The sequence below is a fragment of the Streptococcus merionis DSM 19192 genome (assembly GCF_000380085.1).
GTDB classification, from domain to species: Bacteria; Bacillota; Bacilli; order Lactobacillales; family Streptococcaceae; genus Streptococcus; species Streptococcus merionis.
Genome location: NZ_KB904557.1, coordinates 57,672 through 115,342 on the forward strand (window position 1 = coordinate 57,672; position 57,671 = coordinate 115,342).

Here is a 57,671-nt window from a genome sequence, read left to right on the forward strand (position 1 = left end):
TAAATCAAGCCCTGTCACCTCAAAGCCAGCTTGGGCAAAGCGAACCGATTGGATACCTGTCCCACAGGCCAATTCTAGCAGTTTTTTCTTATCTTTTGGGAAATGGCGGAGCGAAAAGTCCGTCCACAAATCGTAAAGCGAGTCGTCCATGATACTGTCATAGACAGTCGCAAAAGTTTCATAAGTTGTCATGATATCTGTATCCTCTTTTATAATATCTCGTATTAAAAAAGTGAGGAGAGCCATGATGATCTTGCCCTCACCCACAAAGCATATAACCTATAAGATTACGCATACAAATTCTGAATAGATTTGTTCGGAAAGTCACCCTCTTCTAATAAATCGTCCTTCTAAGTTTTCAAATTGCGGTTGCAATCAGCTCTCTTAGATGAAGCAGTCTGACTTCTGAAACACTTTTGGTTTTCGAACGAAGCTAATACTAGAAATTCTGTGCTTAAAATCGTGTCTGGACACAAGCAATCCCAATCTCCTGTATTTTTAGATTTACTGTTAAGACGCAGTGGTTGGGAGTAAGACATGTTCCCCTGCCTATTGATTTTCAGCCAAAAATCCAGCAGTTTCAAGACTTTCAGCTTGGTGCCAAAGTTTTTCAAAGTTGTAGTGAGCACGCATTTCTTCAGAGAAGACGTGAACAACCACACTGCCCAAGTCCAGAAGAACCCAGCCACTGTTGGCATCACCTTCGATACGGCTGGCATCACCGCCGGCCAGTTTGACTTGCTCACGAATATTGTCTGCAATGGCTTCTAGCTGGCGACTGTTCATGGCGCTAACCACAACAAAATAGTCAGTCAAGCTAGTCATTTCTGCGACGGAGAGGACAACAATATCCTCAGCACGCTTATCATCTGCTGCCTTAACAACCAATTCTACTAATTCAAGTTCTTTCATTCATTTCCTCTTAACATGGGTTTTCAAATCATCAACTTGGGCAAAATAATCGTCCCAAATTGTCTCATAGTAATCCAGCAGGGTCAAAGCTGGAATGTCGTCGTCAGGAAAAAGATTCCTGCTCCACCACGGCTGCCTGATCGCCCAACTTGAAGGCTACTTTCACCACTACATTGATAGTCACCCCAATGATATTCAAGTGCTCAATCCCCGTGCCATCCAGATAGTTTTGCAACTTTGTAGCCTTAAAGGCACTGTTGTAGCGCTTATCAATAATAACATCACTCACTTCTAGAGCGATCGATTCATGGATTTCCTAGCCAAGCGTCGCTGTAGCGAACATAGATAACTTCGATAGTATCCCCAGATGTTAAACATCTGTTACTAATAGGGCTATTTCTTCTTCAAATGGCTGATATAGGCATTGTAGGTTTCAAGGGTTTGAGGGTAAATCGGAATCCCTTTTTGAGCAAGGTGAGCTATGGTTCTAGCTGTTGCGTAGGCAACTGCCTGATCCAGATCACGTCTTGCTAGCTCACGCGCCTCTTCCACACCTGGAAAATCGCGCCCTGGCTCGATATAGTCTGCCACATAGACGATTTTATCAAGCAGGGTCATATCACGACTGCCAACTGTGTGTCTGGCAATCGCCTGCAAAATCTCAGAATTCGTAATCCCCAAGTCTTTCTCAATCTGGTAAACCCCGATCACGCCGTGCCAGATATTATTGCCCCAGAGCTTAAGGCTTGGGTCCAGATGCTTTTGATCAATCAGATCGAGAAAGACCTGATCTGGCAGTTCTTTGGCGTAATCGTGCAGGAGAGCAGCCAAGCCCGCCATGTCTGGGTCGCAGCCGTATAGCTGAGCTAACGTGATCGCTGTAGCCTCCACACCGAGGACATGCTGGAAACGGTGATCACTCATCTGCTGGCTGACATGTAGCAGCAAGTCTGCTCTGCTATGTCCCACAAGGGTCTCATAAGCATCACTCATCGGTAAAGCTCCTCTTTTTGAATATAATCTAAGACAGCTGTCGGAAGGAGAAAGTTGGGCGTCCGCCCCTGCTTAATGAAATCGCGAACCATGCTGGAAGAGATATCCATGAGGGGCACATCAACCCAGATAACAGGATAAGAGGTGCCAGCCTTGTAGCGTGGGCGCTGAACGCCGACAAACTGAATCATCTGTACCAACTCGTCAATGCGGTACCACTTTGGTAGGTACTCGACCATGTCAGCTCCGATGATAAAGTAATAATCCGTATCAGGATTCTTCTCTTTGAGCAATTTCATGGTGTCATAGGTGTAGCTAATCCCTTTTCGCTCCAACTCAATGGTCTCAATGCCAAGTCCTGCGATATCGCCAAGGGCTAACTCCAGCATCTTGAGGCGATGCTTCTCATCAATCGTTTCTTTTGTATCGATATGAGGTGGGGTAAACTCAGGCATCAAGAGAACCTGATCTAAATTTAGCTGCTGGCGAACCTGATCTGCTACCAGCAAATGCGCATTATGGACAGGGTTAAAATTTCCACCCAGAATACCAACTTGCTTACGGTTTGTCGGTTGATTTTCTGTTTCTAATTCGACCTTAGTAAAGGGGGTCAATAGTTCAATTGCCATACGGCCTGACTCCTTAATCTATGCGGACCCATTGGCCCTAAGTCTTTCTATTATAGCACAAAATGGGGGAAATAAAAAGTTAACAAATTAACCTTGCACGCCCGCCAAGCGCAGGAAGAAATCAAGCATTGAAACGAGCCTGAGCCAAAATGATATACTCCCCTTATAGTTTCTAGTGAAATTTTTGGTTTTTCACTGTCCACTATAACGGGAGTATATCATCTAAGTATATTACTACCTTGATTTTGTACAAAGTTCTCGATTTCTTCACTAGTAAATTGGTTAATATCACCAAACACTGTGTGTTTCAATACTGAAGCACCAATCGCAAAATTAATAAGTGAGTCCGCTTCTCGTTGTTTTAAAATACCATCAAGTACTGCTGCTGTAAATGCATCACCTGTTCCTATACGATCATTGGCATGTTGAATGCGGTAGGTACGTGAGTGAGTGAGTTTATCTTCTTCTGGTTGATAAATATACCCAACTATATCATACTGATTCGGAGTAATCGATTGGCGATTCATTCCGTAAATTATGGAAAGATTGGGATATTTTAACGAAATTTGTTCTAAATAAGATCCTAATGCACTTTGTGCATCAATATCAATGTCCATAAAATATTTTGCATCTAAAGAACCAGCAGATAAAATATCAACATAAGGTAGCACAGCGGTGAATGCATCTTTTGCCTCTTCATAGTTCCATATTTTTTGGCGGTAGTTCATATCAAAACTGATGACAATCCCCTTACTTTTAGCATATTCAATCAATTTTAATAAATAGGTATGCCAAAAAGAACTTAATCCTAATGTAATACCAGTTGTATGAAAATGGGTAATCCCCTCAAATAATTTCTCTAAATCCCACAAGTCATCGTCTAGTAGTGCTATGCTTGAGATTTCTCGATCATACACTACGTTACTAGCTCGTAAATCAGAACCAGTTTCAACAAAATAAGAGCCGAGACGTCCTTTATCTGTCTTCAAAATATGTGTTGGATTAACTCCAAAGGCTCGCATTTGAACCGGTATATTATCCGCTATCTCATTATCAGGTAAACATGTTGCATAATAAACTGTATTTTCTAGTTGCGATAAATTAATCGCTACATTGGCTTCAGCACCACCAAATGTAACATCCAATTGGTTTAAATAGCGCAAACGTTGATTATTTGGCGTGGACAATCGTAATAAACTTTCACCTAACGTTAAAATCGTTGACATATTATTTCCCTCTAATTTCATGCAACCGATTCGTATATTGTTGGGCTAATTGGGTTAGTGAGGCAAAATCATCCCCTTCAACAGTACTTAATGCCCCACCAATACCGACCGCTACTGCGCCGGCAGCAAACCACTGATCTATATTTCCAAAGTTCACTCCACCAGTTGGCATTATATTAACTTGTGGTAATGGTGCTTTGACTGCTTTAATGTAATCTGGACCTACTAGACTACCAGGAAATAGTTTAATAATATCTACACCATATCGAAGCGCAGTTGTAATTTCTGTCATGGAAACACACCCAGGTAAATAAGGAATACGATATAAATTACACAATTGTGCAGTTTCAATATCAAATGAAGGGCTGACGATGAAATCAGCTCCTGCAAAAATCGCAATCCGCGCAGAAACAGCATCTAAAACTGTACCAACACCCAATAACAAAGATTCATCTTCTGCTTTTAATTGTCGAACTACTTGATCAACATTTGGCGTAGAAAATGTTAATTCAATAGCTTTCATTCCCCCTTTTACGATTGCATGAACCATTTTTGTTGCCAATATCTCATTTTCCGCACGTAACACTGCGATTATCCCCAGGTCCATTATACGTAAGAGTGTCCTTTCTTTTGTCATAGTAAACACCTTTCTTTTTATACTTATTTCAATCCTCTTTCATTACAAAATAATATGAAAGGAAAAAAGAAGAAACGAAAGCTACAATCCAACAGATAATCGCATAAACAAAATGAGGACCGATATAAGCTGGAATACTGAAAACACTAGATAAAATATATCCATATAACTTTACACCAAATAAACCAATCAATGCTGAACCAATCGTACTACCTAACGTAGCTGCGATAAAACTTTTTTTATGTTTGGTTAAAACACCAAATAAAGCCGGTTCTGTAATGCCTAGGAATCCTGAAACAACTGCAGAAAATGCGATTTGCTTTTCGTTTTCTGTTTGATTTTTTTTGAAATATATAGCTAAAGTTGCACCCGTGATTGACAAGTTGGCAACGAACATCATTGGCATTAACATATCCCAACCTTTTGTAGCAAAGTTTTCTAATGCAATCGGGGTCATCGCATGGTGCATTCCTGTCAAAATAGCTATTGGACGAATGGCTCCAACGATAATACCTGCAAAAATTGGTGAGATATTAAATAGTCCATCAATGATCCAAGCTAAGCCTTTACCAAGATAAACTCCTGCAGGTCCAATAATTGTTAAACTTAAAAATCCAGTAATAAACAACGCTAGGAATGGTGTTACAACTGCACGCATATATTTAGGGATTTTACTATCAACCCATCGATAAATGTAACTCAATGCTAAAACTGATAAGATGATTGGTATAATAGATCCTGAATAGTTGAATACACGAACAGGAATAAAACCAAATGGATAGAAGTTAGTAATCTCTCCTGCTTTTGCAGCATCAACCATTGTAGGAAACATCAACGCAGCAGCTAGAGCAACAGCTAAATATTCATTAGTTTTAAATTTCTTTGCAGCAGATACAGCTGTAAAAAATGGTAAAAATGTAAATACTCCGCTAGCAATCATATCAATTACTAACACAGTGTCAGACTGGCCATTAATCAACTCTAAGGCAACTAAACCTGAAATAATCCCCTTTAGCATACCTGCACCAGCAATCGCTGGGACGATAGGACCAAATACACCAGAAACAACATCCATGAACCATGATATAAAACTTTTTTTCTCCGGAATGTCATCTTCAGGTACTTGGGGTTGCTGAGCAATTCCTAATATATCTGTTAATTCAGTATAGTACTCATCAACATTAGTACCAATGACAATTTGAAATTGATCCTCTTTTCGATTTATACCGATAACTCCATCTAATTGCTCAATATTTTCAGTATTTATCAATGAATAGTTTTTCAAAGAAAACCTTAGTCTCGTCATACAATGCCAAACATTCAAGATATTACCTTTACCACCAACGTTAGCAATAATGGTATTTAAAACATCTTTTTTACTCATAAAAAAGCCACCTTTCTCATTTTTGTATTCGCTTTCTATGGATCCAATATACCATATAAGAAATGATTGCGCAAAGCATCAAAAAAAGCCATCTATACTCATTTAACCCTGTTAAATCAACGTTTTCAAGCACACATCATTTAAAATTGGACTGGTTATAAATTGATATAACACATAATAAAAAGCCATATTGCTTTACACGAAAAAAAGTGTTTAAATTAAATAAAGACTTTAAATAAGGACAAGGAACTATAAATATGAGATTAAGTGTAATCAAAAATGTCGAATGCTACACATTAAAACCTGATAGACATAACTTAGTTATTGTAAAAGTGACTACTGATGATGGTATTGAAGGCTGGGGATGTGCCACCTTCCAGCAACGTCCATTAGTCGTGAAATCAATGGTGGAAGATTATTTAAAACCGATTATCATAGGAAAGGTTGCTGATAATATCGAAGACCTCTGGCATTTGATGATGGTAAATGCATATTGGCGCAATGGTCCTGTTATTAACAACGCTGTTTCAGGAATTGATATAGCACTTTGGGACATCAAAGCTAAAAAAGCACAAATGCCTCTATATCAATTATTCGGCGGGAAATCGCGGGATGCGATCTCTGCTTATGCTCACGCTGTCGGAGAGAACTTAGATGACCTCTTCACTAAAATTGATACGCATCTAGCGACTGGTTATCGCCATATACGGTGTCAAATTGGCTTTTATGGGGGTAATTCAATGGTAGAAAGACCAGACAATAGTACTCCAGGTGAATACTTTGATCCAGATGACTACCTCTTAAGTACCATTGATATGTTTGCTAAAATCAGAGCAAAGCACGGAAATCGTTTTCATATATTACATGATGTTCATGAGCGTCTATCACCAAATCAAGCACTCAGATTTTTAAAAGCAGTAGAACCTTATGCACCATACTTTATTGAAGATGTCTTACCCTTAGAACAAAACGCTTGGATGAAACAACTACGTGCGCAGTCCGCAACCCCTATTGCAACTGGAGAATTGTTTAACAATCCTAAAGAATGGGAATCTCTAATAGCGAACCGTGACATTGATTATATTCGTTGCCATGTTTCTCAAATTGGAGGAATCACTCCAGCATTAAAGTTAGGCCATCTTTGCGAGCAATTCGGCGTGAAAGTTGCTTGGCATACGCCCTCTGATATTAGTCCTATCGGCGTTGCTGTCAATGTACATTTAAATATCCATCTTCATGCAGCTGCTGTTCAAGAAAACATTGACTTTAATACAAATACCTTAAGTGTATTTGAACATGCGCCAATTTGTAAAGAAGGGTATTTCTATCCAATCGAAAGGGTAGGTATAGGGGTGAGTGTGAATATGGATGAATTAATCAAATTTCCAATTGAATATCGACCACATGAATGGACACAAAGCCGTCTACCAGATGGAACATTAACTACACCTTAAACATATGAAAAATACAAAACAACATTTTATTATTCAGGATTTACTCAGTAAAATTTATTCAAAGAAATTCAAAGAGGATAAATTACCTACCCAACGCGCACTCGCAACTCAATATGAAGTATCTCGTTACACGATTCAACAATGCTTGAAACAACTCAAACAAATGGGGATTGTCAACATGATACAAGGAGACGGAATCTATATTAATAAATCAAATCTAAAAAATACTCTGATTTATAACTCTATGACAGAGACTCCCTATAGAGATATTGAATCAAAATGTATTCTTTTACAAAAAATTGATGCAAACCAAGATTTAGCAAATATTTTTAACATTAAATATGGTGATTCACTTTGGGAATTTAAACGTATTCGAATCGTTAATTTCGAGATTAAGCAATTGGAGCACACGTACTTACCTTGCTATTTATTTCCATATTTATCTATAGATGATATTGAAGGATCAATTCAAGATTTTGTAAAATCCTATGATTTATCAATTTCTCATTCAATGAAACAATATCGTCCTATCAATTTAACGCGTGAACAAAGTGAGTTGTTCATGCGAAAAAAAGGATTTGCTGCCATGCAAATTCTTAACCATGGTATTTTACAATCAGGGGAAATATTTGAATACAGTGAAATAATTGCAGTCAATTTTGAGAGCGTATTTTATGTACCATTTGATAAAAAACATCATAATGACCGACTTAACTACTAATCAAATGACTGTTTAATAAATGGAAGCTAAAAATCTTATCAGCCACCTGTGAATCTGGTGGTTTTCTTCTTTTCATCTTCGAGAAAGCCATAACAAAAACAGGCGCCTTCTGACACCTGCTGTTTCCTTATTACAACGCTTTAATCTTGACCGACAGTTTGCGGTTTTCTTTCTTGGCGGATTGTTTATAGAGGATGAGAATGCGACCGATTTTCTGCACCGTGTCTACACCGATTTCGTCTTCTAGGATTTCAGCGACCTCATGAATGTCCTCATCCGTGTTTTGAAGCAGGGTCAGCTTGATCAGCTCACGCGCATCCAGCGCATTGCGGACAGAAGTCTTAATCTCATTGGTCAGACCGTTCTTGCCGACCTGCACAATCGGCTTAAGACTGTGAGCTTGACTGTTTAGAAAAGCTCGTTGTTTAGATGTTAATGTCATATTTATCTTCTTTCTTTTTGGAAAAATAGCAGAGCGGTGATTCATTCTCGTGACCGCAGGCCTTATATCAGTGCCTTACGGATTACGACATCAACGCCTTCAGGTGCCCAGCCAGCAACAACCGCAGGGCCTGTCACACGAATCCAGCCCAGACCTGAAAAGACGATGTCCGTCTTTTCTTTGATAGAAAACTCATGGCAAACAAGCGAGGGCAGAGCTGCCAGTTCTTCTTGACTTGGAGGCGTCAGCAAGCTCCCCGCATGCTTGGCATAGAAGTCTGTCGCTCCCTCAAGTTTTGTCCTGTGGAGCGTCAGCTCATTGTCAAAATAAGCCGTAAAGCCCTGCTTATCACCTGTGATAAAGTCAAAGCGCCCCAGACCGCCTAGAAAGAGGGTCTGTCCAGAATTGAGCTGGTAAGTTTTGGGCTTAATTTCCTTGCGAGGAGAAATGTACTTGAGGTTCTTGGCGCTCAAATAGTGGGCCATCTGGTGGCGATGAATAATCCCTGGCGTATCAAAGATATAGCTTCCATCATCCAATGGAATCTCAATCTTATCCAGAGTCGTTCCAGGGAAGCGCGAGGTAGTGATGACGTCTTTATCCCCAGTAAGTTCCTGAATCATGGCATTGATCAAGGTTGATTTTCCAACATTAGTCACGCCAACCACATAGACATCACGGCCACGTCTGGCATTTTCAATGTGGTGAATGAGCTCCTTGATAGCATGTTTATTTTGGGCACTCGTTAAGACCACATCAACAGGTCGCAAACCAACCTCGTGAGCCCGCTCTGTCAACCATTGGGTGACTTTACTGTCTTTGACAGACTTGGGCAAGATGTCCTTTTTGTTGCCGACGAGAAGCACATCATTACCAGAGACGAAGCGAGCCAAGCCAGGTATGACAGAACCATTAAAGTCAAAAATATCAATGACATTGACAACCAGAGCATCACTGTCTCCAACTTCATGCAGCAAACGAATGAAGTCATCATCAGTCATATTGACATCACTAATGTCATTATAATGACGAAGACGGAAACAACGCTGGCAATAGAGTTGACCTGTCTCCAAGCCTTTTTCCAAAGCTGCCTTAGGTGTAAATCCTGCCTTGTCCTTATCTTTTGTTTGAATTTGCGCACCACAGCCGATGCAATAAATCGTTTCTTCCATGACTTTCCTATAAATTCTTCTTGTAATCAATCGGACCGTACTTAGCCACGATACGCTTCATCATTTCGCGCTCACGCATGCGGTTCAATTTTGTCTTGTTAGAGTCGGTTTGAACTAAAGGGCGCACCAAAATGGAGCGAATCCCGGCTCGATGAGCAGCACGAATATCGGTCATGAGCTGATCCCCAACCATGACCACTTCTTCTGGCAAAATCTTGTGACGCGCCAAAGCCTTGCGAATGCCAAAGTTAAAAGGTTTCATGGACCAGGAAACATAGTCAATATCAAACTTTTCCACCGCTCGACGCACACGATCTGTGGTGTTATTAGACACAACGACAACTTTGATCCCTGCATCTCGCATATCGTGCAACCACTTCTTCATCTCAGGCGTTCCGTCAGGATTGTTCCAGGCGATTAGCGTATTGTCCAAATCAACCAAAACCGCACGAATGCCATGCTTTTCCAAGTCTTCAACTTTTAAATCATAAACCGCATCAATCGCAAACGTTGGAATGTACTTTTCTATTGCCACAGCTTTCTCCAAATTCAGTTCTTATCCCTTATTCTCTGAAAATCAAACACTAGCCTTGTTAACTCTCCTTGCAGATGTTTCTCGCGTCTCCATTTAAAAAACAAGATGTTCTATCCACAACATCTGCGTCCCTTTTTCACACAGTGCTTAGCCCGAATTTAACTAGTTTACTTTTTAATTTTTATTGAGCATTAGTCAAACCTGACATTCTCAGTAGTTTAGAGATACGACCCGACTAAGGCTTGATTTTCTTTGAACTTTATTTTACCACAAATAGCTCTGAAAAGATAGCTACATCACACCCACGGCAAACATATGAAGCAGGTAAGTGCTTTGAATTATTTGTGTACGTGAAAAATCTAGTCTCCTATCAAAAGCTATAAAAGAAACGAGACTGAGTATCTTGTCTCAGCCTCGTTTCTTGAGATGTTTTGGCCTTACTCTTGTTTCAGCTTTGATACCAAAACATTTAAAGACCTTTCATTTCTTGACTTTACCAGACGCTTACTCGGTCTTTTGGCGGCAAATACATGTTATCCCCTTCTTTGATGTCGTATGTTTCGTAGAAGGCATCCATATTTTTCAATTGCACGTTAACGCGCAGCTCATTTGGCGCATGTGTGTCTAAAAGCAAGAGTCGGCTGTATTCCTCAGTAGCCTTGATTCGCCAAACCTTAGCCCAGCTCTCAAAGAATTTGGTCAAATCAGCATCTGACTTAGCCGTTTGAAGAGCCTCCAAGGAGGCTGATAAACCGCCTGCATCAGCGATATTTTCACCGACAGTCAGGGCCCCGTTCACCTTACCACCATAAATCTCAATGCCATCCCACTGGTCAATGACAGCCTGTGTTTTTTCTTCAAAGGCTGCAAAATCTTTCTTGGTCCACCAGTTGTTAAGGTTGCCTTCCTTGTCAAACAGCGCTCCATTATCATCGAAAGCGTGGGTGATTTCATGGCCAATAACCGCACCAATACCTCCCATGTTTTCTTCCATTGTCTGGTCTTTGCTGTACATTGGCGCTTGCAAAATGGCCGCTGGAAAAACAATACTATTGCTCGTCGGATCGTAAAAAGCATTGATGACAAAGGATTCAGCGAACCATTCTGTCTTATCAATCGGCTCTGAGAAGTCCTTAAAGCTCTCTTGTATTGAGCGTTTTGTCAATGCCATAAGGTTTTCAAAAAGTGACTTGGACTCATCAACTGTCATCAAATGTATTTCTTCTGAAACATCTTCGGGATAGCCGACATAGTAAGTCATGGCATTTAGTTTTTCAATAGCTTTCTCAACAGTCTCTTTTGAAAGCCAGTCATTCTTAGAAAGACGTTCACGATAAATCTCAATGATATTTTCAATCATGCTAGTCACATCTTCTTTGGCTTCATTGCCAAAATAATTTTGACCATAGTAAACGCTCATAACGTCTGAGTAAAGGCGCATTGTCATCTGATAAGCCGCTTCTTCCTTAGATGGTGCTTCTTTTATGCCATTTAGGGTGAGGCTGTACTCAGCACTAGCAAGACGCAATTCTTCTGTGAGGTAAGACGCACTGGACAACAATTCATTGACCACAATCCAAGACTTCAAAAGTTCAAAGTTATCCTCATTCACAATCTCATCAAAATGCTCAAAGTATGCTGGCGTTCCAACATTAAAACGGTCTAATTCTTGACCGACAAGACCATTAGCTAGGCTTGCAAAATCAATAGTCTTTGAATAGGCCTTCAAGTCAGCAGCAGTTCGGATATTGTGCTGACTCTCAATATCCGCAAGCTCTTCACTGCTTGGAACGTAGGGAACTAGCAAAGCATCAAAAGCAATAGCTTGGTCAATCATTTTTTCTGCTTCTTTTTCTTTGTAGCCCATCAAGGAGAGAACCTTTAAACTGGTTGACTTGTAAAGTTCCAAAATCTGCTCTTTTGTCTCTTTATCATCGTAATAGCTCACATCTGGCAAGATGGTTGACGGTGAGGAAAGCTCAATGATTCGAGAAGAGGTATCTTCTAAATTTTGACCCACTCCTAAAGCAAAAGGCAAGGTCGTGTTTTGAAGCACCATATCTGGAGCTTTATTCACTAGATCTTCAAGAGATTTGAGATTTTTGAGCTGATCTATGTAGGCTTTTACAGGCTCCAAACCTTCTTTTTCACGGCGATCAAAATCATTGACCAACTGGTAGAATTGAAGCATCTCTGGGACACCCTCAACATCAGAACTTTTCTTTCCACTCGCCAGTTGAGCAAGGTCGGACTTTAAGGCATCGTCAATACTTTCCTGAACTTCGCTAAAAGCATCTGTTGCTGGCATATCACTTGGAATCTCCGCCTTTTCAAGCCATTCTTTGTTAATGGCCTGATAAAAATTTGAAGACACGGTCGCATTTTTATCGACCGACGTTGTCTGGCCAGATTGACAAGCCGTTAGCAGTAGCGCTCCCGATGATACGAGAAGAGCCATCAGTTTAGCAATTTTTCTTGTTTTCATATTGCAAGAACTCCTTCTTTATGTACTAGAATAATAACACAATTATCGATTTTTGACAAGGTATTTTTTTGATAATTCCTTATTTTTTTAAAATTGAAAACCTAACGATAGTCTAGCTTAGAAAACGCTCTCTTCTCTATCGCTATCAAGTGGTCTTCGAAAACTCTAAAAACAGTAAAACTGCATGAAGCCTTCGGTGAATAACCAGTGCTTTCATGCAGTTTTTAATGATTTAACTAATGCTTAGCCAATTCAAAATTTACTTTTCTTGAAGAGTGCTCTTAGGAGTTTCATTGCTGATTTTTGAGATTTAGGCTCAAAAGGACTATGGTGAAACGCCACTTATTTGCTCGCGTTGTTCAGCCATTTTTGAGCACTATATATTTATTTTGACAACAGTTAGAAAATCAGCTATTGGATCTTGAATTGAAATAACAAACCTGCTCAGCCTTGCGACAGCGGAGTAATAACATCGATTGCTTTGAAATGACAACTTTTCCCATTTCTTTGAATCGAAAGTGGATTCTCCTGATTCAATCAGGTATAAATTTCTGTGACACTCGGACTATGTAATAGAGCTGTCCTCAAGCCAAAGCTCCCATAGGATCCCACGGTGCTAGCACGATTGGTTCAGCCTGATAGGCAGATAATTCGTCCTCGGTCAGAAATTCTTTTCGAACGACAATTTGGTAGGTGTATTCGTCCATCCAGGCATCGCTAGCAACAAAATAACCTTTTTCACCGACCTTGTCACCCCAAGAGTTTTCCACTTTCCACTTGAGGGATTGACCGTTCTCATCTAGATCAACACCCGTCAAAACCATGGCATGCGTCATGAGACTTTCGCTGTAATCCAGACGACCTGCCTTGTTCTGGGTCAGCTCAAGATCCATTCCTGATGTGAAATCGTAGAGATCTGTAGCCATAACACCAGACTGACGGTTGCTGGATTGACCGACATCGCAGCCAAACCAAACCGTTTCACCTGCCTGCATTTGAGCCACGGCCAATTCTTTCAATCGAGACATTTCCACGTTGAGATAGCGGACATCACGGCTTCCTGCCACATTTCCCAGTAGTTCAACGGTGTAGGACTTGCCGTAAGGTTTGTCAGCTGTCGGAGCATTGATGATAGATACGTAATCCTCTAGCTTGATACCGACATATTTGTCGTAAAAGCTGTGCGGGGTCATATCCTTGTCCAAGTGGAAATTGTCATCCTTATCACGGTAGCTAAAGTCAAACTGGCGCGGTGGCAAGCCCAAATTCATCGCTAAGAAGTTGAAAATCTCCTGCAAGAAAGCATCTTTCTGCTCCTGAATGGCAGATTCAGCTTGACCAGACTTGACCATATCACGAAGCTTTTGCGCATCCTGACGCAGGAGTTTGTTGAGGTAGCTGTTCAGCTCGCGACTAGCGCTCGATGACACAGACTCAGGGTAAGCTGATTTTGGCACAACACCATATTTTTCAAAAAGAGCAACGACCATATCCCACTGGCCGCCATCCTGCTGAGGTGTATCCAGCAAGAACTTGACCTTGCGACTAGTCAAGTCTTGATCTGCTGTCGCTAGGATTTGCTCCAAGAACCAGTTAGCCTTCTCGTACTTGTCCCAAAAGAAAGTATGGGCTTGAGAGAGCTCAAAATTTTCCATCTTGTGGGTGCCAATCATGCTGTGACGGAAGGTGTTAAGAGCGGCAAACATCCAGCAGCGGCCTGAAGCCTTCTGGTTAGCCACTGGGTCCTTGGTCAGATCAATCGAGAAAACCGGTGTCGTCTCAATAGTCGCCTGACGGCGTTCCAAGGATTTAAGAAGTCCGTTGTGACTGACCGCATTTTCCACAGCCGCAAAGGTTTTGTTGGCTTCATAAGCCTCATAGAGCTTATTTGTAAAATCTATCTGTAAATCACGCATATGTTATCTCCGTTTCTAAGCGACCACTGTCGCTCATGATTATACTGTCCATTATAGCGTTTTTCAGACAAACTGCAACTAATAAGTTAAGGATGGTTAATTTTTTTATAGTTAGTTTTACAGTATTTACACTTTTAATTTCTACAGAAAATTTCGAAAGCGTGTACTGGTAAAGCATCTAACAGAGTGTTTGGTAGACCAGTTTAAATCGGAATGCCTATATTATGTACCTTTAATCCAGGCTCGCTCCGTTAAGTCCGAGACAAATTGTGACCACCCGCATAATCAGGTGGTCACAATTGTCATTTTCACTAAACTATAAACCTCTTAAACGCTGATGCCCCAAAAGTGGATAGAACCACTCCCTAGTCTCAAGCTGCTCTCGCTAGATTTGTCACAGACCTGAGTTTAAGTTCAATCCTGATTGACCTCTTTAGTTATTTTTATACTAAAATGACGGACAATTAGGACGAAGCAACGAGATATAAATAGTACTCAAGCACAGTAAGATTGACTTAACGACATCCTAAAGTTAAACCAAACAGTATTATTTCCAAAAATCATCAAAGACGCTAATCGGTAAGTGGCGCTTGTGCTCGGTTTTGTGCCACCAAGACTCAATCGTTGCTTGAGCTTCTGGCGAGATTGTCTTACCCTCTAGGTAGTCATCAATATCGGTATAGCTGACACCAAGGGCAACTTCGTCAGTCAAACCTAGCCGCTCTTCTTCTAAGTCAGCAATCGGCACCTTCTCATAGAGACTAGCATCAGCTCCCAGCACCTTGAGAAGCTCTCGGCCCTGACGTTTATTGAGACGGTAAAGAGGGATAATATCAGCTGCCCCGTCACCAAACTTGGTAAAAAAGCCTGTGACGTTCTCAGCTGCATGGTCGGTTCCAATGACTGCACCTGCGTGCTGGCCAGCGACTGCATATTGGGCAATCATACGCTGACGCGCCTTGATATTGCCTTTGTTAAAATCCGAAATGCTCTGACCTGCTGCTTCCAAGGCTGACATCATGCCATCTGTGGCAGGCTTGATATTGATTGTCAGGCTGACATCTGGCTGGATAAAGGCCAAAGCTTTCTGGGCATCTTCTTCATCAGCCTGAACACCATAAGGCAAACGAATGGCAATAAACCGGTAAGCATCATCTCCCGTTTCGCTCCGCATTTCCTCAACAGCCATCTGAGCCAGACGCCCTGCCAAGGTCGAGTCCTGCCCTCCTGAAATTCCTAGAACATAGGTTTTCAAAAAAGGATGCTTGTAAAGGTATTCCTTGAGGAAAACAATCGTTCGTCGCACTTCTTCCTCAGGATTGATTTGTGGCTTCACACCCAGCTGCGCGATAATTTTCTCTTGTAAACTCATTGACCAATCTCCTCACTCTGAGCTTGAGCGCGCTTGCGTACTTGATCGATAAAGGCCATCTTGTTGTCCCAGACGTCTTGAGCCAAATCAACAGGATAAATCTGTGGATTGAGCACGCGTTTGTACTCATCCCATAGTTCATTAAAGGCTGAACGCGCATAGTTCTGAATTTCTTGTAAACTTGGCAGATTATAGACTAGCTTCCCTTTTTCAAAAATAGGAATCATCAATGGCACTGCGCCGAAGTTTTTGACCGTTTTATTGATATAGGTATAGGTTGGATGGAACATGAAGATTTCATCCATGGCTGTCACATCTGTATCTGCAAAAGTGACATAGTCCCCTTCAGACTTACCCTTATCAAGGCTGGTAATGCGCCATACCTGCTTCTTACCAGGGGTTGATACTTTCTCTGCATTGTTAGAGAGTTTGATGGAATCAACCATGTTCCCCTCATCATTTTCAACCGACACAATCTTGTAAACTGCACCGAGCGCTGGTTGATCGTATGCTGTAATCAACTTGGTTCCCACACCCCAGATATCAATCTTAGCCTTTTGCATCTTCAAGTTGAGGATAGTATTTTCATCCAAGTCATTTGAGGCATAAATCTTGGCGTCAGGATAACCCGCCTCATCCAGCTGCTCACGAACCTTTTTGGAAATGTAAGCCATGTCCCCTGAATCTATGCGGACACCTTTGAAATGAATCTTGTCTCCCATTTCCTTAGCGACACGAATGGCAGCAGGCATACCGACACGCAAGGTGTCGTAAGTATCAACCAAGAAGACACAATCCTTATGGGTCTCTGCATAAGCCTTAAAGGCCTTGTAGTCATCTCCATAAGCCTGAACTAGGGCGTGCGCATGAGTTCCAGCCACCGGGATGCCAAAGAGCTTGCCTGCCCGAACATTCGATGTTGCTTCTGCGCCACCAATAAAGGCTGCACGCGTCCCCCAAATAGCCGCATCCATCTCCTGAGCACGACGGGTCCCAAATTCAAGCAAGGGCTCATCACCGATAACGGACTTGATCCGCGCCGCCTTAGTAGCAATCAACGTCTGGTAATTGATAATGTTAAGCACCGCCGTCTCAACCAACTGACATTGAGCCAAAGGCCCTTCGATTTGCACGATAGGCTCATTGGCAAAGACCAAGTCCCCTTCACGGGCAGACTTGACCGTGAGCGCCATTTTGAAATCTGCTAGATAGGCTAAAAAGTCCTCAGGATAGCCTTCCTCCCGAAGATAAGCGAGATCGCTCTCTGTAAAGGACAGATTTTCAAGGTAACGAACCAAACGCTCAAGCCCTGCAAAGACAGCATAACCATTGTTAAAAGGCTGCTTGCGGAAATAAACCTCAAAAACTGCATGGCGATTGTGGATCTTCTGCTGAAAATAGACCTGCATCATATTAATCTGATAGAGATCCGTGTGCAATGTTAAAGAATCATCTGGATACATAGGCTCTCCTTTGGGCAATATCATGCCCACATTTTATCACGCGAGACCCACAGCGGACTCGCTCAACTATAGTGTTCATTATACCACAAAGTAAGAGTCGGCATAAGAAAAAGGAACCGGGCACACCAATGCTTCTTACAAAACGAGGCTGGGCTCAAGGCCAACCTCACCTCTCATCGTTTATTTTTCAAATAATAGTGACCGATTTTAGCAAGTTCTTGGTACAAGATGGCCTTTTGACTGGGATCAGTCGTCCACATTTCTGGACTCACTCCCTTTTCATCTTGATATGATTTGATTTGAAAGGTAGTATCTGGCAAAAAATGCTCCTCAAACGTCATAAGCACTCGCCTAGCATGGTAATTTTTGCAGATCAGAATCACCTTTTGAGGCTTTATGCCTTCTCTTTGACAAAGCTGTGCAGAAAGTCGAGCATTTTCAAAGGTATTTGAGGCATGCTCTTCTAAAAGAAGCTGATTTTTGGAAATACCGATAGAACTGGCATAGGCTGCTAGAAAGTTCGCTTCCGTTTGTCCATCTAACTTAGGATTGACACCGCCAGAAATCAAAACACTCGGTACCAATCCTTTATCGAGAAGTTCCTTAGCACAGTCAACAGCCGAGGTTTGCGATGTTCCTAGAATGATAGCAAGATCTGCCATTTCTAGCTCATCATTGAAGAAGAAAAAGGCCGTCATATCCACTTCATGACGGCTGTAGTTGTGATTACCCATGCTCTACGATATAATTGTAGACATTTTGGCCAGCGATAGCACCATCACCGACAGCTGTTGTGATCTGACGAAGGTGTTTTTGACGGAGGTCGCCGATGGCAAATATACCCGGCACCTTAGTCGCCATCTGCTCATCTGTTACGACCCAGCCAGCTTCGTCTGTGATAGCAAGATCTGCCACCATCTCGCTAACAGGATCAAGCCCAACATAGATGAAGACACCACCACAAGCAAGTACAGACAACTCGCCTGTTTGCGTGTCCTTTAGAATAACCATATCAACTTGACGCTCGTTACCCTGAATTTCCTCTACAGTCTTGTTCCATGCAAATCTGATCTTCTCATTGGCAAATGCACGGTCTTGGATAATCTTTTGGGCACGAAGTTGGTCACGACGATGAACAATGGTCACAGACTTAGCAAATTGGGTCAAGTAAATCGCTTCCTCAACAGCAGAGTCGCCACCTCCGACAACCACCAAGTCCTGATCACGGAAGAAAGCCCCATCACAGACAGCACAATAAGACACACCACGACTGTTATAATCAATTTCACCTGGCACCCCCAGCTGGCGATGGTTAGCACCTGTTGCTAGGATAATGGTTTTAGCATCAAATCGTTGGTCTTCTGTGACAACTGTCTTGTAGTCACCATGGTCTTCCACAGCTTGCACAAAACCATAGATGTTTTCAACACCAAATTTTTCCAAAGGTTCATGCATCTTCATAGATAATTCTGGCCCTGAAATCAATTCATAGCCAGGATAATTCTCAATATCAGCAGTATTATTCATCTGCCCACCTGGAACGCCACGCTCAATGAGGCCAACCTTGAGGTTGGCACGAGCAGCGTAGAGAGCTGCAGTCATGCCCGCAGGGCCTGATCCAATAATTAATGTATCGTACATAAGACTCCTTCTAGAGGTCCGAATGAACACTATTCGAACTTCCTCTTTTAAAACTTTACAGGACTGGCTGTTTTATTCCATTCCCAGCTCTTCCAATCTAAACGTTAAAGTTTTAGCGCCTGTTTTACACCCTGATCATTAAAATAATTCCCATAAGTGCAAAAGACAAGATAGGAATGACCATGACAGAAATGAGTAAAACCTCGTAAGTCGAGCTGCGCCTTTCTTTGTCTGTCTTATCCTTTTTACGAAATTTGCGCCAAAAAAGGCAAAAAGAGCCAATTACAAACGTTAAGAAAGTCGTTCCTGCCAAACTTTGCAGATAGAGACTTAAAATTCTAGCTAACATATCATTCCTCAATATTCTGAAAGAAAGTAAACCCTGCACAGCTAATGAAAGGTTTTAACAGTTTCAACAGAGTTTCCCCAGACTGTCACAACTTGCAAAGCAAGTGCCAAGGGAGAGCCTGAAAGTAACAAAGCAAGGGAACTCTTTCTTAGTTGGTCGGACTTGATTCCACTCTCTCAAACCTTGTCAAGCAAGTATCGAACAGGTTGTGCGAGACCTCATCTACTCCAAAACCCACTGCACCATTCTACTACTCATTATATCATGAAAAGTTGCGTTTGTAATTAGCGAAGAATGCCTTGGTGCGTTCTTCCTTCGGATGATTGATTAACTCATCAGGCGTGCCCTGTTCAATGATGTGACCTTTGTCAAGGAAAAGCACACGATCCGCGACTTGCTGGATAAAGGCCATGTCATGGCTGACCAAAATCATAGTTTGGCCAGATTCAGCAGCCACCGCGATGGAGCGCTCCACCTCACCGACCAATTCAGGATCTAAAGCTGAGGTCGGCTCATCCAACAGCAAGACATCAGGTTTCATCGCCAGTGCTCGTGCCAAGCCAACCCGCTGTTTCTGCCCACCTGACAAGTGACGCGGATAGTGATTTTCCCGATCTGACATGCCAACCTTGGCCAATTCCTCTTTGGCAATGGCTGTCGCTTCTGCATCGGACATCTTTTTGACCACCTTGAGCCCTTCCTTGACATTATCAAGCGCCGTTTTACGTCCAAAAAGGTTAAACTGCTGAAAAACCATGGATAATTTGCGACGAAGCGTCAGGATATCATCTTTGGAAATGGTCTGAAAATCCACCGTAAAATCATCAATCGAAAGCGTGCCGCTATCGGCCATCTCCAGATAGTTGAGTGAACGCAAAAGAGTTGATTTTCCTGCTCCTGAGGAACCAACCAAGGCAATCACTTCCCCTTTTTCGACCTCAAAGCTGATGTCATCAAGAACTTTTTGCCCAGAAAAAGATTTCGTTAAATGCGAAATACGAATCATTAACGGTCACCTCCTTGAGCTTGGAATTTTTGATTAAGATCTTGCACCTCAGGCGATTGAATGGCCATTTTTCGTTCAACAAACCGACCAAACTGCTCAATCAAGATATTGACAATCCAGTACACGATGGCAACCGAGATAAAGCGTTCAAAATAACGATAGTCTCGACCACCCATGATTTGAGCTTGCGCATAAATTTCGACAATCCCAGCGCTGAAAGCCAGAGAAGTTCCCTTTGTCAGACCGATTAAATTGTTAATCAAGGTTGGTGTTGCTACAACTGCTGCATTGGGAATAATCACTCGACTGTAAACCTGAGTATTTGTCATACCGAGACTTCTGGCTGCCTCAATCTCTCCAGAATCGACTGATTGAATAGCTGCCCGCAAGGTCTCACTGGCATAAGCCGCCTCATTGAAAGCAAAGGCCACAACCACAAAAAGGTAGGCTGGCAGATCATTGATGTTAAAACTAGTTCCAAAGCGCGCATTGATCGCCTTAAGAGCTAGAGGAATTCCGTAGTAAGTCAGCATCAGCTGCACCAAAATCGGCGTGCCCCTAAGAAATGACACAAAAAGGGCTTGCAAACGGTAAATCACTGGTACCTTATTGATTTTGACAATAGCAAAAAGCAGGCCAAGAAGCAAGCCAAAAGCTGCACCACCAAGGGTCAAGCCAATGGTCACTGGAAGTTTCGTGATAATTTGAGGAAGTCCATCAAAAACAGCTCTCAGGTTAAAAATTTTACCATCTGGAATCAAGGTCATCAAATCCTTGTACCAGTCAGGTGTGGCACTTAATGTCGTAAACATACAATCTCCATTTCAATCTTACAAAGCCATCACAATCAAGAATTCCAGCTTTGTACAATAATGTTCATTCTAACACAAATTGTCACAAAGTCATAAAAATCAGGCTGTTGGAAGCATTAAAAAATCCAATCAACCTGATAACTTTTACTTATAGCTCAACTAGAAACTCTGACGTTTGGCCTGACGTTTCGCACGGCTACGTGCACGACTCTCAGCTCGTCTTTCACGTTTCCGCTTCTCATCAATCTTCCAACCGATCTTTTTCTTGTAACCTGGCTTAATTTTTTTCTTTTTCTTCTTGACCAAACCAATTAACTCGTTGTCCAGCTTTTTAACTGTCTTCTCACGGTTCGCGCGGCGGTCACGGTCATAGGTATCTTGAAATTCCCCATCTTTGATCACTTTTGGTACAAAACTGATGCCTAATTTTTCAAGCTCACGAATATCCGCATCATCACTCGGTTGGTAGAGGGTGATGGCTGTGCCAGACAGCCCATTTCGGCCAGTCCGTCCTACACGGTGGACAAAGAAAGACAAATCCTGCGGAATCGCATCATTAATAATATGACTGACTCCTTCAATGTCGATTCCGCGGGCAGCAAGATCCGTCGCTACAATGTACTCAAACTCAAGATTTTTGACCTGATTCATGATCCGTCTACGTTCACGCGGGGCAATGCCACCATGAATCTTAGCCACGCGCAGGCCATTTGCTACCAAGTAACTATGAAGCTCATCTGCCCGCGTCTTAGTGTTGACAAAAGTCATGGCCAAATAAGGCTGCATGAGCTTGGTCATCTCTAAAATCTGACTATTTTTATCCCGCCCCTTGGTCGAAATCAACCAGTTGTCAATGGTATCTGAGATGACTGTCTTGGTCTTGATCTGTTCGATGACAGGATTGGATAGGTATTTTTTGAGGAAGGGTTGGAGCTTCTGTGGAACAGTCGCTGAAAAAACCAGAAATTGAAGATCTTTAGGAAGGCTGCCAGCAATCTTGTCAACTTCGTTCAAAAAGCCCAGATCCAAAGTCATATCCGCTTCGTCCACAACAAAGATCTTAGCCTTGTGGATAGCCAAATCCCCTGACTTGACCAAGTCATAGATACGTCCCGGTGTCCCGATCACAATGTGGGGTTGCTGGTTTCCCAGCTTATCAATTTGACGCCCCTTATCAGTACCGCCAACATAGTTAGAAACCCTAATTTCTGTCGGTGAAAATTGAGCGATCTGACGCGCTGCTTGATAGATCTGAGTGGCTAGTTCACGACTCGGAGCCGTAATAACAGCCTGCACCTGATCCAATTCCTCATCTAGCTTTTCAAAAATCGGTAGCAAGAACGTATGGGTCTTACCCGAACCCGTCTTGGACTCACCGACTAAATCGCGACCTGATAAGACCACCGGGATCAATTTCTCCTGAACCTCTGTCGCCTGCTCAAAGCGCAATTCTTCTAGAGCTACGTTGATGTAGTTCTTAAACTTAAATTTTGTAAATTCCATAATCTCCTCTTTAATAAAAAGCCTGAAACACAGACTACCAATTTTGACTCATCCTAATATCCTTTTTATTATACCAGATTTTCCAGCATTAATCCCGTACTTTGATGCTAAGACAGAACAAACACCTGAGGATAACTTTTCTGAAATGATCCTTTTCAGTGACTAATTCTGGAATAAGAATGCCTAGAGCTTCTTTTTTACTAGACTAGTTTGGAAACACATTGAAAAGTCATTCTAAGTTTTCAAATGTTATCACAGTTAACTCTCTCACAATAGAGGTGATTTTGAAACATTTTTGAGTTCCCGAAACAGTTTATACTCAAAAACAAAAGACTGGACTTAAGCCCAGCCTTTAAACACGATTGTTATGCTTTGTTGGCACTGCCGAAAACGTCAATACGTTCTTCAACGGATTCTTGGATAGCTTTTACACCATCAGCAAGGAATTTACGTGGGTCGAAGAGTTTTTTCTTATCGTATTCTGCTTCGTTTGCTTCGTAGTTACGAGCAAATGCACGAGTTGCGTTTGCAAATGCGATTTGACACTCAGTGTTTACGTTAACTTTAGCCACACCAAGTTTGATAGCTGCTTGGATTTGGTCATCAGGAATACCTGAACCACCGTGAAGAACGATTGGGAAACCTGGAACAGCTTCTGTTAATTTCTTCAAGTGATCAAGGTCAAGACCTTCCCAGTTTGCTGGGTATGGACCGTGAATGTTACCGATACCTGCTGCCAAGAAGTCAATACCAGTTTCAACCATAGCGATCGCATCTTCAATTGGTGCCAACTCACCTTTACCGATGATACCGTCTTCTTCACCACCGATTGTACCAACTTCAGCTTCTACTGAAATGCCTTTAGAATGAGCAAGTTCAACCACTTCACGAGCTTTCGCAAGGTTTTCTTCAACTGGAAGATGTGATCCGTCAAACATGATAGATGTGTAACCAGCTTCGATACACTCAAGTGAATCTTCATAATGACCATGGTCAAGGTGAATAGCTACTGGTACAGTGATGTTCATTGACTCAACCAAGTTAGCAATCAAGTTACGAGCGACCTTGTAACCACCCATATACTTAGCAGCACCCATAGACGTTTGGATAAGGACAGGCGCTTGCTTGCTTTCTGCGGCACGCAAGATAGCTTGAGTCCACTCAAGGTTGTTTGTGTTAAATCCACCAACAGCATAGCCGTTTTCACGAGCTGCTTTGACAAATTTTTCTGCTGAAACTAATGGCATTTTAATAGCCTCCTCATAATTTTTGTGGTTATCTACCACTACCTGTTCATTTTACCACATTTGCTCTGGAAATGCTAGTGCCGTTAATAACTTCACAAAAAAATAGCGCTTCCTTTCACTTTGATAAGATGGGAGTTAGAACAGTACAGTCAGAAAAAGTAAAAGCAGAAAAAGCTGAAATAGTCATTTTACAAAAGTCAGACTTCCCGACTGGTTTCACTTGCTTCGCAAGCTTTATTTCGTAACCGTCCCGTAATGACTCTTTGCACAGAAAAACACATGAAATCAAGGTTTCAGAAACAAAGATTTCATGCGTTCTTGCTGTTAGGCTGGAGTTAACAGCTTCATCTTTAACTTAATGCTATTGGAATTTTCCACTTTTTTATTTAGCTTAGCCTAAACTCTCAACAGTTGCTACAACGTTTTCCACTGTAAAGCCATAGTTTGCAATAACTTCTGCTGCTGGAGCTGATGCCCCAAAGGTATCAATACCGATAACAGCACCGTCAAGCCCGACATACTTGTACCAATTTTGGCTAGCCCCCATCTCAATTGCTAGACGGCGACGGATACTGTTTGGCAAGATTTCTTCCTTATAGTCTGGATCTTGAGTGTCAAAGAGGTCGGTTGATGGCACGCTGACCACACGAACCTTAGTTCCTTTTTCTGCCAAGGCTTTAGCCGCATTGACTGCCAATTCTACTTCAGAGCCTGTTGCCAAAAGAATCGTATCAAATCCTTCTTCTTCATACACAACGTATGCTCCCTTAGCAACCTTGGCAAAATCTGTCCCTTCTTGAACAGTCAAGTTTTGACGGGTCAAAACGAGAACAGTTGGCGTAGATGGACTAGTCACAGCCAAGTGCCATGCAGCTTGTGTTTCACGCGCATCTGCTGGACGGATGACATTGAGATTTGGCATAGCACGAAGACCGGCCAAGTGCTCAATTGGCTCATGGGTCGGCCCATCTTCCCCTACTGCAATGGAGTCATGTGTGAAGACATAAGTTACTGGAAGACCTTGCAGAGCTGAAAGGCGAATCGCAGCCTTGAGATAGTCTGAGAAGACGAAGAAAGTACCGCCATAAACGCGAAGACCACCATGTGCTGCCATACCATTCAAGATAGTCCCCATAGCAAACTCACGCACACCAAATTGAATGTTGCGGTTAAGCGGATGATTTGCATCTTGCAATCCTTCACCCTTAATCACAGTCATGTTAGAATGCGCCAAGTCAGCAGAACCACCGAGGAAGTTTGGCATTTTAGCAGCGATGACATTAAGGGCGTCTTGGCTAGAGTTACGAGTTGCTTGAGAATAGCCAGCTTCGATCACTGGGAAATCTTCTGGTGTCACCACTACTGGATCCTTGCCCTCAAGAATGGCTGAGAGTTCCTCGGCTACTTCTGGGAAGGCTAGCTTGTAGTCTTCAACCAATTGTGTCCACGTATCGTAAGCGCCTTGGCCACGGTCTGCTACGTTTTCTTTAAAGTCAGTGTAAACTTCTTCTGGAATTTCAAATGGTGCATAGTCCCAGCCAAGGTTTTCACGGGTTGCTGCAGCTTCGTCAGCTCCAAGTGGTGCCCCGTGCGCTGCGTTTGAACCAGCCTTGCCAGGTGAACCATGACCGATAACGGTTTTAATTTCAATCAAGCTCGGTTTGTCAGACGCTTTAGCTTCTTCAATAGCCGCATTGATCTCAGCTAAGTCTGTGCCATCTTCAACTAGGAGAGTCTGCCAGCCGTAAGCCTTATAACGCGCACGCACATCTTCTGTGAAACTTTCAGAAGTAGGACCGTCCAAGTTGATGTCATTTGAATCATAAAGGACGATCAGTTTGTCAAATTTTTGAAGACCAGCGTAAGAAGCCGCTTCAGCAGAAACACCCTCCATCAAGTCACCGTCACCGCAAATGACATAAGTGTAGTGATCAAAAAGATTGTAGTCTTCACGGTTATACTTAGCCGCTAAAAAGCGCTCTGCTTGGGCAAAGCCAACCGCTGAGGCAATCCCTTGACCAAGAGGACCAGTTGTGATATCAACGCCTGCTGTGTGACCATACTCTGGATGGCCTGGTGTTGCTGACCCCCACTGACGGAAGTTTTTAATCTGATCCATTGTCATGTCTTCATAGCCAGACAAGTGCAAGAGAGCATAGAGCAACATAGAACCATGACCAGCAGAAAGTACGAAGCGATCGCGATTAATCCAGTTAGGATCTTTAGGATTCACACGGATATGCTTAGTATACAAGTTATAAGCCATCGGTGCTGCTCCCATGACAATCCCTGGGTGGCCAGACTTTGATTTTTCAATGGCATCGATTCCTAGAAAACGGATCGCGTTGATAGACAAATTGGACATAAGTCCCTCCTTTATGTATTTTCCTTTGAGCTTTCTTATTGACCTTACAAGCGGTCGCAAGGAGTTAATAACGCTTTATTTTGGTAGCGCTATATTTCTCGGATTGTTTCTATTTTACCATAAAATCAGCCGTATAGCGAATTCCAAAGGTAATCTTGGGACCAAATCAAAAATTATTTGAGTTCCTTTCCCGTTTTATCAAAATAATCTTTTATCATCGTTTGCCAAGAAATCGCAATATCTTCATCAAGGCCAAAGAGACCACTACGCCCAATCACATAGATATCCGGACCTGCTTGATCAATGCGCTCAAAGGTTTTACGACCAGACGAGCCGTCCATTTCAATCACATAAGAGTAGTCATATTTATCTCTCAATGCCCTTAATTCAACGATTTTGTCCAACGTGCTTCCTAAGAAGCGTTGTCCAGCAAATCCGGGATCAACTGTCATAATAGTCACCTTATCTATCAAATCAATATAAGGTCCAATAGCACTTACTGGTGTTTCTGGGTTAAGAACAACACCTGCTTTTAATCCGGCATCATGAATCTTATCAATCAAACGAAAGGCTAAGCCATTTAAGACCTCTGCATGCATACAAATCCACTCACACTTAATAGCAATAAGTTGGTCTACCCAGAAGGTTGGGTCTGTGACCATCAAATGAGCGGACATGGGAAGAGAACTAATCTTTCTCACCTCTTCGATAAACCAAGGAGATAAGGTAATGTTAGGTACAAAATGACCATCCATAATATCAATATGATAGGACCCCACATGGTCATTTAAAAAAGTGATTTGCTCTTTAAACTTATCCAAATCCATAGTCATTAAGGACGGTGAAAATTCTACTTTTGACATATACCAACCTTTCTTATGAGAGGATTTCAAAGTCGTCGAGACTAATATCTTCTTCGACATCTTGAACATCCGCAAAATCTTCTGCTGTTTTATGTTTGGCAAGCAGGGCATAAGCAACACCGGTCACTACAACATTGACAATGATAGCTAGCAAACCAGTCCAAGGTCGCGTCATGGTTGGAAGCATGAGGAAACCACCAAATGGAACTGTTGAATCCGCACCTAAGACCATGGCTGTTGCGCCACCGGCAGCACCACCTAGTCCTGCTGCTGTAATGCCTCGCACCAAATCATTCATGACGATCGGAATCACACCCTCAACAATATTGAGCACACCCATGGGAACCGCTGATTTCAACGTTTCTACTTGTTCGACACCGTAGATGTCTTTTTTAAGCATTTTAGCAACAAAGTAGGCAAAACCAAAACCGATTGGGGTTGCAGTGTTAACCAACTGGAGAGCAGTTACTGGTTCTTTAACACCTTCAGCCAATAGCGTCAAAGTGAAAGCATAAACGGTTTTATTAATTGGACCACCAAAATCAATAATACTGAGAAGACCGATAACCAAGCCAAGAACCAACATCGATGATGAACCTAGACCGGTCAAGAAGTCTGTCAAGAGTTTTGTAAAGGCAGCAATAGGAATACCGATGACATAAATCATAAGCATCCCTGAAATGAATGAAGATAAGAGGGGGATGATAACCGTTGGCATGAGACCTTTTGCCCAATCAGGAACTTTAAGATTTTTAAGAATCCAAAGCGCTAGGAAACCAGCTATATAACCACCAACCATACCACCGATAAAACCCGCACTGATAGCGTTAGCTGCAAGACCAACAACGAAACCAGGTGCAATACCAGGTTTACCAGCAATAGAATAAGCAATACCAGTCGCAATAATGACTGGTAATAATCCAAGTGCCTTACCACCCATAGTAGCCAAGGTATCCCAGAAGGTAAATTTCCCTTCAACTAAGGTATCTAGGACGCCTCCCTTCATGGCTAATCCAATAGCTACCAAGAAACCAGCCCCACAGACTATAGGGATTAAATAGGAAATAGCGGTCAAAAGATGACTCTTAAGGTTTATTTTTTTCCATGTATCTTTCATGATTTTCCTTCTTTCTTAAAAATTAGGATTGCTGTCCAGCCACTTCAGTAGCTTTTGCAATCAGTTTATTGGGTGATTTAATGGCCACTTCTGTTGGGACTTTTATAACCTTTTTGCCATCAAAACGCTCCATGCCTGAAATCTTGACATCAATAGCCAAGATGACGATATCAGCTTCTTGAATAGCTTGTTCGCTTAATTCATTTTCGATACCAATGGTCCCTTGGGTCTCGATTTGAACATAATGACCAGCAGCTTTAGCTGCATTTTCGAGTTTTTCTTGAGCGATATAGGTGTGGGCAATTCCCACTGTACAGGCTGCAACTCCAACAATTTTCATCTTTTACCTCCTATGCAAAAGCATTTATCACATCATCAACGGATTGAGCTTTTAAAAGTTGCTCAACCACAGCATCATTACCTAGTTTACGGGCGAATAAGGATAAGAGCTTGAGATGCTCTTTTGCGTCTTCCGTATCATCGCCGACAGAAAAGAGAATAATAACTTTAGCCCCTTTATCATCTAGACTCTCCCAAGGTATTTCTCGCTTATTGATCCCGATAGCAACACCAATTTTATTAACAAAGGCACTCTTGCTATGGGGAATAGCTATGTAATTCCCAATTCCTGTTTGCCCTTCTGCTTCGCGCCTATAGATATCCTCTATAAACTCCTCAACGTTCGAAACATACCCCTGTTCCGATAAGCATTGACTCAGTTTTTTTAAAGCCTGATCCTTTGTATCAATCTCTAAGTTCGTAAGGATCAAATTGGGATCCAGCATTTCTTTGATTTCCATTTATAAATCTCCTTGCTCTAAATATGCTTCAATTATTGATTCTTCCTTTTGAAGTAGAAACTGAAAAAAATCTCTCCTAGATAGTTTTCTTACAAACGATCGAATCTTTTTCTTAGCATTCTCTTCCATCTCTTCAGAAATGACTAAACAGATTACTAACTTTACAGAATCAATCCCCTCAGACCATATTTTTATCGGTGTCTTTAATCGAAGGATAATGATACCTTGCCATGGCCCTTCATACTGTAGGTGAGGTAATACGACCTGTTCTTCAATTTGAATGCTTCCAATCTCTTCTCTGTAATACAACTTGTCTTTTAAAAGTAATTGGCCTTCTGCCGTTTCACACAGCTTTGATACGAGAAAGTCATAGACACTATCTCTATCTGGAAAGCTTTCACCAGAATAAAATTTAATCCATCTCTTTTCCATATTGAATAGCCTCTATTTTTCTTTGCAAACGTCTGCGGTCACCTTCCTTAAAAAAAGCACTGACTATAATTTTAGCTACTTTTTCAGGAACATCAACATCAACTGTTGTAATCAACAAATCCATATTTGGATAGGTCCTAAAGATAGAGACAATGTCACTATAAGCAATGACATCTAAAATAGTAATGCCGTTAATTGAATTTTCTATTTTGAACTTTAACAACTCTGATGTTCCAATTCCTGTGGTGCACATGATAACCGTATTGACAGTTTTTTTAGTTGTCTCTCTAAATCTGGCAAAATATAAGGTTAGAAAACCAATTTCATCTTTACTAATAGCAGGCAATTGATAGTCCAAGCTTATTTTCTGAGAAACTTTTTCTAATTCCAAAAAGATATCATTATAATTCATTTCAATTTCTTTCAAAAGAGAATTTTTAATACATATATTATTTTCTAACCTGTTTAACAACGGACTGACATGATTGGCTAAGTCCTTAAACATCGGTGATTGTATGTCTACAGAATAATTAACTGTACCATTCATATTAGAAAAATAGGCAGAGGTAATTTCTGTTACCCTCGGTGGAAAAGTCATAACCTCGTCTTCAACTTCCCTTGAAGAATGTTGAAATCGAGATGATATCAAGTAGTGGTACAAATATAAGACTTCCTCAGCTTCAATCTTTTGACCAATATAATTCTCGATGTGATGAATAACCCTACGACTTTCTAACATTAGAGGATTATCATAAGCCACTCTTTTGATGGTCATTTGAAAATCAAGTGACCTCTTCCTTTTTGTTACTCGATCAATCATAATATAGATATGTGAAAATAAATTGATATCATAAGGATATGGTAAACGCCCTCCTATCCTTTCTTCTAATAAACTAATCTCTCTTTGAACAAATTGTGCAATTTCAAAGTTAACTGCATTATCATTATCTTTAAATAAGTTATCTAAATCTAAAGTTTGGAATGTTGGATTTAAATCTATAATAGCTTTCCTAATAGAAACTTCAGAGCCATTTATAGACAACATTCCTTTTCGGAGTATTAAATTTAAACCATAAGGATTTAATTTTTTCTGCAATTCTTGCCTATCTTTTAAAATAACAGACTCACTAACAAAAAAGGCTTGGGATAATTGATATATAGCAATAGGTTGAGGCGCGCTTCTAAGTAGTTTTTCAAGTTCTCTCGCTTGTCGACCTTCAGGAGTGGTCTCCATCAGCTGATAAATCAATGAATCTACTGACCTATTATGTTTTACGAGTAAAAAACCCCTCCCTTTCTCTGAGATAATTAGTGGATCATCCTCAGGATACTGTTGGTTTATAAGTTTTATGAAACGATAGACACTCTTCTCTGAAATCTCTATTTTTTCAGCAAGATATTTTGCTGTGACATAATCAATTTCATTGGAAAGGATCATAAGAAGTTTTTCTATATTCTGGTTTTTAATCATTTCCCACCTCAATTATCTATTTTTATTTTAACAAAAAACGCTTCCAATTTTTATACAATTTAGTCCATTACAATGGACTAATACCGCTTCCGAATAGAATATCTGCGTACTAATATTTATCAATCAGCTCTTCCCATCTCTTGGAACGGTGATGAATCATCTCTGCTAGATTATCGATTCTTTGACAGCAACTATCATTAGAGCAGTCGCAGGATATATTGGATATTGACTTGAAAGTAGTATTATAAATATTTCAAAGACAATTAAAAGGCAATCTGCTCTCTAAAGTTAAGTTAGCTTAGAGAGCAGATTGCCTATTTAAAAGAATAATTCAGTAATTTCTAGAAACTTTAGGAAGCGTAGGTATTGCATTGAAATCACGATGTTTTTGAAATCAAACATTCATCCTGAAAACGAATGCCTTTTACAAGAGCGCCTTAAACTGAATATTGGAATCTTCCAAGAAGCAATCGTCAAATCCACGTGGATGATGGTATTCAATTCTATCCTTGTCTTGTGGGTAAGTGTATTTGCCACCAACTTCCCAGATAAACGGATGGAAATCGTACTGGAGGCGTTCTTTGCGCATCTTCCATAGTTCTAATATTTCATCTGTTGATGCCATGAAGTTAGACCAAATGTCATAGTGAACCGGGATGATGACTTTAGCACGAAGGTTTTCTGCCATGCGCAGAAGATCAACAGAAGTCATCTTATCCTGAATACCGAGTGGGTTTTCACCATAGTTATTAAGGGCCACATCAATCTTGAAATCACGGCCATGTTTTGCAAAGTAGTTAGAGAAATGCGAGTCTGCACCATGATAGATGGTGCCACCTGGTGTTTCAAAGATATAGTTAACAGCCTTACGAGCCATCTCTTCGTCTGTCACCGCAAGTCCAGCCAATTCACCGTCTTGAGCATCAGCCCCCTCAACTGGCAAGGTCACCAGACAGGTGCGATCAAAGGACTCAACCGCATGGACCTTCATGTCCTTAAATTCAAAGCTTTCACCTGGTTTGATGATGATGATACGTTCTTCTGGAACACCCCATTTTTTCCAGATTTCGCCACATTCATAAGGTCCGACAAATTTGACATGGTCAAGCTTTGGATTGTTGATAATAGCTGCTGCAGTGTTAATATCAATATGGTCACTATGGAAGTGAGACACAAGGTAGTAATCCAATTCATTGATGGCAAATGGGTCAATGACCATAGGCTGCACACGCAAGTTTGGTTGGAGTTTACGAACGCCTGCCATATTGGCCATCTGGTGACCACGAACCATGTCTTTGACCTTTTTAGTGGATTTTCCGCGTGCTGACCAGAGGTCCATCACGACATTTGCCCCACCAGGTGTCTTGATCCAAACCCCACAGTTACCGAGCCACCACATGGAAAAATGGCCTTCTGGAACCACTTCTTCTTCGATTTCCTCGTTCAGCCAAGTCCCCCATTCTGGAAAAGTTGAGAGGATCCAAGATTCTCTTGTAATATCTTTAACGTTAGCCATCTAATTGCCTCCTTTTTGATGTATATAGATATGTTATTGACAATTCTATGATACCGCTATCATGATACTAAAAAAAGCCCAAATGAGACACAAGAGTGTGTTCATTCTTGGACTGTTACAAGTCTTCTAGGATCAACCCCATCATTAAATTATCTTGAATCAATTTTTGAAGCTTAGCCTTAAAAATTGCCTGCTTATCCCCATCAGGAATATAAGTCTCAATTAAATGACGAAGTTCGGTTGCTGCTTTGCCATTTTGAAGAGGATTAGGGTGGCGCAAGATCTTTCCAATTGCCAAGATATCCTCCCGATTGAGAATCGGACTCACCTGTACTGATGGTAACTGGCTTTCTAGGCTATCATTTGTCTGAATCAGAGCATCTACTTCTAAGATGTCTTCAACACTTTTGAACTGTTCGGTTGTAAAAACAGCCGTCACAGTCACACTAGGAAAATGGTATTCAACTTGTCGAACCAGCAGGCGTTGAATAGGCACCCCTTGGTCGCAGACGATACAGACCCGCTCTGGTGAGCGTTGCAGCTCAATGCTCCGCAGAGCACCTCCCAAATGGACCGCCAGATGGGCAATGTCATCGTCTGTCAGCTGAATCATCCAGGCTTTTTCCAGTACATCTACACAGTTGGTTGTCGCTTCAAACAAGGAACCATACTTTTCCTTGATTTGAGCGGTCAAGGGATTTTTAGACAAAATGCCATAGGTTTTCCGAAAGATGAGTGCCTTGCAATGAATTAGAAGCCGCTGCGCTAGGTCAGCTCGTTGGACAAATTGGTAATGGGTATTCTTCTCAAAATCTTGCAAAAAAACTTCGATGGCCTCTTCTACATCTCTAAAATCAAGGGTATTGATATGGCTATCATAATTTTTCCGAGATGATAAGAGTAAAATACCGATTAAGGCCTGCTCAATGTCATCTAACTCCAAACGGTACTGCTCCTTGATGAAGAGACTGATTCGCTGAGCTATTTTGTACTCAATCCGCTTACGTACCAAGCCCAACTCCTTAACCACATCTTCTCGCTCCTCTGATGTCAACTGACTATTGCGATAACTGAGCAGGATGTAAGGCAAAATGCGCACCATAAGCTTGATGTCCGAATGATACATTTCCTTGCCCCAGACTTTTTGCATGTCGTGAAATTGCTGCAACAAGGCAGCAGACCGGTCGTCTTCAAGACGACTAAAGCTCCCTGAGAGGTCGCGCATTTTCTTTTCAAAGATAGCCAGAAAGCTATTATTGCTAGACGTAAAAATCGTAAACAAAAGGGAATAAATGTACTGGATTTTATCTAAAAGATGGCTATTGATGAAGTAGCCCTGACTTTTTGTCACTACTAACGGCAAATAACGATACTCTTGACTGAGTCGCTCACGAATCGCGTTGAGGTCATTGAGTGTCGTGTTTCGAGACACATCGGTAAGGGCCATCATCCGCTCCAAAGTCACTCGCTCTGGAGATACCAAAATATAGACCAATAAGAGCTGAATACGCTCCTCCATACTCATGACATAGCTGTAATCGTCTAACTCGGCTAAGAGTTCCTGACAAGCTGCTTTTTGCTCTGGTGTCAGCTGAACACCTATGCGTGGAACACTGACAATCGGCCCAACAGATTCTGGTAAAGCTTCGTTGACCTTTTCAAGACTATAGTAGATTTTTCGTCTGGATTGACCTAAGGTCTTGGAAATGGCCATGATGGTCTCTGGCTCATCCTGAGACAAAAGATAAGTCAGCAAGGCATACGAATCCTTATCTAAAAATAGCATAAAACCTCCTTCAATCCCATTTAAAAGCGCATTCACTACTATACCACAAGTCAAGGTACTTAAAAAGACTACATCGTGATAGCTCTTGAAAAATAGGAGACTAGAACAAAAGTCCTGTCTCATGTTAATTCGTTTAGTTAGAACAATTTGGCCCAGCAGTTAAAAGCGAGACTTGTTGGGAGTGGGAAAGAACTCGAACAATCAAAAAAGAGTTCGTTTTCCCACCCCTGAACAGTTACGGTGGTAAGTCAGGGAGTGAGACAGAAGTCGTGATTTCATTGAAATCGACTGTCCTCACTCTTTTATTTCTAGGTTCGGGCTAAAATAATCCACTGGATTATTTTACTCCCAACCACTGCGCTGAGATGTTTACACAAACGATAAGAGGTGAGATTGGCCTTGAGCCCAACCTCTTAGTCAGCAGCCAATCTCTACCTGAGCCTTAAAAGAGGGGAGTGAGGAACGAGACAGACACCATCATGATTATCTGTCTCAGCCTCACCGATTTGCAGCCCACTCTCTTATTTTCTATCGTAAAATCTCTTAATGTGCATCGCCTTTTTGACCGTAATAGGCATTAGGTCCATGCTTGCGAAGGTAGTGTTTATCTAGAATGTACTGAGGAGCTGTCTCCACCCGTGGATTGATCTGCTCTGTGTAGCGATTCATGCGAGCGACTTCCTCAAGCACCACCGAGTGATAAACAGCCTGAGCAGGATTTTTGCCCCAGGTAAATGGCCCATGATTGCGAACAACAATCCCTGGGACGGCGACTGGGTCAAGGCCACGACGCTCAAATTCTTCAATGATGACTGATCCCGTCTCTTTTTCGTAAGCAGAATCGACCTCTTCTTTGGTCAAAGAACGAGCGCAAGGTACAGGCCCGTAAAAATAATCGGCATGAGTTGTCCCATAAAAAGGAATATCCCGACCAGCCTGAGCCCAACCGACTGCTTCAGTTGAGTGCGTGTGAACTACAGCATGGATATCTGGCCAAGCCTTGTAGAGCGCCACATGAGTCGCTAGATCTGACGATGGGTTGAGATTTCCCTCAACCACACGGCCATCCAAGTCTGTCACAACCATATTTTCAGGTGTCAGTTTATCATAATCAACACCTGATGGTTTAATCACGATACGTCCCAACTCTCGGCAAACTTCAGAGACATTGCCCCAGGTGAACTTGACCAAACCATGAGCTGGGAGTGACAAGTTAGCCTCATAAACCCGCTGGCGCATTTCTTGCAAATCTTTTGGCATTAGCATAACCCCGCTTTCTCAATCAGTGGGTAGAGGAAGTCTTGAGCTTCTTTGATCGCAGCTCGCGTTTCTTCCACCGTTTCACAATTTTCGGACCACATTTCAATCAAGAATGGTCCCTGATAGTTAGTCTTTTTAAGAACAGCAAACATATTCTCCCAGTCAACACAGCCCTGTCCGAAAGGTACATCGCGGAATTGTCCTTGAGAGGTCTCTGTTACTGCATAAGTGTCCTTGAGATGAAGGGCTGCGATAGAGCGATGCCCCAGATAAAACTCACTCCAGATGTCGTTGTGCCAAGCAGAGACATTCCCTGTATCTGGATAGACGAAGAGATAAGGGGAGTTGATCTCCTTTTCAACCGCCAAGTATTTTTCAATTGAGTTGATAAACGGATCATCCATAATCTCAATGGCCAGCATAACTTGCGCTTGCTCTGCCCAATCACAAGCCTTGCGTAGATTTTTGATGAAGCGCGTGCGCGTTTCAGGCGATTTATCTTCATAATAGACATCATAGCCTGCCAACTGAATCACACGAACCCCCAAGTCCTGAGCTAGCTCAATACACTGTCTCATGGTTTCTAGTGACTTGGCCTCAAGGACTGGATCGTTGGATCCTAGCGGATAGCGGCGGTGTCCTGAAAAACAAATGGTCGGAATACGAACACCTGTCTCATAGATAGCCTTGACAATATCGAGACGTTCTTGTTTGCTCCATTCCAGACGAGCTAAGCGACTATCTGACTCATCAACAGACATCTCCACAAAGTCAAAACCAAGTTCCTTGGCAAAGGTAAGGCGCTCTAGCCATGTCAAGTGCTTAGGCGTCGCCTTTTCATAAATTCCGATAGGTCTAGCCATGGTCTACCCCCAGATGCGGCGGATTTCAGCTTTGAAGTCACGCGCCGCTTGGGCTGGGTCTGCTGCTTCGGTAATGCCACGTCCCGCGATAAAGGTAAAAACGTTCACCCCTTCAAAGAGTTTCAAGGTATCCACATCAAGACCACCTGTCACTGACACACGAAAACCCATATCAACTAGTTTCTTAACCTTGGTCAGATCTTTTTCACCCCAAGTCTCACCAGCAAGAAGAGCGTCACGAGATTGGTGGTAGATCGCCTGTGAAATGCCTGCATCGAGCCATTGTTGTGCCTGCTCATAAGTCCAATCTCCGTAAAGCTCGACCTGGATTTCACCCCTGTCCCCACGCACATCTTGGATAGCTTTGAGAGCAGCTTTCATAGTTGGAATAGTCGCCGAGCAAATACAGGTCATCCAATCTGCCCCACGTACGGCATTGTTCTTAGCCACTGTACCACCAGCATCTGCGCACTTGGTATCTGCGACGATGATTTTATCTGGAAAAAGGCTGCGCAGAACTTCGACCAATTCGCTACCAACCTGCAAGAGACAGACAGTGCCTGCTTCAATCACATCGACCTCCTGGCCGACAGAAACAGCTGCCTTTATCGCACCTTGAAGATCCGAATGATCCAAGGCCACCTGTAAATTTGGAAGATGTTTTGTCATGATTATCAATCCTTTCTTAACTCAATTGTAAGTCTGACTAGCTTTCCAGATCTAGTCCTTCTAGATAAGGACTATTTTTAGATTCTTCAACCATGGCTAAAACTTCCTCGGAAGTCTTACAAGCAACCAAACGTTCGATCGCATTTTCCAATTCGAAAAGGGCAACAATCTGTGGAATAGCCACCGAGGTATGAATATCTGAGCTGGTTGCCGCAAGAGCCAAGAGGACAGAGACCTCTTTACCATCAGAGAAAGTGACAGGCTCTGTCAAAGTCACTAGAGAAAAGGCATCCCGTTTGACACCAGCTTCTGGACGAGCATGCGGCATGGCCATACCCGGCATGAGAACATAATACGGACCGTATTCCTCAGTTGACTCGATAATGGCATGGTAGTATTCTTCGGTAATGGCTCCGCTCTCAATCAAGGGGGCCACTGATAGCTTGACAGCCTCTTGCCATGTTGAGGCGCTAAGACCTAAGCGAATAGAATCATTTTCTGTAAAAGCTTTTTTCAAATTCATTTTTATTTTCCTTTCGTGTCAAAGACACTATTTCCCCTAAAAATGAGAGGCAGGGAAGCAACTCCCTAGCCCTCAAATAGTTTATTCCAGAACTGCTGAGAGTTTTGTTTTGATTTCATTGTCGTCCATGAGATTATCAAGCCCAACCAATTTACCGTTGGTACGGCCTTCCAACTCTGAGATTAAGTGATTAGAAGCTACGACGATATCATAGCCAGCTGCCAAGCTTTTAGCTTCACCAACTGAGCAAGAAGCTGATTGAATATCCGTTACCCCTAATTGACGCAAGGCATTTTCAACCTTCATTTTGATCACCATAGATGATCCCATACCATTACCACAAGCTGTAAGAACTTTAACCATAATATTGACTCCTTTAATTAAGATACAAAGCCCGTTAAGAAAAGCGTTGAAAAATGGCGGTAAGTCAGGGAGTGAGACAGAAGTCGTGATTTCAATGAAACCGACTTCGTCGTCTCACCCCCGCAAGGTTGGCTAGGTTTGTAGAATGGTGAGTTATCAGCATTTTACAAACCAGACAACTACTGCGTCGATCTGTTCAAACTATAAATGAGACGAGACTGTGTACTTTGCCTCAGCTCATCGACGCACCCCGACCAGGACGACTAGGATTTTCGCAGATGAAATCGAAGAAAATCCAGACGTCTACGGTCCTAGTCAGAGGAGACCAAATTTAGCTTTTTAGGGCGTGTTCAGTTATAAGATACAAAGGGCGTGTAGAAATGCGTTGGAAAATAAGGGAGTGACTGATGAGTTCAAAGACTCAAGGGAACTCACGCATTTTACCGAGCATTTTAGCCCGAATTCAATTACACAAGATATGAGAGCGTGTAAAAATACGCTGGAAAATAGCGGTAAGTCAGGGAGTGACCGATGAGCCTGAAGGCTCAAGGGAACTCATGCATTTTACCGAGCATTTTAGCTCGAGAATTTATTTTCAAAACTAGCGAATGACCAGTTTGCACTACCAAGATTATTGAGCTTCACCGCGGTAGTAAGCCTCTTTATCCTTAGCTTTTGCAAATTGCAATTGTGGAATGGCCAAGAGGAAGAGACAGACAAGGACATAACCAGCAATGCCAAGATGCTTAAAGCTAAAGGCGAACGGCAACCATGGGATAACAAAGTCGATATTCCCGTGATAACCACCATAAGAAGCGAGACCTAACAGAGAAACAGCTACCGCACCAAGCGCAACTTGAAGCACACCAGAGAGGAAAGAAAGGATAACTGCCGCTTTCCAGCCACCACGTTTATCCGCATAAACCGCAATAGCCGCATTATCAAAGAAAACTGGAACGAAACCAGTAATAATGAGAACTGGACTCTTGAAGACGATGAGCAGGATGATGGTGATCAACTGTCCGACCAGACCAGATACGAAACCAAAGAGCACTGCACTTGATGAACCAAAACCGTATGATGCCGCAACGTCCACAGCTGGGAAGGAGCCTGGCAAGAGCTTGCTGGAAATTCCTTGGAAGGCATTGGTTAATTCAGCCACGAACATCCGAACACCCTGCATCAAGATGAAGAGGTATACAGAGAAAGTGAAGGCCACTTCCATCACATACATGAAGAAAGCTTGCTTTTCAGGGCCTGCATAAAGCGTTCCTGAAGTGATCACCTCTGGGTTAGACATAATATCTGGACCAAGAACGAAGAGGATGGCTCCAAAGAAGAAGAGCATCAAAGTTGCAGAGGCAACAACTGTATCATGGAAGATATTAAGAAAAGCTGGCAATTTAAGGTTGTCAAGATTTTCTTCTTTTTTACCAAGTTTAGGGGCGATTTTATCTACAAACCAAATCGCAAATTGCTGTTGGTGCCCAATAGCAAAGCCACCGCCACCTGTCAACCGTTGAGTTGCTTCAACCGTCATATTTGAGCTGACTGCCCAGTACAGACCACAGACAAGACCGATGAGAAGCGTTGCCAGACCTGTATTGTCATTGACAAATCCTGCCAACAAGAGAACAACCATCAAGGAAACCGTTGTTGCTTGCTGAACCATGATATGCCCTGTGATGAAAAGCGTCCGTACTTTAGTAATTTTGCGAAGAGCTACCAGCGCAATATTGACAAAAAATCCAATCAGGAGAGCTGATGCTGCAAGACCTGCAAACTTCGGAAACTCATCTGCGATTTTATTATTGACCGCTGCTAGTCCAAAGTAAGGATCAATAACGGCTGCACCAATGTTGAACTTATAGTTGAGCGCTGCTAAGATAGGACGGAAAGTGACAACCAAACCACTAGCCGCTACGTTCAAAATCATGTAACCAACTGTCGCTTTGACAAAACCTGCAAAGACATCGTGCAAAGGCTTCTTGAGCAACAGATAGCCTATCAGAACAAGCAATCCGACGAAGAAAGCTGGCTTTTGCAAAATATTTTGCGAGAACCATTGAAGTGGGACAAGGAGTTGTTCCATGTTCATTACCTCTTTTCATTAAATGAATTATTACACTTCTTATTATAGATTTTGTAAGCGATAACAAAAAGACCAAAGAGTACACAAGCAACTGTTCAAAAGTGGACTGGTAGAGTAACTCCTTAGGGAGAACAGCAAAAAAACCATTAGTCATGAGACCTACAATATAAGCTTCTCATCGCAAAAAATGACTTAAGCACAATAATTTAACAGCAGGCCTCGTCATCTGACATACTCTTTTAAAAAAGTGTATCATTCTTAATTCAATCAAATATAGAATCCGTGTTGTGTACTTACATAGCAAATGATTGCCTTACCTCCCCCTAACGGAGCGAGACGGGTTTAAAGCCCACATAAATGGAAAACGAGCATCTCCAACTACGGATCTGCTCGCTTTCTTATATTCTGAGACTAGTTTTATCCCAATCTCCCGTCTATTTAACTTCTTTTGCGCTTGTAGACTACAATAGCAAGGAGAGTTATGAGGGATAAACCTGTTAGTGTCAAGACTGTACCGCTTTCTGCGTTTGTCTTAGGCAATTTAGGTCCTTTAGGCTCTTTTGGCTTCGGTTTACGAATCGTGACTGTTTGGTCTGTATCATTGATATCTTCATGGGCTGCAACTTGTTTTCCTTCGTGGAAGAGTTTTTCAAAGGCGACAAGTTTTGTATCGCTTTGGAAGTGTTTCGCATCCACTGTGACGCTCAATTCAACTTGACCATTTGCTTTTTCAGCTACAAATTCTTTTTCAACCGTAATTGGCTTACCATCAATCAGGAATGGCTTGCCAGTTGCCTTATCCATCCATGTCAATTTAGCAACATACTTCTTGCCTGCGATGAGGTTCTTGTACACGATGCGGTCTGTCAATGTCAATTTACCAGTTGCTTCAGCGGATTTCTGTCCATTGACTTTCGCTTCTGTTTTCACAGTTGGCTTCTCAGGCGTTGGAGGCGTTGGCTTCCTGCGGTCTGTAACAGCAATCTTGCTACCCTCAGCCTTGACAATATCATCCTCAGCAACTTTGGTTACTGTGATATTACCATCTTGGCCAACCGTAAATTCAATATCTGTAACTGCTAAATAGCCGTCTGGGGCTGCCTCTTCATGGAAGATATAGTTACCTGGAAGTAGACTTAAAACTTTTGGAGTGTCTCCTGATGTCCATGTAATTGTAGAGAGTTTTTCGCCACCATCTTTATTTTCGATGAGGTTTGAACCATCTGCTGTACGAACAGTAATCTTAGCACCAGGTAATTCTTTACCACCTAAGTCAGTCTTGCTGACGATAATTGACTTAAAGTCTTCAACGATGACAACCGCTTGGTCAACGTCGTTAATATCTTCGTGTCCACCAACTTGAGCGCCGTCCAAGAGAAGTTTTTCAAAGGCTACTAAGGTTGTCTTCTTAGTGAAGTGTCTCGCTTCAACATCAACTGACAATTCTTCTTCACCATCTGCTTTTTCAGCTACAAAAGTCTTCTCAACTGTTACTGGTTGACCTTCAACAAGGAATGGTTGACCTGTTGCCTTATCCATCCAAGTTAATTGAAGGGTATAGGTCTTACCAATGACTAGATTCTTATAAGAAACTGTATCTTTAAGAGTAATCGTACCAGTTGCGATAGCTTGCTTAGCATCGTTTACCTTGGCAAGAGTTTTCACTTCTGGTTTTGGCTCACGGACCGTAACGGTTTGGTCTTCATCTTCAATATCTTTGTGAGCTGCGACTTCAATACCATTGCGTTGCAATTCTTCAAAGGCTACCAATTTAGTTTCACCTTGGAAGTATTTCGCATCCACTTCAACACTGAGTTCTACTTGTCCGTCTGCTTCTTCGGCTACGAAGGTTGTTTCAGCAGTTACCGGCTGACCTTCAACAAGGAACGGTTGACCTGTTGCCTTATCCATCCATACCAGTTTAGCAGTGTATTCCTTACCTTTAATAAGGTTTTTATATTTGACAACGTCCGTCAATGTAACTTTACCAGTTGGTTCGGCTAGTTTTTGACCGTTGACTTTTGCTTCTGTCTTCACAGTCGGTTTCTTACGGTCAGTAATCGTGATTTTACCACCGTTAGATTTCACTTCATCATCTTCAGCAACTTTTGTTACAGTGACATTACCGTCTTTATCAACTGTAAATTCAATATCTGTAACAGTAACATATCCGTCTGGAGCGGATTCTTCATGGAAGATGTAGTTACCTGGAAGTAGATTTAAAACTTTTGGCGTATTGCTAGATTCCCATGTGATTGTAGAGAGTTTTTCACCGCCATCTTTGTTTTCGATGAGGTTTGAACTATCTGCTGTACGAACAGTGATGGTAGCGCCCGGTAATTCTGTACCACCCAAGTCAGTCTTGCTGACTGTGACTGGTTTGAAATCTTCACCAACAACAACTGTTTGGTCAACATCATTGATGTCTTCGTGAGCTGCAATTTCTTTATTATTGTTAAATAATTTTTCAAAGGCTACTAGGGTTGTCTGCTTCGTAAAGTTAGCTGCATCCACCTCGACACTAAGTTCAACTTCACCATCTGATGATGTTGCAGTGAACGTTTTCTCAGCTGTCACTGGCTGACCGTTTGCAAGGAATGGAGCTTTTGTATCTTTGTCCATCCATGTCAATTGAAGTTTGTATTCTTTGCCAACAACGAGCTTGCTATAAGCCACTTTATCTGTCAAGACGATCTTATCTTGTGCAATGGTTTGTTTTTCACCATTTGCCAATGCAGTTGTCTTCAGGTCTGCTTTTGGTGTTTTGACAACAACCGTTTGATCTACATCATTGATATCTTCATGGGCTGCCACTTCAACTTTATCTTGATAAAGCTTTTCAAAAGCGACTAATTTAGTTTCGCCTTGGAAATCTTTGGCATCAACAGTGACACTGAGTTCGATTTCACCATCAGCTTGACCAGCAATAAATTCTTTCTCAGCTGTTACTTCCTTACCATTGATAAGGAATGGTTTGTTCGTTTTCTTATCCATCCAAGTCAACTTAGCGACATATTTCTTACCTACGATGAGGTCTTTATATTTCACTACGTCAGTTAAGTTTACCTTACCAGTTGGCACGGCTTCTTTTTGGCCATTGACTTTTGCTTCAGTCTTCACAGTTGGTTTCTTACGGTCAGCAATCGTAACCTGACTACCTTCGGCCTTAACGATGTCATCTTCTGCGACTTTCGTTACAGTCACCTTACCGTCGCTATCAACTGTAAATTCAACATCTGTAACTGTTAAGAATCCTTCTGGAGCTGATTCTTCGTGGAAGATATACTTCCCAGCCAAGAGATTCAAGACTTTTGGTGTTTTACCTGAAACCCAATCAATGCTTGCGACGCGTTTGCCTTTATCATCTTCGATTAATTTAGAATTGTCAGCAGATTTTACGGTAATCTTAGCTCCTTCAATTTCTTCACCACCAAGATTGGTCTTGCTGAAAGTAATTGGCTTGAAGCGTTCTTTAATAAAGACAGCTTGATCTGCATCATTGATATCTTCATGAGCTGCAACTTGGACATCGTTTTGGAAAAGTTTTTCATAGGCAACCAAGTGGGTGTCAGCTGTGAAATGGTTAGCCTCAACATCTATACTTAATTCTTCTTCACCATTTGCAGCAGTCGGTGTGAAGACTTTTTCGGTAGTCAGTGCTTTACCATCCACCATGACTGGTTGACCAGTAGCTTTATCCATCCAAGTTAATTGGAGTTTGTATTCTTTGCCGACAATCAATTTCTTGTAAGAAACTTTGTCAGTCAACTTGATAGTTCCTTCAGCGACAGCTTCTTTTTTACCGTTTACGTTAGCAACAGTTCCTAAGTCAGATTTTGGCGTTTTGACAACAACCGTTTGGTCTTCATCGTCAATTTCCTTGTGAGCGGCTACTTCAATACCATTACGATACACTTCTTCAAAAGCAACCAGTCTTGTTTCACCTTGGAAATCTTTGGCATCGACTGTGACGCTAAGTTCGATTTGCCCATCAGCTTCTGCTGCTGTGAATTTTTTCTCAGCAGTGAGTTCTTTACCATTGACCATAAATGGTTGATTGGTTGCCTTGTTCATCCAAACAAGTTTAGCAGTGTACTCTTTACCTTTAATAAGGTTTTTGTACTTAACAACGTCTGTCAAGACAACTTTGCCTGTTGGTTCGTCTTCTTTTTTGTTATTGACTTTTGCTTCTGTCTTCACAGATGGTTTCTTGCGGTCAGTAATGGTAATCTTGCCACCTTCAGACTTCACAACATCGTCTTCTGCAACTCGATCAACGGTTACTTTACCATCTTTGTCAACCGTAAACTCAATATCTGTCACGGTCACATATCCGTCTGGAGCTGATTCTTCATGGAAGAGGTATTTCCCTTGGCGCAACTTCAAGACTTTTGGCGTATCAGTAGATTCCCATGCTACTTCTGCTTTTGTTGTACCATCTTCATCTTTGATAAGCGGTGTCCCATCAATAGACTTAACAGAGACTTTTGCACCTGGTAGTTCTTTACCTCCAAGATCAACCTTGCTCACTGTCACATCATGGTACTTGTAATCATCTACCATTGTGATAATTTGATCGCTACCTTCAAGTGTGACATTACCACCAATGACTTTGCCATCGTCAGTCACTTCAAACTCGATTGTTGTAGCAAGAACATAGCCTTCTGGAGCAGCGGTTTCAATCAGTTTGTACTTACCTGGTTGAATCGTAATTTCTTTTGTTGAACCATCTGAGTCCCATTCTTGAACTACTGAGTTATCCTCAGTTTTAACAACCTTCAAGTGGGCCCCTGCTAATTCAGCACCTGCGATATCTGTTTTCTTGAATTTAAGAGGTACTTCTTTTGGTGTATATGTGTTTATCACATTCATACCATTTGGTACAGAAGTGTAGTTTTCAGGAACGTCTACTTCTTTCACACTGTAATTTACCAAAACAGGTTGACCGTTTTCATCCAAGACAATTTGCTTAGCCACTGGGTCGAACTTATACTTGGTAAGGCCTGTAAATTCATACTTCCATTTACCATCTGCACCAGGAGTAACTGTTTTCTTTTGATCTGGAACTTCAACACCATCTGCCAAGAGTTGTACTTCAATCTGTGCAGGACGTTTAGCAGGATCGTCATTGACCCAAGTCTTCTCACCAGAAACGCTTGTTTCTTCTTTTTTATTCAAGATATTCGGTGCAACAACAGCATCTGGGTCTGGTTGAACTGGAACGTTCGTTGAATTTTTATCAACTGTATAGCCAAGCGGAGGGTTGATTTCTTTTAGGATATATTTCTTTCGTGGGTTTAAGGTCATCTGAGAGAGACCTTCCCCGTTTTCATTTGTAGTGATAACTTCTTTCTTCTCTACAAATTCTTTCCCTGTCTCATCATCTGCTTCCCAAAGTTCAAACTGAGCTTTAGGCAACTTAACAGTCGGGTCAGCCGCATCAATTTTGATGACCTTAACTTTTCCTTTTTCGCCCTGTGCTGTACCACCTGAGTCAGCACTTCGGAATGATTGTTCGACCTTAAAGTTTCCTTGTTCGGTCTTCAAAGTGATCGAATTAGCGATTTTAGTCCCTGGAACATAGGTAGATTGATAACGGACTTCATAAGATTTACCCTGTTTTAATCCCTCTGCCACTTGTGGGATCTTTGTTAAATCAACTGTAAAGCTCTTATTGTCAGGACCGAATTGAACATGTTGTGAAAAATTAATGATATCTCCAACACGACCTGTGTTCCCACCAATTTCGTTATAATTGACTTCATAAATCTCAAAAGTACCTGGGATGTATTGCAGACTCGGGTTTTTGCCTTCAACATCTTTTAGTTCATCCCCAACGATTGCTTGATAGAATTTCCCTTTTTTGTGGTTGAGACGTACATACCACCAGATCTTACCACTCCCTAGGGTCTCCTTATCACTGTCTGAGCCCCATTTATGAAGCGTTTCATTTTCAATTTTTTTAGGTCCAGTTCCAATATGAATCTTTCCGTTTTCAATCGGGACGACTTTCCCACCAATTTGGACAGAAATTGGTATTTCTGATCCCGATTGAACGCGCTGACGGTTTAATTCCGCACTCAGCTGCAATGTCCCCTTAACATTGTAGAGACCTTCAACTGCTTTTGTAAAGGTCACCTTAACCGTTCCACCAGAGTTATCGTCTTTTGGAGTGATGACCCCTTTTCCGGCTACATTTCCTTTGTCATCGTAGACGTCAAATTCATTAGCAGACCCACTTTTAGGGAAGTGGAACTCATCTGGAAGCTGTACAATAAAATAGTCACCTTCTTTAATGTTGTTTTGAGCTGCGGTTGCATCCCAATTCATCCTTAATAAGAAAGTACTCCACCATCTGATAGCATTGGTCTGAGAATCTCCGTAAGGTTTCCCATCAGTCGTTGTGACGCTCAACTCATCAACGACTATTTGAGGAGATATTTCTGTAGCAGCCGACACTTGCGCGGCTCCTAGGGGTAGCAAAGAACTGATAATCATCATCAAGGTGACTATCGCTCTCATAAGATTTCTTTTTGTCATAAAAAACCTTCCTTCTGTACAAAATTTGGTTTTAGGACACGCAAAAAAAACGTGAATTTTTTAACTTGTACTGAAGCTATTATACCCCCCCCCCCCCCAATTTTGTCAACATATTTATGTACTTTTAGTTAAGCTTTTCACCTTTTAACGTGTGTGGGAGGGAGGAGGGGGACATTATGCCTAACCTTTTCTAAATAGGATTGGTACTCAGCTGGAATGAGATAAGAAAATTAGAACTAGAGCCAATGCTCCTTTACAGCGGATAATAACATCAGACTTTGCTTTTCGAAGAGCATGAACAAATTTTTTGCTAAACGAACAAAAAAGGGGTCTGAGTACTTTTTTGACATAGCTCTCACATGCTATTTAATTATCTCTGTACTGTGGTATAATAAAATCAAAAATGATTGGAGAAATCTTATGGAATTCGATTCTTCTAAGTTGACTCTAGGTGGCGGATTTGCTGGTAATTCTAAAGCCTTTCAGTGTCCTTCATGTTCAGGTTTTTCTTCCCACTTATGGAGATACGAACCCGTTGACATAATTGGAGATGCTAATGACTCTATCAAATTCATTATAATTGCACAATGTCAGGCATGTGATGATTTTTCTGCTTGGATAACAAACGAAATCACAATAGCACATATACCTCACAAAAGATTAGATATCAAAGATGTCTCATTTAAGTTAATTTTTCCGCATATTTCTGAAGGAATACCTAAACCTAATAACGATATGCCTGATGAAGTAAAGGAGATATACAAAGAAGCTGGTGAAGTTCTGGATGCCTCACCTAGAGCTTCTGCCGCTCTATCTCGTTTAGCCATTGAAAAGCTCGTCACTCATCTAGGCGCTACAGGTAGAGATTTAAACGCGCAAATAGGAGATCTAGTCTCAAAAGGAATGCCTGTACGAATTCAACAAATGCTGGACAGTGTTAGAGTAATCGGAAACAACGCCGTTCACCCTGGTCAAATTAATATCGAAGATAATAAAGAACTTGCACTGTCGCTACTACAATTTGTCAATTTAATTGTAGATAGTCAAATTACTCAGCCCAAAAAAATATCCGAAATATATAATTCTTTGCCTAAATCTTATAGAAAGTCAATCGAAAATAGAGATAGCTAATTCGTATTTCCTCCATTTCATAATCTACCGTGCCACAAACGATACTACCAATAAACCAAACAACCATTTCATATTGTTTTCCTAAGCAAATGGTGGCATACTAAAGATAAGAGGTCGGACTTTCCTCCTTTTTCTTTTGTAAGTTCCGCTTATACTCAAGCACTTGTTTGTGCCATAAACGAGCTTCTCTTACTAAGCCTATCAGGACAAGTGCGACGGCTAAATCGTGTTCTGGTAGATTTTTCAGTATATCCACCATTTGCTTTTTCTCCTTGTTTTATTTGGTCAATCCCTTGATTTTGATTATTTTATATACGAATTTTCATACATCATCAACAGAAAATTTTACTTTTTTCTATTTACCTACGATTTTTCGTATGGTATAATAAGTAAAGAGGTATCAATATGAATGAAACAGAATTAAAACGGATAATAGAATATAAATACGGAAGCGTGAGAGCGTTCGCAATAGAAAACGATATCCCGTATACAACAATGAGGTCTATACTAGAACGTGGTATCTTAAACGCAAAAGCTGAAACGATATTCAAAATTTGTAGAGTATTAAACATTAAACCAGAATATATTGAAGGTGTTGATTTAGAATTCGCTCCTCACTCCTCCTCACCCCCTCAGAATGGCGTTCTAAGCAAGATAAACGACAAGGTAGCGCAGTTATCCTCCGATGGTCAAAAAAGCGTCCTACGCTACGCTAGCGATCTCCTAGAGCAAGAAGAAGCCGAGGTAGCTATTTCTGAACCAGCCATTTTCTAAGATTTTTAATGTCATTGGTAGCTTTACACCAGTGAAGAGGTAGGAAAGCTTGAAAAAACTATTTTTTGCCAACAATGCAACTATTTTAAAAACTAATTATTGTCAAAATGATGTTTTTGTCAATAATGATGAAAAACGAAGGAGAAATTATTGTCAAAATGATGTTTTTGTCAATAATGATGAATTGACATGGAATATAGAAGTCTTAAAAAAATTTATTATAGCCAACCAAATAATTATGAAGATGAATATCAATATAGGTTGAATGGATACGGAACGATCAAAACAGAAATGTATCCATATCTAATGAAAAAGACTGAGTTTGCAAGTAGCAGTTATTCTCTCTTCGTAGTACCTTTACTTGAAATCCAATTCCTTTCACAAAAAATAATCGAACAATCGACTATAATCATACAGTTAGCCGATAAACTACCGGATGTCGCTCATCAACAATTTTATAACGAGCAACTTTTTAACGCGATTATCTCTACAAACGAAATAGAAGGAATTGGGACTACAAGAAAAGATGTAGCTGCAGCCATCGAGGCACTCAATAAAAATAAAAAAGAAACCTTCAAACACAAATCAACTGTTAGAATGTATCTTAATATACTCAATGAGAAATTTCTTCACATTACAGAACTTGAACATATTAGAGAAATATATGATGAGTTAACTACTGGAGAAATCGATATTGAAGATAAGCTTGATGGAGAACTCTTTAGAAAAGAAAATGTCTCGATTGTCAATAATAAAACCGGAAAAATAGAACACGTTGCTCCAGGTAATGAGAAAAAAGTAAAAGAGATGTTGAGAAGTTGGATTGACTTTATCAATTTACCTACTATACCTTTTCTTATAAAAGCCAGTTTGGCCCATTACTTCTTTGAAAATATCCACCCATTTTATGATGGGAACGGAAGAACTGGACGCTACATATTATCTAAATACCTCTCTAGAAAGTTGGATAAATTCTCAGGATTGGTCATTAGTAAAAAAATTAACGAAGACAAACAAAAATATTATAAAGTTTTCTCAGAGACTGGAGATGTTCTAAATAGAGCAGATGCTACTAATTTTGTTCTGACAACTCTCAACTTTATCATAAAGGGGCAGTCAGAGATAATCAGCACTTTATCTGAAAAACAGAAAAAATTATACTATTACCATCAGAAACTACAAGATAGCAACTTTTCAGAAATCGAAAAAGTTGTAATGTTTCTACTTCTCCAATCTCAACTTTTTGTTACAGATTTTGAAGCCAGTATCACTGATAACGAAGTTTTAGATGTTCTATCTCACACCGAATTTTCTCAAAGAGGAATTAAGACAGCAATAAAAGACTTAGAAAATAAAGGCCTGTTATTAAAGGTTGTAAAGAGACCGTTGAAACACTCTATTGTGGAATCGTTCTTTGATTATCAATAGCAAAAAGCCCCCACACTCCTCGCCAAAACAGAAAACAAAATTTAGAAAGGAGATGCTATGGCTAGTATCCCGATGAAACAACAACCGTTTAAAGAAAAAATAACTGCTGTCAGACTTATAAATAACGAGACAGGTCAATTGTTTAATACTATTAATGGGTTCGATTTCTTTCCGGGAACAATATCGCTTATGACATATGACAGTAGTAGATTTCTTTAATGTTTCCCCTAACAAAAAATATGTTTTAAATATTAGCGTAGTATTAGATAATAATACAAGTTATCCGATACATGCCACTAGAATTTTTATCCCAGCAGATCAAATACTCTTCCCAGATAAAAACGGAAAAGCAACCGGAAACTTTGATTTTAATTTGACTATTGAGTAGCCCTGCGATTTCTCTTTATTCTTCGCATTCACTCCTGAAGGCACGAGCACTCCTAATGATACCTTTTATAGCTATCATTCATTTATCAATATGCTATAATAAAAATAGCAAAATGGAGGACTCTATTATGTCGTAGGAAACTTACACAAAATCTAAAATAGATTTGAAGTTTGATAAACTCAATTCGGAAGTCCAACACGGATTTGAAAAAATCGATATGAAGTTTGATGGGCTACGTCAAGAAATACGCGATGGTTTTGAAATATCAGGACTACGGATAGAAAAAATGCTTGCTGATTTAAAAAGGCTCATTGTCAACTGTAGTGGGTGATGAAAAGCTAAATTCGAGAGAGGACCGTGTTGGGAGGTCACTGAGAAAGTCACAGCTCATAAAAATTAGTCAATAAAAAACGAATGATCACTGTTCTTTGAAGTACAAAGATTGTAAATCATTCGTTTTTTTATTATGTACTTCTACATATTAGATAACAACGTTCATAATATTTTGGCCGTTATTGATTTTTTCAGTGGATTCCCGTGTTGGTCTTCTCTTTTTTGATGTTTAAAGAGATAAGAATTTTAGTTTTGAAGTTCTTGAAATTTCTAAATTCCAAAGTCTGTCGTTTGATATCTTTGATGAGTTTATTAGTAGCTTCCAGTTTAGCGTTTGAATAAGGAGGTTCAAGGGCACTAGTGATATACTCCTTGTAATGTTTAAAGGTTCTAAAGACTTTTGAGAAGGCAGTATTGACAGAGTTTTTGTGGTTTTCAATAAGCTTAAAGAAGTGAGTAACATTCTTTTCTTAGAAGTGGAATAATAACAATTGATAGAGGTTATAGTAATATCTCAGTTCATCAGAAACTTGTAATACCTTTTAGACGACTTCTTTAGGAGTACGTGTTTCGCGAAGAGTATGAGAATAAAAGAGGTTATCAGAGAGCTTTCGGCTATCCTTGTGTAGGATTTTCCAGTGATGTTTCATGATTCGGTAAGGCAGAGACTGTTTATCAAATTGCTTCATAATAGCGATTCTAGTAGCCATCATGGCGCGGTTAAGGTGCTGAATGATATGGAATATGCTGATCAGAAAAATCGAGGAAAGACTTGTCCACAAGATTATCGATGATCTCTATACTTTTGGAAACCACTCCTTAAACTACACAAAACAGGTCAGAACCACGCTTTCCATTTATGCCGTTGAAAAGAAATATATCGTTACCAATCCCGTTTTAACTGTCAAAATAACACCTAAAAAAGCCGAGGAAGAGCTAAAGCCTAAAGCAAAAGGAGTAAGACAGAAGTCGTGATTTCATTGAAGTCGACTATCCTCACTCTTTTATTTCTAGGTTCGGGCTAAAATAATCCACTGGATTATTTTACTCTCACCCCCGCAAGGTTGACTAGGCTTATAGAATGTTGATTTATCAGCATTCTATAAGACAGACAACTACTGCGTCAAATTGGTCAAACTATAAAAGAAAGGAGGTTGGGACAAAAGTAGTTCCAACCTCCTGTATTTTTAGATTTACTGACAAGACGCAGTGGTTGAGTGGGCTCTAATACGTTGATAAATCAACTTTTAGAGCCCTACTCAACTGTGCGGAGGTGGGACGACAAAATCGAATTTCTGCGAAATTACCGATTTTTATCCCACTCTCTTTAGTTGATTTCTACATCATTCCGCCCATCATGGAGGGATCCATGGCTGGGGCTGGAGCAGCAGGTTCAGGCTGGTTAGCCACGACAGCTTCGGTCGTAAGAATCAGACTAGCTACTGAGGCTGCATTTTGCAGGGCAGAACGGGTTACTTTGACAGGATCGATGATCCCCGCTTCAATCATGTTGACCCATTCACCTGTGGCAGCATTGAATCCAAGACCAGCGTCAGCATTTTTCAAACGATCGATGATGATAGACCCTTCATAACCTGCATTATAGGCAATCTGACGTACTGGCTCTTCCAGAGCACGAAGGACGATGTTGCGTCCTGTTGCTTCGTCACCATCAAGCTCTAGGCTAGTAATCTTAGCTAGAATTGTCACATAGGCTGTTCCACCACCAGCAACGATACCTTCCTCAACAGCAGCACGAGTAGCATTGAGGGCGTCTTCGATGCGCAGTTTAGTTTCTTTGAGCTCAGTTTCAGTTGCAGCACCAACCTTGATTACTGCTACACCACCTGACAATTTGGCTAAGCGCTCCTGCAATTTTTCACGGTCAAACTCAGACGTTGTTGTCTCGATCTGAGACTTCAAGATCGCTACGCGGTTGGCAATAGCATCCGCTGAGCCTGCTCCTTCCACGATAGTTGTATGATCCTTGTCAACGACAACTTTAGCAGCCTGACCAAGAGATTCAATAGTTGCATCCTTGAGTTCCAAGCCTAATTCTTCAGTAATCACTGTACCACCAGTCAAAATAGCGATATCTTCAAGCATAGCTTTGCGACGGTCACCAAAACCTGGGGCTTTGACAGCTACTACATTGAAGGTCCCACGAATCTTGTTAAGAACAAGGGTTGGCAAAGCTTCACCATCTACATCATCAGCCACAATCAAGAGCGGACGGCTAGCTTGGAGAACTGATTCTAACAGTGGCAAGATTTCCTGAATTTGGGAAATCTTTTTATCTGTGATGAGAATATACGGATTTTCAAGCTCAGCCACCATCTTTTCATTGTCAGTGACCATATACTGAGATAGGTACCCACGGTCGAACTGCATCCCTTCAACCACTGACAATTCGGTTTCCATACCACGTGATTCTTCGATAGTGATAACGCCGTCGTTACCGACTTTTTCCATAGCTTCTGAAATGTACTCACCGACCTTTTCAGAGCGTGATGATACAGCCGCAACCTGTGCAATGGCTTCTTTACCAGATACAGGCGCAGCGATAGCTTTCAATTCTTCAACTGCTGTTGCGACAGCTTTTTCAATCCCACGGCGGATACCAATCGGATTAGCCCCAGCAGTGACGTTCTTAATCCCTTCACGGACAATTGCTTGCGTCAAGACAGTCGCCGTTGTTGTTCCATCCCCAGCGATATCGTTGGTTTTAGAAGCCACTTCCGATACAAGCTTGGCACCCATATTTTCAAAATGGTCCTCCAACTCAATCTCCTTAGCAATGGTCACCCCATCGTTGGTGATTAGCGGTGAGCCAAAGGATTTTTCCAAAACCACATTGCGGCCTTTAGGGCCTAAGGTCACCTTGACCGTATCAGCCAAAATATCTACACCACGCACCATCGCACTTCTTGCATCACTTGCGAATTTAATATCTTTTGCCATTTCTATACCTCCTCGTTTCTAGTCAATAATTGCCAGGATTTCTTTTTCACGGACAATCAAATAAGTCTCATCGCCATCTTTAACTTCATTGCCGGCGAATTTTTCAAAGGCCACTCGGTCACCGACAGCCACAGCAGGCTCGATACGATTGCCATGCGAAAACTTGCCAGGACCAACTGCGACAACTTCTGCTACCTGTGGCTTTTCTTGACTAGCGCTCGCTAAAACAAAGCCACCAACGGTCTTTTCTGCTTCTTCAACAACTTTTAAGACCACTCGGTCATTTAAGGGTTTTAACATAGAAACCTCCATGATACTATTAAAATTTCATTTATTAGCACTCTTCTACTTAGAGTGCTAATCTAGTATCTATTGTATCACTTGGTCAAAAATAGTCAAGAAAAAAGTTGCCAAATTGGCAACTCTTCTCAAGTCATTTTAAAAAGGGAGCGGTTCTTCTTCCAAGACCAAATCTGCTAAATCTTGGCCAACATTATTTTCTCGCACAGCACGCTGAGCGCGACTTTCTAAAAGCTGGAAACCGTTGCAGAGCACCTCTGAAACATAGTGCGTCTCACCGTCTTTTTCATATTTACGCGTCCGCAATTCCCCATCAATGGCAACCAGACTTCCCTTGGTCCCATAACTCGCTAAACTCTCGGCCAATTTCCCCCAAGCCACCGTCTGGATAAAGTCTGTCTGGCGCTCACCGTCCTGACCACGATACTTGCGGTTAACAGCAATGGTAAAACGAGTGACGTGCTTGTCGTTGGCTGTCGTTTGCAGCTCAGGTTGCTGAACCAAACGCCCAATCATAATCATTTTATTTAACATTATTTTTCCTCCTACTTTCTAATTCGTAGGAATTTCGAAAAAATGGTAAAATATCACAAAATGAATTAAGTGAGGGAAAAACCATATGTCTCATCTGTAACCGTATTGACCTTATCAAGAATCATCAAAACCCTTACTTTGTCAAAGAACTGGAAACCGGCTAGTCGTGATTGGCGACAACCAGCACTTTCATGGCTACACCCTTTTTCTCTCCAAAACCCATGTCCGAGAACCTTACGATCTAGAACCTACGATAATGACAAAGCACCTGCAAGAAATGGCCATGGTGTCAAGAGCTGTGTCACTAGCCTTCAATGCCGAAAAAATGAATATCGAATCTCTAGGGAATGGCGATGCCCACCTACATTGGCATCTTTTTCCGCGCAAATCTGGCGATCTTAATCATCACGGAATGGCTGGCAAAGGACCTGTCTGGTGGCTGCCAGCCGAAGAAATGTACGCTGAAAAAACCAAGCCAAACATCCAAGAATTAGAACAACTCAAATGCTCATTGAAAAATGCCTTAGAATCTCCAAAGAGACCGTAAGCTATAACAGGTCTGGAACAAAATGATTTTGATGTTAGAAACTCTATCCTGTTACAGTCGTTCCCACTGATAAAATAGATATAAAACGAACAAAGATTGATTAGCCGAAACAGGCCGTCTACCTCTGTTCGTTTTTATCGTTTAGGCAAAACCTTTATCCCAGCCTTGCTAATATTATGCTACAACCTTAGATAAACTAATTTTCAGATGTGGCACTAATTTATCCAGTTCTTCAAAAGAAAGCCATTGATAAGAGTCGTGTTCTTCTGATAATCTAAGGTGCGATAACTCAGTGACTTTGACAGCATGTATCAATCCAGCCACCTGAAAATCACCAGTCTTCTTCATATAATTCCAAGTGTTCAAAACCTTAATTGGTATCACAGACAACCCTGTTTCTTCCATGAGCTCTCTAACAAGCGCTTCTTCAATGGTTTCTCCAAATGTCATACGACCACCCGGAAGCTCCAGTAAAGGTGATTTTTGTCCTTTTTATGCATAGCTAAGATCGGCCTGCTTCGTTGACAATCAGCGCTTTGACCCCAAAATGCAGTTCCATGACGCTTACCCTATCCAGTGTTTACTGGCGTCAAAGGCTTCACCGACTGCGATGTCTGCTGCTAGCTCAATGATCCCACGTTTTTGCGGAGCGTTTGGCAGGGCTAATTCGCGAGGACTACACATCATGCCATGGGAGGCCACACCACGCAATTCACCTGAAAAGATAAGGTTGCCATTTGGCATCATGGCTCCTGGTAGAGCTACGATAGTCTTGAGGCCGACTGCTGCATTCGGTGCGCCAGCTACGATTTGGACTGGCTGGTCAGTACCAATTGCGACTTGACAAATATTGAGGTGGTCGCTATCTGGGTGGGCTTCCATCGCCACAATCTCACCGACCACAAACTTAGGAGCACCAGCACTTTCTAAGACCAACTCAAAGCCAGCTTCAGTAATAAGGTTATTGAGGGCAGCCAAGTCTTCCTCTGAAAGGCTGACCTGACCTTGACCATCAATGCTAATCACTTCTGATACATCGAAAATATTAACACCGACCACCTGCTGATCTGACTGTCGACGAATCACCGCCACTTGGCCTTTACGCTCGCTGGTTACTTTTTGTCCTTGGCTGTCCGCCACAATCACCATCAACACATCGCCCACATAGGGTTTATTGTATGTAAAAATCATTTATTTTCCAATCCTTCTAAAAATGCTAATAACTCTGCCTTCGTTTTTCTGGCCTTATTGACCAGACGTCCCGCTTCTCTTTTTTGGTCAATCACGACCAAGCTAGGAATCCCAAAAATATCCCATTTCTGCGCCAACGGCATGAAGGCATCACGGTCCAGCTCGACAAAGGTCGCCTCGGGAAAGGCCGCTTCTATCTCTGGTAAATGGGGTTTTATGAAGTGACAATCCGGACACCAGTCCGCCATAAAAACGAAGACCAAGCGTTGCCCTGTCTCGATCAAGTCAGCGACTTCTTCTAAGGTTTTCGGCTGTATCATAGGCTTTCCTCCTGATAAAAAATCTCACCAGCTAAGTACTCAAAAAGATAGACGACTCCATCTGCCATGACCACACCGCCCTTGGTCTGCACTCTGTCAGAGGCCGTCTGATCAATGTAGACTGTGGCAATCTCGCCCATGCTTGCAAATAATCTGCGCACCTCACGCACGACTTGGGCTAGATGCTCCTCGCGCTGCTCATCTAGATACATTTTCGCTCCCAAGGCTAGAGCTGCCATGGTAAGCCCTGCTATCATAATCGTTAATTTCATTTGACTCTGTTTTTTCATAAGAAAATTATACCATAAATCAAGGCCTTATGGCCATAAGGTGCAAGCATTTATCGCCAAGAACAGTCTATTGGAGTTGCTAAGACTGATGTATATTACGTTTAGAATGGCTTTCTAAAACAAACTGTGTAGATTCAAACGAGAGTATCGTTCTATCTCTTTACATAAAAATCCCACATTTTAGCTTAAAAATGCTAAAATAGATACAGGAAACTTTTCTTTGATGACGTTCGAAGGAAAATGTGTGAGTTCCCTTGAGTCTACATCACTTTCTACGCTTTTCCTAGCGAACTTTCTATATCTTAACTAAGGAGTTATTATGTCTGATTTATTTCAAAAAATTCAAGAAGTAACCGCCCTAGAAGGCTTAGCTGGCTATGAACACGAGGTTCGTGATTTTCTTCGTTCAAAAATCTCACCTCATGTGGATCGCATTGAAACTGACGGACTTGGCGGTCTGTTTGGGATTAAAGAGAGCTCTGCTACAGATGCACCTCGTCTTATGGTAGCTGCCCACATGGATGAAGTCGGCTTCATGGTCAATCAAATCAAACCTGACGGCACCTTCCGTGTAGTAGCAATCGGCGGCTGGAATCCTATGGTGGTTAGCGCCCAGCGCTTTAGCCTGCACACTAGCAAGGGCACTAAAATCCCTGTCATCTCTGGTTCGATTCCTCCCCATTTAGGAGCTTCTGCTACTCCCAAAATCGAGGATATTGTCTTTGACGCAGGTTTCACTGATAAAGCCGAGGCAGAAAGCTTCGGCGTGCAACCTGGCAATATCATCGTACCGCAAACTGAGGCTATCCTGACGGCTAATGGTAAACATGTCATCTCAAAAGCCTGGGATAACCGCTTCGGTCTTCTCATGGTGACTGAACTGCTGGAAAATCTAGCTGGCCAATCCCTGCCAAA

Annotated in this window: 54 protein-coding genes and 2 pseudogenes (2 of these 56 cut by a window edge); 9 read left to right on the forward strand and 47 right to left on the reverse strand. The window is 41.6% G+C overall.

The genetic code is table 11. The features are described 5' to 3' along the window. The 8 genes from A3I5_RS0108895 to A3I5_RS0108930 all read right to left on the reverse strand — a co-directional run. Positions 1-192, reverse strand: the start of a protein-coding gene (locus A3I5_RS0108895) for a class I SAM-dependent DNA methyltransferase (protein WP_018374251.1). It extends 543 nt beyond the left edge of the window; 192 of the gene's 735 nt are visible here — the first part of the coding sequence; its start codon is at positions 190-192; its stop codon lies off the left edge, out of view. Between the two features lie 357 nt (positions 193-549). Further along, complete coding sequence (rsfS, locus tag A3I5_RS0108900; protein WP_018374252.1) at positions 550-912, reverse strand: ribosome silencing factor; 363 nt, start codon at positions 910-912, stop codon at positions 550-552. A 103-nt stretch (positions 913-1,015) separates the two neighbouring features. Continuing rightward, on the reverse strand, positions 1,016-1,225 hold the full coding sequence (locus tag A3I5_RS12130; protein ID WP_083903326.1) for an isochorismatase family protein: 210 nt from the start codon (positions 1,223-1,225) through the stop codon (positions 1,016-1,018). A gap of 80 nt (positions 1,226-1,305) precedes the next feature. Continuing rightward, on the reverse strand, positions 1,306-1,905 hold the full coding sequence (gene yqeK, locus A3I5_RS0108910; protein ID WP_018374254.1) for a bis(5'-nucleosyl)-tetraphosphatase (symmetrical) YqeK: 600 nt from the start codon (positions 1,903-1,905) through the stop codon (positions 1,306-1,308). Further along, positions 1,902-2,534, reverse strand: coding sequence for a nicotinate-nucleotide adenylyltransferase (locus tag A3I5_RS0108915; protein WP_018374255.1), 633 nt, complete (start codon positions 2,532-2,534; stop codon positions 1,902-1,904). The genes yqeK and A3I5_RS0108915 overlap by 4 nt, the downstream gene beginning before the upstream one ends. A gap of 218 nt (positions 2,535-2,752) precedes the next feature. Next, positions 2,753-3,760, reverse strand: coding sequence for a sugar kinase (locus A3I5_RS0108920; RefSeq protein WP_018374256.1), 1,008 nt, complete (start codon positions 3,758-3,760; stop codon positions 2,753-2,755). Between the two features lies 1 nt (position 3,761). Then, on the reverse strand, positions 3,762-4,397 hold the full coding sequence (locus tag A3I5_RS0108925; protein WP_018374257.1) for a bifunctional 2-keto-4-hydroxyglutarate aldolase/2-keto-3-deoxy-6-phosphogluconate aldolase: 636 nt from the start codon (positions 4,395-4,397) through the stop codon (positions 3,762-3,764). Positions 4,398-4,425: 28 nt separating this feature from the next. Next, positions 4,426-5,781: a PTS transporter subunit EIIC gene (locus A3I5_RS0108930; protein WP_018374258.1), complete on the reverse strand. Its 1,356-nt coding sequence runs from the start codon at positions 5,779-5,781 to the stop codon at positions 4,426-4,428. Between the two features lie 257 nt (positions 5,782-6,038). Here A3I5_RS0108930 and A3I5_RS0108935 point away from each other — a divergent pair, with 257 nt between their 5' ends. Continuing rightward, a complete protein-coding gene (locus tag A3I5_RS0108935) occupies positions 6,039-7,235 on the forward strand; it encodes an enolase C-terminal domain-like protein (protein ID WP_018374259.1) in 1,197 nt (398 codons plus the stop codon). Between the two features lie 4 nt (positions 7,236-7,239). After that, positions 7,240-7,956, forward strand: a complete 717-nt coding sequence (locus A3I5_RS0108940; RefSeq protein WP_018374260.1) for a GntR family transcriptional regulator — start codon at positions 7,240-7,242, stop codon at positions 7,954-7,956. 130 nt (positions 7,957-8,086) lie between these two features. Here the strand turns inward: A3I5_RS0108940 and yhbY are convergent, their stop codons facing one another. The 30 genes from yhbY to A3I5_RS0109090 all read right to left on the reverse strand — a co-directional run bounded on the left by yhbY (position 8,087) and on the right by A3I5_RS0109090 (position 46,559). Continuing rightward, positions 8,087-8,398: a ribosome assembly RNA-binding protein YhbY gene (gene yhbY / locus A3I5_RS0108945; RefSeq protein ID WP_018374261.1), complete on the reverse strand. Its 312-nt coding sequence runs from the start codon at positions 8,396-8,398 to the stop codon at positions 8,087-8,089. 62 nt (positions 8,399-8,460) lie between these two features. Beyond that, positions 8,461-9,570: a ribosome biogenesis GTPase YqeH gene (gene yqeH, locus A3I5_RS0108950; RefSeq protein ID WP_018374262.1), complete on the reverse strand. Its 1,110-nt coding sequence runs from the start codon at positions 9,568-9,570 to the stop codon at positions 8,461-8,463. A gap of 7 nt (positions 9,571-9,577) precedes the next feature. Then, positions 9,578-10,105: a YqeG family HAD IIIA-type phosphatase gene (locus A3I5_RS0108955; protein ID WP_026217011.1), complete on the reverse strand. Its 528-nt coding sequence runs from the start codon at positions 10,103-10,105 to the stop codon at positions 9,578-9,580. Positions 10,106-10,598: 493 nt separating this feature from the next. After that, on the reverse strand, positions 10,599-12,590 hold the full coding sequence (locus A3I5_RS0108960; RefSeq protein WP_018374264.1) for a M13 family metallopeptidase: 1,992 nt from the start codon (positions 12,588-12,590) through the stop codon (positions 10,599-10,601). A 584-nt stretch (positions 12,591-13,174) separates the two neighbouring features. Next, positions 13,175-14,506 (reverse strand): aminopeptidase C, encoded by a 1,332-nt coding sequence (pepC, locus tag A3I5_RS0108965; protein ID WP_018374265.1) that lies wholly within the window; start codon positions 14,504-14,506, stop codon positions 13,175-13,177. Positions 14,507-15,053: 547 nt separating this feature from the next. Next, on the reverse strand, positions 15,054-15,878 hold the full coding sequence (gene nadE, locus A3I5_RS0108970) for an ammonia-dependent NAD(+) synthetase (RefSeq protein WP_018374266.1): 825 nt from the start codon (positions 15,876-15,878) through the stop codon (positions 15,054-15,056). Next, a complete protein-coding gene (locus A3I5_RS0108975; RefSeq protein WP_018374267.1) occupies positions 15,875-17,341 on the reverse strand; it encodes a nicotinate phosphoribosyltransferase in 1,467 nt (488 codons plus the stop codon). Before A3I5_RS0108975 ends, nadE begins: the two co-directional genes overlap by 4 nt. Before the next feature lie 173 nt (positions 17,342-17,514). Beyond that, positions 17,515-18,075 carry a YdcF family protein gene (locus A3I5_RS0108980; RefSeq protein WP_018374268.1) on the reverse strand — a complete coding sequence of 187 codons (561 nt, stop codon included), beginning with the start codon at positions 18,073-18,075 and terminating at the stop codon, positions 17,515-17,517. After that, on the reverse strand, positions 18,068-18,982 hold the full coding sequence (gene trxB, locus A3I5_RS0108985; protein ID WP_018374269.1) for a thioredoxin-disulfide reductase: 915 nt from the start codon (positions 18,980-18,982) through the stop codon (positions 18,068-18,070). Before trxB ends, A3I5_RS0108980 begins: the two co-directional genes overlap by 8 nt. 124 nt (positions 18,983-19,106) lie before the next feature. Beyond that, positions 19,107-19,331 (reverse strand): DUF4059 family protein, encoded by a 225-nt coding sequence (locus tag A3I5_RS0108990; RefSeq protein WP_018374270.1) that lies wholly within the window; start codon positions 19,329-19,331, stop codon positions 19,107-19,109. Positions 19,332-19,593: 262 nt separating this feature from the next. Continuing rightward, a complete protein-coding gene (locus A3I5_RS0108995; RefSeq protein ID WP_018374271.1) occupies positions 19,594-20,337 on the reverse strand; it encodes an amino acid ABC transporter ATP-binding protein in 744 nt (247 codons plus the stop codon). Next, a complete protein-coding gene (locus tag A3I5_RS0109000) occupies positions 20,337-21,149 on the reverse strand; it encodes an amino acid ABC transporter permease (RefSeq protein ID WP_018374272.1) in 813 nt (270 codons plus the stop codon). The genes A3I5_RS0108995 and A3I5_RS0109000 overlap by 1 nt, the downstream gene beginning before the upstream one ends. 159 nt (positions 21,150-21,308) lie before the next feature. Beyond that, positions 21,309-22,652, reverse strand: coding sequence for a DEAD/DEAH box helicase (locus A3I5_RS0109005; protein ID WP_018374273.1), 1,344 nt, complete (start codon positions 22,650-22,652; stop codon positions 21,309-21,311). Between the two features lie 365 nt (positions 22,653-23,017). After that, complete coding sequence (locus A3I5_RS0109010; RefSeq protein WP_018374274.1) at positions 23,018-23,899, reverse strand: class II fructose-bisphosphate aldolase; 882 nt, start codon at positions 23,897-23,899, stop codon at positions 23,018-23,020. Positions 23,900-24,290: 391 nt separating this feature from the next. Continuing rightward, positions 24,291-26,264: a transketolase gene (gene tkt / locus A3I5_RS0109015; protein WP_018374275.1), complete on the reverse strand. Its 1,974-nt coding sequence runs from the start codon at positions 26,262-26,264 to the stop codon at positions 24,291-24,293. Between the two features lie 173 nt (positions 26,265-26,437). Further along, the gene (gene alsE, locus A3I5_RS0109020) at positions 26,438-27,127 is read right to left on the reverse strand and encodes a D-allulose 6-phosphate 3-epimerase (protein WP_018374276.1); all 690 of its coding nucleotides are present in this window, start codon (positions 27,125-27,127) and stop codon (positions 26,438-26,440) included. 13 nt (positions 27,128-27,140) lie between these two features. After that, the gene (locus tag A3I5_RS0109025; RefSeq protein ID WP_018374277.1) at positions 27,141-28,244 is read right to left on the reverse strand and encodes a PTS fructose transporter subunit IIC; all 1,104 of its coding nucleotides are present in this window, start codon (positions 28,242-28,244) and stop codon (positions 27,141-27,143) included. Between the two features lie 22 nt (positions 28,245-28,266). Continuing rightward, positions 28,267-28,584, reverse strand: coding sequence for a PTS fructose transporter subunit IIB (locus A3I5_RS0109030; RefSeq protein WP_018374278.1), 318 nt, complete (start codon positions 28,582-28,584; stop codon positions 28,267-28,269). Between the two features lie 10 nt (positions 28,585-28,594). After that, positions 28,595-29,044 carry a PTS sugar transporter subunit IIA gene (locus tag A3I5_RS0109035; protein WP_018374279.1) on the reverse strand — a complete coding sequence of 150 codons (450 nt, stop codon included), beginning with the start codon at positions 29,042-29,044 and terminating at the stop codon, positions 28,595-28,597. Further along, complete coding sequence (locus A3I5_RS0109040) at positions 29,045-29,476, reverse strand: PTS sugar transporter subunit IIA (protein WP_018374280.1); 432 nt, start codon at positions 29,474-29,476, stop codon at positions 29,045-29,047. Next, positions 29,457-30,947 carry a BglG family transcription antiterminator gene (locus A3I5_RS0109045; protein ID WP_018374281.1) on the reverse strand — a complete coding sequence of 497 codons (1,491 nt, stop codon included), beginning with the start codon at positions 30,945-30,947 and terminating at the stop codon, positions 29,457-29,459. Before A3I5_RS0109045 ends, A3I5_RS0109040 begins: the two co-directional genes overlap by 20 nt. Positions 30,948-31,371: 424 nt before the next feature. Continuing rightward, complete coding sequence (ulaG, locus tag A3I5_RS0109050) at positions 31,372-32,463, reverse strand: L-ascorbate 6-phosphate lactonase (protein ID WP_018374282.1); 1,092 nt, start codon at positions 32,461-32,463, stop codon at positions 31,372-31,374. A 115-nt stretch (positions 32,464-32,578) separates the two neighbouring features. Beyond that, a complete protein-coding gene (locus tag A3I5_RS0109055; protein WP_018374283.1) occupies positions 32,579-34,249 on the reverse strand; it encodes a BglG family transcription antiterminator in 1,671 nt (556 codons plus the stop codon). Between the two features lie 543 nt (positions 34,250-34,792). Further along, on the reverse strand, positions 34,793-35,509 hold the full coding sequence (locus tag A3I5_RS0109060) for an L-ribulose-5-phosphate 4-epimerase (protein ID WP_026217014.1): 717 nt from the start codon (positions 35,507-35,509) through the stop codon (positions 34,793-34,795). After that, entirely contained in the window at positions 35,509-36,372 is an 864-nt protein-coding gene (locus A3I5_RS0109065; protein ID WP_018374285.1) for an L-ribulose-5-phosphate 3-epimerase, read from the reverse strand. The genes A3I5_RS0109060 and A3I5_RS0109065 overlap by 1 nt, the downstream gene beginning before the upstream one ends. A gap of 3 nt (positions 36,373-36,375) precedes the next feature. Then, on the reverse strand, positions 36,376-37,041 hold the full coding sequence (locus A3I5_RS0109070; protein ID WP_018374286.1) for a 3-keto-L-gulonate-6-phosphate decarboxylase UlaD: 666 nt from the start codon (positions 37,039-37,041) through the stop codon (positions 36,376-36,378). Positions 37,042-37,078: 37 nt separating this feature from the next. Next, positions 37,079-37,564: a PTS sugar transporter subunit IIA gene (locus A3I5_RS0109075; protein ID WP_018374287.1), complete on the reverse strand. Its 486-nt coding sequence runs from the start codon at positions 37,562-37,564 to the stop codon at positions 37,079-37,081. 81 nt (positions 37,565-37,645) lie between these two features. Then, a complete protein-coding gene (locus tag A3I5_RS0109080; protein ID WP_018374288.1) occupies positions 37,646-37,927 on the reverse strand; it encodes a PTS sugar transporter subunit IIB in 282 nt (93 codons plus the stop codon). Positions 37,928-38,558: 631 nt separating this feature from the next. Then, on the reverse strand, positions 38,559-40,019 hold the full coding sequence (gene ulaA / locus A3I5_RS0109085; RefSeq protein WP_018374289.1) for a PTS ascorbate transporter subunit IIC: 1,461 nt from the start codon (positions 40,017-40,019) through the stop codon (positions 38,559-38,561). A gap of 438 nt (positions 40,020-40,457) precedes the next feature. Next, complete coding sequence (locus A3I5_RS0109090) at positions 40,458-46,559, reverse strand: VaFE repeat-containing surface-anchored protein (RefSeq protein WP_018374290.1); 6,102 nt, start codon at positions 46,557-46,559, stop codon at positions 40,458-40,460. Positions 46,560-46,853: 294 nt separating this feature from the next. Here A3I5_RS0109090 and A3I5_RS0109095 point away from each other — a divergent pair, with 294 nt between their 5' ends. After that, a complete protein-coding gene (locus tag A3I5_RS0109095; RefSeq protein WP_018374291.1) occupies positions 46,854-47,690 on the forward strand; it encodes a DUF4145 domain-containing protein in 837 nt (278 codons plus the stop codon). A gap of 100 nt (positions 47,691-47,790) precedes the next feature. On the opposite strand, the gene A3I5_RS12760 is transcribed toward A3I5_RS0109095, so the two are convergent. Then, positions 47,791-47,949 (reverse strand): hypothetical protein, encoded by a 159-nt coding sequence (locus A3I5_RS12760; RefSeq protein WP_018374292.1) that lies wholly within the window; start codon positions 47,947-47,949, stop codon positions 47,791-47,793. A 146-nt stretch (positions 47,950-48,095) separates the two neighbouring features. Between A3I5_RS12760 and A3I5_RS12945 the strand changes: the two genes are divergently transcribed. The 3 genes from A3I5_RS12945 (at position 48,096) to A3I5_RS12660 (ending at position 50,280) form a co-directional block, all read left to right on the forward strand. After that, positions 48,096-48,464 carry a helix-turn-helix domain-containing protein gene (locus tag A3I5_RS12945; protein ID WP_018374293.1) on the forward strand — a complete coding sequence of 123 codons (369 nt, stop codon included), beginning with the start codon at positions 48,096-48,098 and terminating at the stop codon, positions 48,462-48,464. A 291-nt stretch (positions 48,465-48,755) separates the two neighbouring features. Continuing rightward, positions 48,756-49,892 carry a Fic family protein gene (locus A3I5_RS0109110; protein ID WP_018374295.1) on the forward strand — a complete coding sequence of 379 codons (1,137 nt, stop codon included), beginning with the start codon at positions 48,756-48,758 and terminating at the stop codon, positions 49,890-49,892. Positions 49,893-50,088: 196 nt separating this feature from the next. Next, positions 50,089-50,280, forward strand: coding sequence for a hypothetical protein (locus A3I5_RS12660; protein WP_145955191.1), 192 nt, complete (start codon positions 50,089-50,091; stop codon positions 50,278-50,280). Positions 50,281-50,804: 524 nt separating this feature from the next. On the opposite strand, the pseudogene A3I5_RS12950 reads toward A3I5_RS12660, so the two are convergent. Then, positions 50,805-51,356: pseudogene (locus A3I5_RS12950) on the reverse strand (transposase); the annotation flags it as partial. A 1-nt stretch (position 51,357) separates the two neighbouring features. On the opposite strand from A3I5_RS12950, the gene A3I5_RS0109125 reads away from it, so the two are divergent. Beyond that, entirely contained in the window at positions 51,358-51,588 is a 231-nt protein-coding gene (locus A3I5_RS0109125; RefSeq protein WP_145955193.1) for a hypothetical protein, read from the forward strand. Between the two features lie 363 nt (positions 51,589-51,951). Here the strand turns inward: A3I5_RS0109125 and groL are convergent, their stop codons facing one another. From groL to A3I5_RS0109140, 3 genes are all read right to left on the reverse strand, one after another. Further along, the gene (gene groL / locus A3I5_RS0109130) at positions 51,952-53,574 is read right to left on the reverse strand and encodes a chaperonin GroEL (protein ID WP_018374299.1); all 1,623 of its coding nucleotides are present in this window, start codon (positions 53,572-53,574) and stop codon (positions 51,952-51,954) included. Positions 53,575-53,592: 18 nt separating this feature from the next. After that, entirely contained in the window at positions 53,593-53,874 is a 282-nt protein-coding gene (locus A3I5_RS0109135) for a co-chaperone GroES (RefSeq protein ID WP_018374300.1), read from the reverse strand. 138 nt (positions 53,875-54,012) lie between these two features. Beyond that, on the reverse strand, positions 54,013-54,408 hold the full coding sequence (locus tag A3I5_RS0109140) for a single-stranded DNA-binding protein (RefSeq protein WP_018374301.1): 396 nt from the start codon (positions 54,406-54,408) through the stop codon (positions 54,013-54,015). 83 nt (positions 54,409-54,491) lie between these two features. Between A3I5_RS0109140 and A3I5_RS11910 the strand changes: the two are divergent. Next, positions 54,492-54,955 (forward strand): annotated as a pseudogene (locus A3I5_RS11910) (HIT family protein). Between the two features lie 174 nt (positions 54,956-55,129). On the opposite strand, the gene A3I5_RS11915 reads toward A3I5_RS11910, so the two are convergent. The 4 genes from A3I5_RS11915 to A3I5_RS0109165 form a co-directional block, all read right to left on the reverse strand. After that, positions 55,130-55,426, reverse strand: coding sequence for an NUDIX domain-containing protein (locus tag A3I5_RS11915; protein WP_282705051.1), 297 nt, complete (start codon positions 55,424-55,426; stop codon positions 55,130-55,132). 93 nt (positions 55,427-55,519) lie between these two features. Next, positions 55,520-56,146 carry a YtpR family tRNA-binding protein gene (ytpR, locus tag A3I5_RS0109155; protein WP_018374304.1) on the reverse strand — a complete coding sequence of 209 codons (627 nt, stop codon included), beginning with the start codon at positions 56,144-56,146 and terminating at the stop codon, positions 55,520-55,522. Next, positions 56,143-56,466 carry a thioredoxin family protein gene (locus tag A3I5_RS0109160; RefSeq protein WP_018374305.1) on the reverse strand — a complete coding sequence of 108 codons (324 nt, stop codon included), beginning with the start codon at positions 56,464-56,466 and terminating at the stop codon, positions 56,143-56,145. Before A3I5_RS0109160 ends, ytpR begins: the two co-directional genes overlap by 4 nt. Further along, positions 56,463-56,738 (reverse strand): DUF4651 domain-containing protein, encoded by a 276-nt coding sequence (locus tag A3I5_RS0109165; protein WP_018374306.1) that lies wholly within the window; start codon positions 56,736-56,738, stop codon positions 56,463-56,465. Before A3I5_RS0109165 ends, A3I5_RS0109160 begins: the two co-directional genes overlap by 4 nt. A gap of 337 nt (positions 56,739-57,075) precedes the next feature. Here A3I5_RS0109165 and pepA point away from each other — a divergent pair, with 337 nt between their 5' ends. After that, positions 57,076-57,671, forward strand: the 5' portion of a protein-coding gene (pepA, locus tag A3I5_RS0109170; protein WP_018374307.1) for a glutamyl aminopeptidase. Its footprint extends 457 nt past the window's final position; only the first 596 of its 1,053 coding nucleotides appear in the window; its start codon is at positions 57,076-57,078; its stop codon lies beyond the right edge, outside the window.

Coding starts and splice junctions, on each gene's coding strand:
- A3I5_RS0109035 (WP_018374279.1), bottom strand. CDS start 29,044: ATGGAAATCAAAGAAATGCTGGATCCCAATTTGATCCTTACGAACTTA.
- ytpR (WP_018374304.1), bottom strand. CDS start 56,146: ATGATTTTTACATACAATAAACCCTATGTGGGCGATGTGTTGATGGTG.
- A3I5_RS0109000 (WP_018374272.1), bottom strand. CDS start 21,149: ATGTTTACGACATTAAGTGCCACACCTGACTGGTACAAGGATTTGATG.
- A3I5_RS0109070 (WP_018374286.1), bottom strand. CDS start 37,041: ATGACAAAACATCTTCCAAATTTACAGGTGGCCTTGGATCATTCGGAT.
- A3I5_RS0109055 (WP_018374283.1), bottom strand. CDS start 34,249: ATGCTATTTTTAGATAAGGATTCGTATGCCTTGCTGACTTATCTTTTG.
- trxB (WP_018374269.1), bottom strand. CDS start 18,982: ATGTACGATACATTAATTATTGGATCAGGCCCTGCGGGCATGACTGCA.
- A3I5_RS12945 (WP_018374293.1), top strand. CDS start 48,096: ATGAATGAAACAGAATTAAAACGGATAATAGAATATAAATACGGAAGC.
- A3I5_RS0109075 (WP_018374287.1), bottom strand. CDS start 37,564: ATGAATTTGAAAAAAGCTTTTACAGAAAATGATTCTATTCGCTTAGGT.
- A3I5_RS0109110 (WP_018374295.1), top strand. CDS start 48,756: ATGTATCCATATCTAATGAAAAAGACTGAGTTTGCAAGTAGCAGTTAT.
- A3I5_RS0109030 (WP_018374278.1), bottom strand. CDS start 28,584: ATGAAAATTGTTGGAGTTGCAGCCTGTACAGTGGGAATTGCCCACACC.
- nadE (WP_018374266.1), bottom strand. CDS start 15,878: ATGAGTTTACAAGAGAAAATTATCGCGCAGCTGGGTGTGAAGCCACAA.
- A3I5_RS0109160 (WP_018374305.1), bottom strand. CDS start 56,466: ATGATACAGCCGAAAACCTTAGAAGAAGTCGCTGACTTGATCGAGACA.
- A3I5_RS12660 (WP_145955191.1), top strand. CDS start 50,089: ATGACAGTAGTAGATTTCTTTAATGTTTCCCCTAACAAAAAATATGTT.
- A3I5_RS0109140 (WP_018374301.1), bottom strand. CDS start 54,408: ATGTTAAATAAAATGATTATGATTGGGCGTTTGGTTCAGCAACCTGAG.
- rsfS (WP_018374252.1), bottom strand. CDS start 912: ATGAAAGAACTTGAATTAGTAGAATTGGTTGTTAAGGCAGCAGATGAT.
- ulaG (WP_018374282.1), bottom strand. CDS start 32,463: ATGGCTAACGTTAAAGATATTACAAGAGAATCTTGGATCCTCTCAACT.
- A3I5_RS12760 (WP_018374292.1), bottom strand. CDS start 47,949: ATGGTGGATATACTGAAAAATCTACCAGAACACGATTTAGCCGTCGCA.
- yhbY (WP_018374261.1), bottom strand. CDS start 8,398: ATGACATTAACATCTAAACAACGAGCTTTTCTAAACAGTCAAGCTCAC.
- alsE (WP_018374276.1), bottom strand. CDS start 27,127: ATGTCAAAAGTAGAATTTTCACCGTCCTTAATGACTATGGATTTGGAT.
- A3I5_RS0109010 (WP_018374274.1), bottom strand. CDS start 23,899: ATGCCATTAGTTTCAGCAGAAAAATTTGTCAAAGCAGCTCGTGAAAAC.
- A3I5_RS0109135 (WP_018374300.1), bottom strand. CDS start 53,874: ATGTTAAAACCCTTAAATGACCGAGTGGTCTTAAAAGTTGTTGAAGAA.
- A3I5_RS0109095 (WP_018374291.1), top strand. CDS start 46,854: ATGAACAAATTTTTTGCTAAACGAACAAAAAAGGGGTCTGAGTACTTT.
- A3I5_RS0109090 (WP_018374290.1), bottom strand. CDS start 46,559: ATGACAAAAAGAAATCTTATGAGAGCGATAGTCACCTTGATGATGATT.
- A3I5_RS0108935 (WP_018374259.1), top strand. CDS start 6,039: ATGAGATTAAGTGTAATCAAAAATGTCGAATGCTACACATTAAAACCT.
- A3I5_RS0109165 (WP_018374306.1), bottom strand. CDS start 56,738: ATGAAATTAACGATTATGATAGCAGGGCTTACCATGGCAGCTCTAGCC.
- A3I5_RS0109065 (WP_018374285.1), bottom strand. CDS start 36,372: ATGGCTAGACCTATCGGAATTTATGAAAAGGCGACGCCTAAGCACTTG.
- A3I5_RS0109080 (WP_018374288.1), bottom strand. CDS start 37,927: ATGGTTAAAGTTCTTACAGCTTGTGGTAATGGTATGGGATCATCTATG.
- A3I5_RS0108940 (WP_018374260.1), top strand. CDS start 7,240: ATGAAAAATACAAAACAACATTTTATTATTCAGGATTTACTCAGTAAA.
- A3I5_RS0108990 (WP_018374270.1), bottom strand. CDS start 19,331: ATGTTAGCTAGAATTTTAAGTCTCTATCTGCAAAGTTTGGCAGGAACG.
- ulaA (WP_018374289.1), bottom strand. CDS start 40,019: ATGGAACAACTCCTTGTCCCACTTCAATGGTTCTCGCAAAATATTTTG.
- groL (WP_018374299.1), bottom strand. CDS start 53,574: ATGGCAAAAGATATTAAATTCGCAAGTGATGCAAGAAGTGCGATGGTG.
- tkt (WP_018374275.1), bottom strand. CDS start 26,264: ATGTCCAATTTGTCTATCAACGCGATCCGTTTTCTAGGAATCGATGCC.
- pepC (WP_018374265.1), bottom strand. CDS start 14,506: ATGCGTGATTTACAGATAGATTTTACAAATAAGCTCTATGAGGCTTAT.
- yqeK (WP_018374254.1), bottom strand. CDS start 1,905: ATGAGTGATGCTTATGAGACCCTTGTGGGACATAGCAGAGCAGACTTG.
- A3I5_RS0108915 (WP_018374255.1), bottom strand. CDS start 2,534: ATGGCAATTGAACTATTGACCCCCTTTACTAAGGTCGAATTAGAAACA.
- A3I5_RS0108995 (WP_018374271.1), bottom strand. CDS start 20,337: ATGATTCGTATTTCGCATTTAACGAAATCTTTTTCTGGGCAAAAAGTT.
- A3I5_RS0108925 (WP_018374257.1), bottom strand. CDS start 4,397: ATGACAAAAGAAAGGACACTCTTACGTATAATGGACCTGGGGATAATC.
- A3I5_RS0108930 (WP_018374258.1), bottom strand. CDS start 5,781: ATGAGTAAAAAAGATGTTTTAAATACCATTATTGCTAACGTTGGTGGT.
- A3I5_RS0109005 (WP_018374273.1), bottom strand. CDS start 22,652: ATGGAATTTACAAAATTTAAGTTTAAGAACTACATCAACGTAGCTCTA.
- A3I5_RS0109025 (WP_018374277.1), bottom strand. CDS start 28,244: ATGAAAGATACATGGAAAAAAATAAACCTTAAGAGTCATCTTTTGACC.
- yqeH (WP_018374262.1), bottom strand. CDS start 9,570: ATGGAAGAAACGATTTATTGCATCGGCTGTGGTGCGCAAATTCAAACA.
- A3I5_RS0108920 (WP_018374256.1), bottom strand. CDS start 3,760: ATGTCAACGATTTTAACGTTAGGTGAAAGTTTATTACGATTGTCCACG.
- A3I5_RS0108960 (WP_018374264.1), bottom strand. CDS start 12,590: ATGAAAACAAGAAAAATTGCTAAACTGATGGCTCTTCTCGTATCATCG.
- A3I5_RS0108975 (WP_018374267.1), bottom strand. CDS start 17,341: ATGTATCCAGATGATTCTTTAACATTGCACACGGATCTCTATCAGATT.
- A3I5_RS0109045 (WP_018374281.1), bottom strand. CDS start 30,947: ATGATTAAAAACCAGAATATAGAAAAACTTCTTATGATCCTTTCCAAT.
- A3I5_RS0109040 (WP_018374280.1), bottom strand. CDS start 29,476: ATGGAAAAGAGATGGATTAAATTTTATTCTGGTGAAAGCTTTCCAGAT.
- A3I5_RS0109060 (WP_026217014.1), bottom strand. CDS start 35,509: ATGCCAAAAGATTTGCAAGAAATGCGCCAGCGGGTTTATGAGGCTAAC.
- A3I5_RS0109125 (WP_145955193.1), top strand. CDS start 51,358: ATGCTGATCAGAAAAATCGAGGAAAGACTTGTCCACAAGATTATCGAT.
- A3I5_RS0108980 (WP_018374268.1), bottom strand. CDS start 18,075: ATGGGTAATCACAACTACAGCCGTCATGAAGTGGATATGACGGCCTTT.